Here is a 57,671-nt window from a genome sequence, read left to right as displayed (position 1 = left end):
GGCCGCCATCGTCGACGATGGCAATCGTCACGATCCATTGTTTTGCGCTGGCATAGGCCTGGGCAGCATCGGCTACCTTCTTCAGTTCCGCCATGCCGAGACTGGTCTTCTGATACATCCTTATGTCCTCTCCATTAATGGCAGCGCCGGCGTCAACGTGCGCCGGCGCTGCCTGCTAGTCTCAATCGCTAGGCCGCTTATGCGATCGTGAACTCGAATTCGCCAATGCTTTCGATCCACTGCTTGACGACATCGCCCGGCTTCAAGAAATCGCTGTTCGGCATACCAACCCCGGCTGGCGTGCCTGTCAGGATAACGTCGCCTGGGAGGAGCGTCACGCGCGAGGACAGATGGGAGATCTGGTCGGCGATGTCGAACAGCATCTGGTTGGTGTTGGAATCCTGCTTAAGCTTGTCGTTGACCCACAGTTTCATGCTCAGGTTCATCGGGTCGCCAATGAATTGCGCAGGGGTGATGGCCGGACCCATCGGGCAAGAACCGTCGAATGACTTCTGGCCGATCCAGTCATAGCGGAAGGGCGAGGTCTCTGCCACTTCGGGGCGGAAGATGTGGTCGCGAGCGGACAGGTCGTTGGCGACGGTATAGCCAGCCACACAGTCGAGCGCGTTGTCCCGCGACACATCCTTTGCAGGCTTGCCGATGACGACTGCCAGTTCCACCTCCCAATCGAGCATCTTCGACCCGCCTGGCAGCGCCACCCTGGTGCCGGGACCCACCACGCTCGAGCCGGTCGACTTGAGCGAGTGCCAGGGCTTCTCGCCGCTGCCCTTCGGATCAGCGTTGATGTTGAGCTTGAGGCGCTCCCTCATTTCCTCAACGTGGTCCTTGTAGTTCGCCCCTGCGAAATAGATGTTCCGCGGCGCCGGAAGCGGTGCAACCAGTTCGGCATTCTTCACGTCGTCTCGCTCGGCCAGTTTGGGGCCAAGCGTCTCGAGCTTTGCTGAAGCGTTGGACCAGTCCGCGAGTACTTCGAGCATGTCGTTGTAGGCACCGGACTGGTAAATCTTGCCGTTGGTCATCATGCCGGTGCGCACGCCCTCTGGCACCTTGAAGGTAACGAGCTGGATCATTTAGTCTGCCTTTCCGAAGATATTGAGTTCAGGGAGCGCGCTAAGGTCGACTTTTTCGTCGTCGGAGAATCGGTCCCCAAAATCGAAGAAGTCGTCATGCTGGAACCCGTTCGGGTAGTACTGGATCTCCCACCAGTTGTGGTCCAGGTCTTCCAGGTAGAACGAGTACACGCTGTGCTGCTCGTGCGGTTCCAGCACCTGACGGATCTTGTATTGGTCTTTGTACTTGAGCGCCGCCTGGTAGGCTTCGTCCACACTTTCGCGCGACTTGACGTCCAGCCCCCAGTGGTTAAGGACATTGCAAGGGTGGACTGCGTCACCGACTTCCACGCACACAATGTGGAAGCGCATACCCAGGCGAACCGACATTGACGGTTTGGCGTGGCGGCGGCACTCCAGGCCGAGGAACTCCTCATAGAATTTGCGGGACTCCTTCAGGCTGAAGCATTCCAGGGTGCCATGTCCAAGACAGAAGGGCTTCACATGCGAATTGCGCTCTGGGACAGGCGCGGTGAAGTCCGTGGGAATGGCATCTTCGATGTTGATTTCCATCGTGTTGTCTCCTTAGTATTGCCGGTGAGCTCAAGCAGCGGCTTTCTGTCGGTCTGCTTCGTTGATAAAGGAATCGGCGTAGAACTCGTCTTCTGGAAGGCCGCACCGCGCCGTAAAATCGCGGCGGGCGGAATCGACGACGATCGGCGCGCCGCAGGCATATACCTGATAGGCGGACATGTCGGGGAAGTCTTCTATGACCGCCTTGTGCACGAATCCGCTGCGACCAGTCCAGTTGCATTCGGGGGTGGCGTCACTCACGACGGGGATAAACTTGATGTGGTCGTGCTCAGCGACCCACTTCTCGACAAGCGAAGCCATGTAGATGCATGCACGCGTGCGGCCGCCCCAGTAAAGGGTGATGGGACGCGTGTTTCCGCACGCGATGCTGTAGTCGATGATGGACTTGATCGGTGCGAATCCCGTGCCTGAAGCGAGCATGATCATTGGTTTGTCGCTGCTCGCTCGCCAGTAGAAGGACCCGAGCGGCATCTCCAGCATCATCGTTTCGCGCAGCTTCATCGTGTTGAACACGTGCTCCGTGAAGCGACCACCGGGAACCAGGCGAACGTGCAGGTCGACTTGCCTTACACCTTCGCTGGAAGGTGCGGTCGCGATCGAGTAGCTGCGGCGCGTGCCGTCCTTGAGCACGAAGTCAACGTACTGGCCGGCTTTGAAGACGGTTGGCTCGTTGGGCGGCAGGCCAATGGTGATCAGCATGACGTCTGGCGCTAGCCTTTCGAGATGCAGTACGCGGCACGGCAAACGGCGCACCGGGAAAGCTTCTGCCGGGTCCAGTTCGCGGACCTCGATGCTGCAGTCGCCGATGGCTTTGGCCGAGCACAGCAGCGCTTTGCCGGCATGCTTGTCGTCTTCACTGAGGTAGGTCGGGTGAACATTGCCGAAATCCACCTTGCCTTGCCTGACGGTGCCGCGGCAAGTGTTGCAGACACCAGAGCGGCAGCTATAAGGCATGAGGAGGCCGGCAGCCAAGCCGGCCTTCAGGATAGTCTCGCCGTCGTCACACTGGAACTGGTTGCCACTGGGCAGCAGAGTGATCGTGTGCTTGGTCATGACAAGAGCTCCCAAGCTACTGCGATCGTGGAAGTGGATGATGCCGTAACACGCGCTGACGGCCGCAGCTGAGATAGCTTCATTGCGTCTCCTCCTTCTTCGGGAATGTGCTGGGAGGTTAAGGCGCGACCCGCAGTGCGTCTATGCAGTAGCATCAATGTAGGTTATTGACGCAGTGAATACGGGCGAGAGAAGTCGTAAGGCGCGAGGCAGAAATCGCCGGAATCGGTTCAGCTCACTGATGAAATGTGCTCTGCAAGCCTGTAGAGCATTGATCCTGCCAATGGCGTTCAGAGTGTCAGTCCGGAAACAAGCTTTTGAACTGGGCGCGTAGCCACTGATTGGCGGGGTCGTGGTGATAGCGTGCGTGCCAGTATTGAAATATCTCGATATGCGGAATATCGAACGGCAGGTCGAAGACCTGCACGGGGGCCGTTTCGCAGAACGCATGTGCCAGCACGGACGGAACGGTCATGATCAGGTCGGTACTGGAGATGATCTTCGGGATGCCAAGCGAATTTGCGACGCGCAACGCGACACGGCGCCGCACGCCGTGTTTCATGAACTCTTCTGCGAGGAGCGCTTCCAGCGCGGCATGATTGCCTAGAGCAGGCACGTAGGAGATGTGCGAGGCGCTCAGGTAGGCGGGCAGGGTCAAGATCCCGTCTATTTGGGGATGTCCCTTGCGGGCAACGGCGACGTAATGACCTGTCGTTACGCGCTGGCGGAAAAAGCTCGGCCCGAAATCCGAAAAATAGCCAATCACAAGGTCCACGTCGCCATTTGGCATCGCCGCCTGCGCTAGCTGCGATGTCATTTCCATAGCCTCGAGGTCTACCCCAGGCGCGATCTCGGCGAAACGGGTGACGATCTTCGGCAAAAAGACGCGTTGTCCCATTTCATTCATGCAGATGGAAAAACGCCGACAAGAGGTCATCGGGTCGAAATACCGCTTGTCCTCGATCGCCCGGCGGAGTTGTCCCAGCGCTTCCTGGACCGGTTCCGCCATTTGCAAGGCCAGCGGCGTCGGCCTCATGGCACCGTCCGAACGCACGAACAGCGGGTCGCCGAAGAAATTCCGCAGGCGCGCGAGCGCATTGCTCGTGGAGGGCTGGGTCAGCCCCATCTCCTCTGCGGTCCTGGACACGCTGCCGACGCGGAGCATTGCATCAAACACAAGCAGGAGATTCAGGTCCAGAGAGTAGAGCTTGTTCATCGTTGCTCCGGGGGGGGAATTGATTATATCAATAGTAGGTCGCTGCCGGCGGACGGGGACGAGCCACGGAAGCGTCGGTCGGACTTCGGAATCGTCGCGGCCCGTTGCGCCTCCGGGCAGAGAGGTCTCACTGCTCCAGGCGCTCTCGCAGAAACTCGATAAAGCGCTGCGTCTTCGCCGGCAGCAGGCGCGTCTCGGTCATGGCATAGACGGGTATGGGCGTGGCCTGCCACTGTGGTAGCACTCGACGCAATAGCCCATTGGCCACGTCGTCGCCGATGATAGCCTCGGCCAGTACGGCGATGCCGAGGTCGAGCGTTGCCAGGCGTCGGATCATGCCGACGCTATTGAGCAAAAACCGGCCGCCGACTGCGACCTCAATCGTTTTCGTCGCGTCCTTCAGCGTCCAGGCGCTGGCCTCTGTCGTGCGGAGCCGCAGGCACTCATGCGCTACAAGGTCGGCCGGCTGGCTTGGCTCGCCGAAGCGTTCAATATATTGCGGCGAAGCGTAAAGATAGCGGGGCAGGCGGGCGAGGCGGCGAGCGATCAGGTTCGAACTTGGCGGTTCCCCCATGCGGATCGCGACATCGAACGGCTCAGCCACCAGATCGACGCGCCGCGGCGTGAGGTCGAATTCGAAACTGATGCCAGGATAACGTTGTGCGAATTCCGCGATCAGCGGTGCCAGCAATATATTGGCGAAATCCACCGGTAGCGAGGCATGCAGCACGCCGCTGGGCTGCGCCAGCAACTCCCCGAGTTGCTCGTGCGCGAGCCGCGCCTCGTCGACGATACGTTTGCAGCGCTCGAAATAGAGCTGGCCGGCCTCAGTCAACTCGATCTTGCGCGTGGTGCGATGCAACAGGCGCAGCCCGATCGCCTTCTCCAGGACGCTGATGCGGCGCGACAGTGTCGAGTTCGGCATCCCGATTGCCTCCGCCGCTTTGCGAAAGTTCCTGGCTTTGACGACCTCGACAAACAAGGCCATGTCATTCAGCAGTTCCATGCTAATTGCGCCGTGAATGGATCAATCAATTCAATTTTGCCATATTTATCCCGTGGGTGATTTGCTGGATGATGCTCTACATCAAGCAGTCACTTCGGAGCACATCATGCACCAGCTATTTACCCCCATTCGTATTGGTCGCCATACCCTGCCCAACCGCCTGGTCATGGCCCCAATGACCCGTTCGCGCGCCGATGATGCGGGCGTACCGGGCGACATCGTTGCCACCTACTATGCCCAGCGGAGCGGCGCCGGCCTGATCATTAGCGAAGGTGTATATCCCTCCGCGACGGGCAAGGGCTATGTGCGCACACCCGGCATCCACAATGACGCCCAGGTGGCGGCCTGGAAGCGTGTGACCGAAGCTGTGCATGCCAAGGGAGGGCGCATCTTCATGCAACTGATGCACAGCGGGCGCATCTCTCAGCCGTCACTGTTGCCGGACGGTGCGCTGCCGGTGGCGCCGTCGCCCATCAAGCCAGCTGGCCAGACCTGGACTGCCGATGGCCTGCGGGAATTCATCACCCCCCGCGCGCTGAGCGTGGCCGAAATCGCAGAGGTGGTTGCCGACTACCGCCTGGCGACACGTCGCGCCCTGGAGGCGGGCTTTGACGGGGTCGAGTTGCATGCCGCATCGGGCTATCTGCCCGAACAATTCCTCTCGTCCGGCAGCAATCAGCGCCAGGACGAATATGGCGGTTCGGTAGCCAATCGCGCGCGCTTTGTGCTGGAAGTGCTGGAAGCGATGGTGGCTGAGGCCGGAGGCGATCGCGTCGGGATCAAGATTTCGCCGGAAATGAACTTCAACGATGTGATCGACGCCACGCCGCAGGAAACCTACACGTACTTGGTCGAGCAATTGCGCCGACTCGATCTTGCCTACCTGCACGTCGCTCTGTTCGGAGCCAGTGTCGACTACCACGCGCTGTTGAAGCCGCGCTTCGATGGCGCCTATCTGATCGGCGGTGGACTCGATCAGACTGCTGCCGAGGCCCTGCTGGCCCTCGGGCGCGTCGACGCCGCCGTGTTCGGTAGTGCCTTCCTGGCCAACCCAGACCTGCCCGTGCGTTTCCGTCAGGGCGCGGCGCTCAACGCGCCCGACAAGGCCACGTTCTACACGCCCGGTGAGCTCGGTTATACCGACTACCCCGCCTTGCATGCGGAAGAAACTGCTTGAGAACTGCCGCCATGCCAGCCATTTGCCGCCTGCAGCGACGATCGGCGCCGTCTCGCTCCCGCGCAGGTTGTCAGCGCGGAAGTGGGTCATGCCTGGCTCAGTGCATTGACTTTTCCGCAGCATCCCCTCACGCGGGCTATTCGGCGGTGTCACTCTGGCGAGCACCAACCAACTCATGACATAGGGCGGAGCTGTCTCAGTGGCTTCCCTGCTGAAGCCTGAAACGAGTCCATCAACACCTGTACCAGTTGACCACCTGCCGGCGTGGCCCAACTACCGGCACGTTCTGCTTAGTTTGGCCATGAGCGAACGTTCAACGTCTTCCGCAGCAAGAGAAAATCTGATGAATAACCCGTTGATTCAAAGCATGAAACGCGCAGCCGGATACGGCTCAGTACATGATGTTCCCCAACTGGCCGCTGGCTTTACAGATGTCTTCGAAAGCTATCTGGTGCCGGCTGGCGGCCTAACCCTGCATGCCGTCGTCGGCGGCCAGGGCACGCCGCTGCTACTGCTTGGCGGGTGGCCGCAGAACTGGTTCGCATGGCGGTACTTGATGCTCCCGTTGGCGCGATCCTTTACGGTTATCGCCGTCGACCCCCGCGGCGTGGGACTTTCGGACAAGCCGGCAACCGGATACGACTCCAAGACGCTCGCCGCCGATATGTTTGCACTGATGGATGCGCTAGGCTTTGAGCGCTTCGCTATGGTCGGCCACGACATTGGGATGTGGACTGGCTTCGCGATGGCATACGACCAACCTGGCCGGATAGAACGTATCGCGCTCGGTGAAGCGCTCATTCCCGGGGTATCAGACTCGCCCCCACTTCTCTCTGATGAACGTTGGCTGAGCGATTTCCTTTGGCACTTCAATTTCAACCGTGCCCGCGAGGTCAACGAGCGCCTCGTCGAGGGACGCGAGTCCATCTATTTCGGCCACCAGTTTGCGACGAAGGCCGGCTCTCCCGACGCCGTTCCCGCCTACGCAAGAGCGTTCTACATTGAGCAACTCAGGCGCGATCCACACGCGCTGCGCGCAAGCTTCGACTATTACCGGGCGATAGACGAATCGATTCCTCAGAATCGTGAACGCGCGCGCAGTGCGAAGCTAACGCTGCCGGTCCTGGCGTTTGCCGGCGAACTTGCCTGTGGCGGCAGTGTGGAAGCGGAACTGAGGACAGTGGCGGATAACGTGCAGTCGGTGATTATCGCGGGCAGTGGCCATTATCCCGCGGAAGAGAAACCGGAGGCCATGCTCGAGGCGCTCCAGGCGTTCCTCGCGCCTTACGCGGATGCGAAGATCATCTGCGGTACCAGTTGAGAAATCATTTTGCGGCACCTTCGGTCTGGTCAACGAACGCCCCTGCGGACAATCCGAACCGGTTGATGCGCGATTTTGCTCCAGCCTCGAGCAGGGCGCGCTCGAGAAGGATATGCTCACTGCCCGAGTACGTAATTAAGAGATGATCCTGTGCCAGGAACGCTTCAAGGGGGAGGTCGGGTCTCGTTGCAAGCGGATGGCCAGCCCGCATAACGCAAATGTATTCCTCCAGGAACAGCTGGCACTTGTAGATATTGCGTTCGAGAGCCGGCAGGTAGCCTACCGCAACGTCCATTCGGCCGGTCGCAAGAGCGGACAGCGTCTCGTCGATCGGCGCGTAGACGGTCTGGATGCTGCTCTGCGGTGCGGCACGCAGTAGTTCCTGCTGAATGCGTGGCAGCAACACGACTTCGCCTATATCCCGTGTGCGCATCGTGAATTGACGCCTGGCATGTGTTGGGTCAAAGGGCATCAAGGTGCCAGTAGTCTTGCGGATTGTCGACAGAGAGTCGAGTAGCGCTCCCGCAATCGCCGTGGCCAGGGGCGTCGGCTCCATCCGCCGGCCGACCAGCATGAACAGCCGGTCCCCATATTCCGCCCGCAGCCGCTTTAGGGCGCTGCTGACCGCCGCTTGGGTGAGCCCCAGATTCTCCGCGGCTGCTGTGACCGATCGATCTCTCCAAAGCGCCTCGAACACATAAAGCAGGTTTAAGTCTTTCAAGCGTTTCTCCCTGGTCGGCCAACCGCAGAAGTCGCTCCGCTCGGATTCTCTCCTGCCGCAATTGCCATAGATGTGCTGATTCTTCGTGCGCGGTAACACCAGATCGCGGGTGCTGCACGTCAGAAAAGCATAAACCAGGTTTATACATTGGTTTTACCTGGGCCATCTGGCTTTACAGGGCTGCGGCGACAAGAATGCAGTTACAACAGACTGTAAGGCGCAGCATGAAATACCAGCTCTTCAATTTCTCGGGCCCTGATGGCAAACCTCATGTCGGGGTGCATGTTGGTGGCAAGCATGTCCACTTCGGCGAGGGCGTCATCGACGATCTGCTCGAGGAGTGGGACAACTCCCAAGCGCGCCTCGCGCGCTTCGTGGCGGAACAGGCTGACGGTGCTTCGTCGATGAATCCGGAAACCATCACCTTCCTGTCTCCGCTGTACCGGCCCGGCGTGATCTACGGTGCCGGTGCCAACTACCGGGACCATGTGGTGGCAATGGCAAAAGCCTTTGGCATGAGGTTGGCGGCAGACCCGAAGGGCGAAGGGATTCCACCGTGGCACTTTATCAAGGCAGGGCGGGGCACCCTTGCAGCGCATCGGCAAACCGTGTCATACCCCGGGCATACGCAACGTCTGGATTGGGAAGCCGAGCTTGCCGTTGTTATCGGCACAGCTTGCCGTAATGTATCTGAGGAAGATGCGCTTGCTTGCGTAGCTGGCTATACGGTCGCAAACGATCTATCTGCGCGCGATAACCTTAGGCGCGATCAGGTGGACGTTACGTCCCCGTTCCGCTTTGACTGGATTGGTCATAAGTGTTTTGAGGGATCCTGCCCTATCGGGCCCTACCTGACACCCGCCAGCTTTGTGACCTCCCCGGAAGCACTCGATATCCGGCTCTGGGTCAATGCCGAGCTGAAGCAGGATTCGAATACGGCAAACCATTTGTACTCGGTTGCGGAGCAGGTCGCGTACTTGAGCCAGCGTCTGACGCTATACCCCGGGGATGTCATTCTGACGGGCACACCAGCGGGGGTCGGCATGGAGTCCGGAACATTCCTGAAGCGTGGTGACAGCGTCCGTGTGTGGATCGATGGACTTGGGGAACTGGAGACGACACTCCGTTAGCAAGACGCTCCAGATCCCTACTGCAACCTTCAGGAATCGTCCAAATGCCTGTCACGCTGCCGCGCCGCCGCTTTCTTCAGAACGTAACGACACTCCTCGCCGCAGGGGCGTCGGTGCCAGCTCTGGCCCAGTCAGGCACCAGGCCGCTACGCGTGCTGGTGGGGTATCCGCCTGGCGGCGCCACCGATGTCATTGCGCGATTGATTGCGCAACACATGGGGGGAAGCGCCGTTGGACCGGCTGTCGTGGAGAACCGGCCTGGGGCAAGCGGCCGCATTGCGTTGGACGCTGCACGCCGCGCGGAGAAAGATGGCTCAACGATCATCGTGACGCCGGACTTCCCGCTGACCATCTTTCCATCCCTCTATCGGAAACTCGCCTACGACGCGACCGCCGACTTCATCCCTATCTCGATGGTGGGAACCTCGGAGTTTGCGTTATGTGTGGGCCCCGGGATGCCCGCGCAGGTCGCCAACGTAGGACAGTTTGTCCAATGGTGTCGTGCGAACCCACGCAATGCGCTCTACGGTTCGCCCGCACCGGGCTCCAGTGCCCACTTCGTGGGGACAATGCTGGCGCGGGCGGCCGAAACGGAGTTGACGCATGTGTCCTACAAAGGGGGTGCCCAGGCGGTTCAGGATCTGCTGGGAGGCCAGGTGCCCGCAAGCATCAATCCAATCGGTGAGATCCTTCCTCACTTGTCTGGCGGTCGGCTCCGTGTGCTTGCCACAACGGGATCTGCACGGTCTCCCTTTCTTCCCGCCGTGCCGACATTCCGCGAGTCCGGCTATCCGAACGTTGTTGCGCAAAGCTGGATCGGTATATTTGCGCCGGCTGGAACGCCGCGGGCTACCGTTTCGGAACTGGACACTGTCATCGCGAAAGTGCTTCAGATCAGCACGGTTGCCGCGGGATTTGTGAACGTTGGGGTAAGCGCGGCGCACGCATCCAGCGACCGCCTTGCTTCGATCCTGAAATCCGACCTGCGGCGATGGGCCAGCGTGGTCCAGGCGTCTGGATTCAGCCTTGAGGAGTGATCCCACTTCTAGGTAAAAGCTGTCGTCGCCCGCCTGGATGGTCACCGCCGGATAGAACTTGACCAGTTCGCCAAGGTCTCCAAGCCCCAACACCATCGTGCATTCGTGCGCATCGACTTTCCACCATCCAGCTCTGCCCCAGTAGTAGCCGAACGCTGGCGAATTAGCGACATCGATCGCGACCGACATAGAAAAAAGTCCCAACCGTGGGGCGTTAGTGCCCCAACCTCACAGCCAGGAGACTCATCATGACGTACGAAAAATTCAGTGCCGACAATGCCGCGCTGCTACTGATTGATCACCAAGTGGGGACTATGGGATGGGTGAAATCTATTCCGTTCGAAGAGATGAAACGCAATGCTCTGATGCTCGCAAAGGCGGCAAGCATTCTGAAGCTGCCGGTGGTGCTGACTTCCAGCATGGAGGAGCACGCTCAGGGGCCGCTGGTGAGCGAACTGGAGCAAATTCTGCCAGCCGAGTTCGCTTCCCGCGTCAAGCGCCTGGGTATCGTGAACGCCATGGACGATGCAAACTTCGCCTCCGCCGTCAGAGCTACGGGCCGTAGAAAGCTCATTATTGCCGGTGTCACCAATGACGTCTGTACGGTCTATCCGGCGCTGAGTCTGGTGCGCGATGGGTATCAAGTTCAGGTGGTTGCAGATGCTGGTGGCTCACCGAGTGTAATGGCCGATGACATCGCCCTGCGGCGGATGGATAACGGCGGCGTGACGCTGACCACCACCAACCAGCTGATTGCAGAACTCGCCGGAAGCTGGGCTACGCCAGAAGGCGGCCAATTGGTGCAAGTGCTGATGACAGCGCTTCAAGGCTAAAAGCGTTCTTGGGCGACTGGCAGAACCTTGTCGTGAGGTTCTGCCAACCCGAGATCCAGTGACGTTTGACCGTGAGAACGCATCCCAGACCAGTTCCATATCCAGCTCCATCTTTATCCTCACTGTTGCAGCGGAGGCTCAGGGTGTTACTCGCATCGGCCGCGACGGTGACGCTGGCTTCGTGTTTGAGTTCCGGAGGTCTGACAAGGAATTCAGCATTAGATACCGCCGATCGATTGACTACCAGTCGGAGTTTGGAGGGCACTTCGGTCTCCCCCGAATCCTGGCCGAGTGAAGCGTGGTGGACGACGTTTGGCGACAACCAGTTAGACGAGCTCGAGCAGAGAGCCTTGACCGGTCAACCAAGTCTACGCCTAGCCGCGGCACGCGTCCGCCAGGCAGAAGCCCTTGTTGGAGTCGCCGGTGCCAATCGCTTTCCGCAAGTTGGCGCGAGCTTGAAGAGCACCCGACAGCGATACAGTGCAAATAGCACTGTGCCGAAGCCCCTGGCCGGCACCTGGGACGTTTTTAGCGATCTAAGTCTGGGCGTCAGTTATGAAATAGACTTCTGGGGGAAGAACCAGGCGACGTTTGAAGCCGCCCTGAATCGAGCGCAGGGAATCGAAGTTGACTACCACGCAGCACGGTTGTTGCTCACAACCTCGATCGCGCGCACCTATCTCAGGCTTGCGCACAGCTATGAGCAAAGAGACCTTGCCGAAGCCACATTGAAAGAGCGCGAGCAAATCCTGCAACTGACCCAACAGAGAGTTGCTGCACAAATCGACTCAAAAATGGAGTTAAAGCAGGCAGAAGCCGCTCTGCCTGCTACACGAAGCGCCATCGCGAGCTTCAATGAACTCATCGCGCTGACGGAGGCACAACTTGCCCAGCTAGTGGGCGAGGGCCCCGACTGGGGCATGGCCATCTCCCGTCCACGACTAAATCTGTCCACGCCAGTTTCGCTGCCGAGCCATATACCCGCGGAACTCATTGGTCGACGTCCCGATTTGGTGGCGCAGCGGTGGCGTGTTGAAGCGGCTAGCAAAGACATCAAGGTGGCGCGGGCGCAGTTCTATCCGAACGTTAGTCTGACAGCGTTCATGGGCTTCCAGAGTCTTGGATTGCCGGATCTGCTCACCGCAGGCAGCCGTGTCATAGGAGTGGGGCCCGCCATCTCACTGCCTATCTTTGACGGAGGCCGCCTCCTGGGGAATTTGGCGGCACACCAGGCGGAGTATGACATTGCGGTCGAACAGTACAACGGAAGTCTCATTGCCGCAGTGCACGACGTAGTCAATCAGCTGACGTCAATGAAATGGCTCGGAGAACAAATTGACGAGCAACACCAAGCTCTCATCCTGGCGCAGGAGGCCTTTGATCTCTCAACGAATCGATACAAGCGTGGTATCGGTAACTATCTCCAGGTGCTTTTTGCGGAGAGCCTGGTACTTACACAAAGGCGGCTTCTGGTCGAGCAAGAGGCGCGCGGACGCGAATTGAAAGTCGACTTAATTCGCGCGCTTGGCGGCGGCTATGCTGCGGAAGAAGGTACGGACCAGTAACGCCGGTCGAACATGCCCATGCTGGATACGATGCAAACATGACACATCCGGAAAACGGCCCCGAAACACCAACGGCTAAAAGTTCTCAGCCACGTAAGCGCCAGCTGATGAACATTGTGATCCCAGTTGCTGTCGCAACCGCTTTGGCCATCGTAGCAGTTTTCTGGTATGGCGCCGCACGCAACCAGGAGACGACTGAAGATGCCTACGTGGAGGGGAACATCGTGCAGGTGACGCCACAGGTTTCGGGTGTCGTCACTGCGATTGGCGCAGATAACACTGATTACATAGCGGAGGGCCAGGTACTGGTACATCTAAATGATGTTGACGCGCAGCTGTCGCTTGCCCGCGCTCAAGCTGCTCTGGCTAGAGCGGTTAGGCAGGTTCGCGGTCAGTTTGCCGCTGCAAGCCAGACCAAGGCTAATCGTGACCTGAAGGCGGCAGATCTGAACAAGGCTCAAGCAGATGTCTTGCGGCGCAAGGCTCTGGTAGCCAGCGGAGCGATTTCGGGAGAAGAGTTGTATCACGCTGAAGACGCGCTCGTGGTCGCTAAGGCTGCCTTTGAAGCCGCGGAGCAGCAGTTGGTGGGAAGTCGAGCCCAAATCGACGGGACGAATGTTTCATCACATCCTGATGTAATGAGTGCGGCAACGCAGGTGCGAGACGCATATGTTGCATTACAACGCACAGTAATTCGGGCGCCAGTTAGCGGCGTTGTGACCAAGCGTAGCGTCCAGGTCGGGCAGCGTGTTAATGCCGGCACATCACTGATGTCTGTGGTGCCGTTGGACCATCTTTGGGTGAGCGCTAATTTCAAGGAGTCTCAGCTCAGGCATATCCGCATTGGTCAACCTGTCGCACTTATTACGGATGTGTACGGGAGGGAGATTGAGTACCAAGGGGTCGTGGTCGGCCAGGATGCCGGAACCGGTAGTGCATTCGCGTTACTCCCAGCCCAAAATGCGACTGGCAACTGGATCAAGGTCGTCCAGCGAGTGCCGGTGAGAATAGCGCTGGATTCATCGCAGATTGCCACCCATCCTCTGCGCGTCGGCCTGTCGATGAAGGTAATCGTCAATACCACGAAGCGGGATGGTAAGGCGGTGGCGGAGAAAGGGCATAGTCCGCAAACCTACAAGACAGATATTTTTGCCAACGAACTAGCGAACGCAGACGAAATGGTTGACAAGCTTATACAAGCGAATCTCTAGTCGTCGCGTCATTCCAGATCCGAGGGTCATCGTGAGCCAGCTATCGAGAAAGCCACACCTTCTCCTCCTTACTATATTCCTGCTCAACGGCATCGAATTCCTCCAGACCGGCATGATCGCGTTCGCGTCAGGCCCAATTATGGGTGAGATCGGGGCTGGGCCTGAGGAATTTAGCTTGATCAGCGCAGCCTACGCAAGCGTTGCCGTCTTGGATATATCCCAGCAACGGTGGTTTGTCGAGCGAGTGGGTTGGCGTCGGTTTTTGCAGTACTCGTTGGGCATCTTCATGATCGGTGCGGTCATTTGCGGATCAAGTCAAGCCTATGGTGAGTTCCTTATTGGTCGTCTCGTGATGGCACTAGGTGGGGCATCATTCATGACCTCGGCGCGCATCATGGTCAATCATATTCATCCGGGCCCACAAAGATTTACCGGGATCAAAGCGTTCGCTGTTGCGCTCGCCGCCGGTACCGCGGCTGCACCGTGGTTAGCATCGGTTTCTGTGGCGAACGACAATTGGAGCTCGATATTCTGGATCGTGGTCGGCGCCTCAGCGGTAGTGTTTGTACTGGTAACGGCGGTTTTCCACGATGAGTCGCCGTCGTCGAGTGACAGTGATACGTCGCAATCGCATCCAGTCTTACTAATGTTGCTGGCTAGTGGTGCATTCCTTCTACTTTATTCGCTACAGCGGACCTACTACGATTTCTACAGCGACGGCATTCCCCTTGTTTTGACCGCTTCAGTTGCCATCGTTGCTCTCATTTACTATGTCAGCGCTGAGCATCGACGCGAAGCTCCTTTGATCAGAGTCAGGGCGCTACTAAATCCGCGCTATGTCGCAGGGGTTCTGCTTTTCACCTGCTGCTATGTCATTCTCGGTGCGGATAACTATGTGCTTCCAGTATTTTTGCAACGGACACTTGGGTATCCATGGCAGACGGTTGGGCAGTTTCAGGCAATGGGATTGGCCTCGGCTCTCGTCAGCTGGTTTATCCTGGCGCGACTTCTGCCAAAGTATCCGAGTCCTCGCAAGTTCTTCGTAATTGGTTTCGGGGCGCTGGCGGCATTCGGCTGGCTACTGTCCGGGCTCACGCCTACAGCTAACCTGTGGTCGGATATCTTGCCAGCGTTGCTTCTGAACGGCGTCTTCATGATGTTTGTCATGGCCAATGCAGCAATCCAAACATTCAGGGATGTCCAGTACGACGAAACGGTGTTCTCCCATGCTCAGCAAGCTAAAAATATGCTGGCGCAGATCGGTCTGGCACTAGGAATCAGTCTGGGGACAATCGGACAGCAATGGCGGTCGACAGTGCACTACGACGCGCTGGCCAGGAATATTCATCCCGGCAACCCCATCTATCTCCAGGCTGTCGACCACCTGGCAAGCCAGCTGTCGGCCGCACTTGGGCAAGCGGATGCAGTAAGAGTCGCCGTGGCGCTGCTCGCACAGTCCTTGGCTCAACAGGCAAACCTTCTCGCAAACCTTGACCATTTTTCCGTGATTGCGGTGATTGGTGGGCTCGGTGTCGTGGTCAGCTTAAGTCAACGGCTGCTCAAGTAAATTGTTGGGCTTGCGAGGGGAGAGGGGCACTCAGAGCTTGTGTCGAAAGCGTCGCGACGACGAGGCGGCTCACGCCGTGGGCGAATCCTGCCTCATGACAATCGTGCTCAAGGCGTACGACTTGTTTCGCCCGATGCGACTCGGAGCGCATCCGATGCATAGCGCCGATGGCCGTCTAAGTGCGGAGAGCGTGGCAGCCGGTACGGTGAATGTTCGCGCCGGCTCCCTGTTCCATGTACGACTTGGGGATTGAAGGTTCTGTGTTGCCAGAACGGACAGCTGGCAAGTTCTATTCGAGAGATATCGCGTACTTTGCCGCGAGTTGCTTCCAGAACGGGATTTCGGTCGCGATCGTCGCGGCAAAAGTTGCCGGATCTGAACCCACCGCGTCATATCCCTGGGCCTCGAGGATCTGGCGTACCTCAGGCTTTTTCATCGCTGCCGATGTGAGCGCGATCAGTCTCTTCAGAACTGGCTCCGGCAGGTTGTGCGGGGCAATGAGCCCGAACCACACTCGCATATCCAAGCTGGTCACGCCTTGTTCCGACGTTGAGGGCACCCCGGGAATGTACCTGCTGCGGTCATGGCCGGTGACCGCAAGCACTCCAATTCGAGGATCTCGGCTGTACGGAAGCGCGTTGGCAACCGTGCTGATAAAGATGGGGACCTGGCCGCCTAAGGCATCGACCAATGCTGGCGCACAGCCCTTGTAGGGAACATGGACGAAGCGTACATTCCACGCCGCGGCGAGCATAGCGCCTGCGAAATGCTCCGGTGTGCCGTTTCCGCACGACGAGTATGCGAGCGGCTGGCCAGACGCTTTCGCCTTGGTGCGAAGGGCCGACAATGCCGATACGCCAAGCGTGTTTGATACACCAATAACGAGCGGAGATGAGGCAATCAGAGATATCGGCTGGAAATCTCGCTGCGGATCGAAGGCTAACCGCTTGTACAGCGCACCATTCATCGTGAGATTGCTCGTGGTGAGGCCAATGGTGTAGCCGTCTGCCTGCGATTTCGCGATGTTATCCAGGCCGATGTTCCCGGACGCACCGGCGCGGTTCTCGACTACAAAAGGCTGTCCTGTATCCGTCGTAAAGGACTTGGCAAGTACGCGTGCGATGCTGTCCGTTCCGCCACCCGCGGGAAAGGGCACAACAATGCGGACCGGCTTGGTCGGATAGCCTTCTGCCGCGATGGCGGACTGGACGACTACGGTCGACCAGAGCATTACCGCGAGCGTGGCTGTTGCGATCCTGGCCAAGGGTGCCCTTTCCGAGGCAAGCCACGACTTACCGTGGTGCCGGCAAGAAGCGCGATTAATAACGGCTGTGCAGTCCATGCTGTCTCCTGCGAAGGCCTGATGCCAGGCCACCATGTTGCTTGTGGCTGCAATTGTGGGTAACCTTATCCATATCTTCAAATAGTTCTTATGCCGCAAATACATAGCAATTTAGCTATGGATTGAGGAGGCGTGTGCGCGGATTCGACCCATATCTCACCTTCCAGAAACTGGAAGTTTTCTGCACCGTGGCGGAGCTCGGCAGTGTGACGCGCGCAGCCGACAGGCTGTGCATTGCGCAACCAGTAGTAACTGCGCACCTGCGCAGCATGGAGGCACGGCTGGGCTATGCCCTGGTCGCGCGTGCCGGCAGGAACATCGCGCTGACCGAGGCAGGAGAGCGTGTCTATCGCTGGGCGACCGAAGTCATCACGCGGACCCGCGAGGTCGAGCGGGAGCTCGCTGGACTTGAGGGCGGGGGCGCTGGAAATGCGGTTGTGGCAACGTCGATGTCGATTGGCTCCTATGTATTGCCGCCACTGATTGTGGATTTCTACCGACAGCACCCCAACGGACTGGTGACCCTTCAGATTTCAAACCCGCAAGCGGCAGTGGACGCGACCCGCATAGGGGGCTGCGATTTTGCGGTAATCCTGCTGGCGGCAAAGCAAGATCTGGATGGGCTGACAGTGATTCCGCTGTGGGAGGAAGACCTTCTGCTGGTATGTGCGCCGGGCAGCCGCTGGGTCAAACTACCGTCGCAGGAAGTCGACCTTCATCAGGTGCCCTTTATCAGCACGCCACGGAATCTGGCAAGGCGTGAACTGGAGGACACGCAGCTGCGCAAGCATGGCTTCGAGAACCGCAGGGTCGTGCTGGAGCTAGGGCATCCTGAAGCAATGAAGCACGCTGTCCGGCAGGACATCGGGCTGAGTTTCATGTTGGCTTCCTCGATCCGCGACGATGTGGCACGGGGAGACCTAGTGCTTCTTGATCGCCCCGACTTGCCAATGAAGATTCCATCCTATGTGGTGTACCGGGAAGACAAGCGCTTCTCCGCTTTTCAGGCCGCGCTCTTGCAGTTTATCCGCGACTCCGCGCCGCCAAACAACGCCCTGTAGGCCTATCTCAAATCATAGTCGATTGAGTATGGATTGAGTCCTAAATAGCTAATAGACCTATCATCAACCCAAGTCTAAGCTATAACGACGTTCCGGGCAGTAGTACGGCGTCGTATGTCCCGGGACGCGAATCGAACCACACTCGCCAACCTGAGACTAGGCCTTCCATGTGCAACTCCCATACCAATTCCAACAGCAGTGTCGACTACGCTGAGGATCTCGATCGTCCTTCCGGCTCCGCAAGCGACACGTTGATCGAAGACCTGGTGTGCGCCAATCACATCTTGTTCGATCAGGGCATTGTCGATGCCTTTGGCCACGTCAGCGTCCGGCACGACAAGGATCCAGGCCGGTTTCTGCTGGCGAGGAACATGGCACCCGCCACTGTTACGCCAGACGACATTGTGGAGTTCAAGCTGGATGGGTCTCCAGTCAACGCGGGGGGGCGCGCCATCTACCTGGAGCGATTCATCCATGGCGAGATCTACAGGGCTCGACCCGACGTGCACGCCATCGTGCACAGCCACTCGCCTACCGTACTTCCATTCAGCGTCGTCAAGAACATCCCCTTCAGACCCGTATGCCATATGAGCGGTTTCCTCGGCGCTGGAACTCCGATCTTCGAGATTCGCGAAACTGCCGGCGACGCGACCGACCTGCTGATCAGTGATGGCAAGCTTGGCGCCGCGCTGGCGCAGAAGCTCGGTGAAGCGTCGTTTGTTCTGATGCGGGGCCATGGTTCCACAGTCGTCGGTCCTACGCTCAAGCACGCAGTCTACCGAGCGGTCTATGCCGAAGTGAATGCGCAGCTTCAGGTGGGCGCCATGCGGCTTGGCGAAGTAACGTATCTCAGCCAGGGCGAAGCCGCTACGGCTTGCCGGAATATCGAAACACAAATCGAGCGCCCCTGGGCGCTTTGGAAAAAGCGCGTGCAGCGCACCGGCGCCGTGGACGGACGCTGAGGAAATGGCGCGCGCCGGTACCTGTCGCTTGCTGCTAATACCGCCGCGCCTATTGCCGACGCCCACATTGCTCTCGAACCGTACACAAAGGTTCTTCCAGAGGAACTCATAAAGGTCACGCACGAATCAGAAAACAGGAAACACCAGCCGACGGCGCTACTGACGATAACAAATATGCCGGAATGCGGTGACGTGGACGAGCGATTGCTGCGTCTTTACTGCACGCGCTCTAACGCGAAAGGGCCCGCAACCTGACAGGGCCCCACCCGCAGTAAATACAGGAGACAAGACATGAAATTCAATCCCGGCACAGGGATGCTTGCCCTTTGCCTTGCCACCGTGATCATTGGCGTACCTGCCTCGGCGCAGACCTACCCGACCAAGCCCATCCACATCGTCGTGCCGCTGCCGCCCGGCGGATCCAATGACGTGCTCGCCAGAATCCTGGCGCAGAAAATGTCCGAGTCTTTCGGCCAGCCCGTCATCGTTGAAAACAAGCCTGGTGCCGCGGGCAATATCGCCACCGATTTCATAGCCAGGGCCGAAGGCGACGGCTATAGCATCGCCGTTGCACCCAATCAGACCGTGGCGGTTAACCCGGTTCTGTATCCCAGGCTGCCATTTGAGGTGAGCCGGGACCTGACGGGCATCACCCTGCTGGGTCGCGTGCCCATGGTGCTGGTGGTGTCGCCAGGCAAGGTGGCGGCAACTTCGGTCGCCGAATTGATTGCGCTGGCAAAAGCCAACCCCGAGAAGCTTTCTTATGCGTCCGCCGGCTCGGGGAGCCCGCAGCACATGGCAGCGGAAGTCTTCAAGTCCATGACAGGAACCCGCATCACCCAGATTCCATACAAAGGCTCGGCCCCCGCGCTCGTAGATTTGTTGGGTGGCAATGTGGACATGATGTTCTGCCCGATCAATTCAGCCCTGCCGTTCATCCGAAGCGGCAAGCTGCGCGCGCTTGGCACCAGTGGCGCGAAGCGCGTCGAGCTGCTTCCGAAGGTGCCTACGATTGCCGAGACCCTTCCCAATTTCGAAAGCGATATCTGGATCGGTATGGTTGCCCCAGCCAAGACGCCACCGGCCATCATCAACAAGCTCAATGCTGAGTTGCGCCGCTCGCTGGCGCTGCCCGATGTACAGGGCAAGCTGGCCGAGCAGGGCATCTATGCGGAGACCAGCACGCCCCAAGAATTCACCAGACTGATCGCCAGCGACCAGAAGCGTTGGGCAGAGGTGATCAGGGCCGCAAACATTAAGCAAGAGTAATTCTCTTCTTTGTATTTTTACCTGGGAGTTTCCATGAACGTTCCATCCGGTCCCTCCGTACGCCGCGATATTCCTACGCCTTCCGAACCGGATGAAGCCGTCTGGGCCAGTGACGCGATTGCCGACATGCTGCGCGCGATGAACATCCCCTATGTGCTGCTCAATCCCGGCGCAAGTTTTCGCGGCCTGCATGACAGTATCGTGAACCACCTGGGCAATGAAAAGCCGCAGATGATGGTGGTGCTCCATGAAGAGCATGCGGTGGCCATCGCGCATGGCTACACCAAAGTTACCGGCAAGCCGCTGGTGGCGATTGTGCACAGCAATGTCGGGCTGATGCACGGCTCCATGGCTATTTTCGATGCCTGGGTGGACCGCGTGCCGGTCATTGTGCTGGGTGCCACCGGGCCGGTCGACGCGAACAAACGCCGACCGTGGATCGATTGGATTCATACGGCGCAGGACCAGGCCGCGCTGGTGCGCCACTTTATCAAGTGGGATGCGCAGCCGGCTTCGATTCCGTCCGCGAACGAAGCGCTTCTGCGGGCCCGTCAGATTGCCACCACCGCACCCAAGGGTCCGGTCTACGTCTGTTTTGATGCGGCACTGCAGGAATCCAAGCTAGCTGAGCGGCCGCCGATTCCCGACCCGGCACGCTACCTCGCGCCGCCGCCGGCTCGACCTTCGGATGACATTGTGGCGCAGGCCGCAGTGCTGCTGTCAGAAGCCAGTCGCCCCGTGATCCTGATGGGCCGCGTGTCCCGCGAAGTCGAAGGCTGGGAGCAGCGCATCAAGCTGGCCGAAACACTGAACGCTGAAGTTCTGACCGATCTGCGCGTGGGCGCGGCCTTTCCGACCGACCACCCGCTGCACGCGGCCCCAAGCGGGAACTTCCTCACGGCTAATGCCCAAGAAGTCTTGCGGGAAGCCGACGTGGTGCTCAGCCTGGACTGGCTGGATCTTTCAGGAACGCTGAAGCAGGCCTGGGGAGACAAGCCCGTTGGCAGCAAGATCATCCAGGTCTCAGTGGACCACTACAACCACAACGGCTGGAGCATGGACCACCAGGGCCTGCCGCCTGTCGATGTCTTCATGTTGTGCGAGCCTGAGCCGGCCGTGGCCTTGTTGAACCAGCACGTCAAGCCGCGCAAGACGCCGGCGCCCGCCAAACGGCCGCTTCTCCCGGTCTCAGTGACGCCGCCCGCGCCAGGCGCCACCGGCGGCAGCAACATTGCAGTGGCCACGCTGGCGGCCACCTTAAAGCGCGCCGTTGGTGAGCAAGAGGTTTGCCTGATGCGCCTGCCGTTGAGCTGGAGCGGCGAGATGTGGGACTTCCGGCACCCATTGGACTTTCTGGGGTACGACGGCGGGGGGGGCATCGGCTCGGGTCCGGGCATGTCGATAGGCTCAGCGCTGGCCCTCAAAGGCAGCGACCGTCTACCGGTCGCGGTGATCGGCGACGGCGACTACATGATGGGCGTGAACGCGCTCTGGACGGCAGCCAATGCGCGCATTCCAATGTTGATGGTGGTGTGCAACAACCGTTCTTTCTTCAACGACGAAGTGCACCAGGAGCGCGTCGCGCGTCAGCGCAAGCGGCCGATTGAGAACCGCTGGATAGGCCAGCGCATCAGCGACCCGCCGCCTGACCTCGCCATGATGGCGCGCGGCCAGGGCCTCACAGGCGTAGGCCCAGTTGTGGACGCCTCTGAATTGGAAGAAGTCCTGCGCAATGCCATCGCGGCAGTCAAGAAAGGTGAGACCGTGGTGGTCGACGTGTTGGTGCAAACCGGCTACAGCCCGGCCATGACGGCGGGCCTGACGCGGTCGAAGGACTGATAGCGCTCCCGCGCCCGGCATTTCTATTGTTGAGGACACAGAACCTATGCGCGCACACGAAATTCCCCCTGGCGTCTTGCCGTCGCGACGCGAACTGTACTACGGCGGTGCGTGGCACCCCCCCAAGGCAGGCGGCTATGCCGAGACCATCAACCCGACTTACAACGAGACCATCACCACCGCGCCCGTTGCCGATGTGGCCGATGTGGATGCTGCAGTGCAGGCTGCCCATGCCGCTTTCCCAGCCTGGGCAGCCACGCCCCCCGTCGAGCGGGGGCGCTACCTGCGCAAGGCCGCCGCGGTGTTGCGCGAGCATGCCAAGCCGCTAGCGCTGCTGGACTCGCTCAACAATGGCAACCCGGTGTCGGCCCTAGCCATGGACGCGGCCTTTGCTGCCGACTGTCTCGACTACTTTGCAGGCCTGGTCACGGAGATCAAAGGGGAGACCATCCCTATGGGCGACAGCAACCTGAACTACACCATGCAGGAGCCGCTAGGCGTTATCGCCCGTATCGTGGCGTATAACCATCCATTCATGTTTGCCGCTGCGCGCCTTGCCGCGCCGCTGGCGGCCGGCAACACGGTGGTGGTGAAGTCGCCCGACCAGGCGCCGCTGTCCATCCTGCGGCTGGCCGAACTGTTGGGCGATATTTTTCCGGCTGGCGTGGCCAATTTTTTGTGCGGCGGTCGTGAATGCGGCGACGCCATGACACGGCACCCGCTGGTGCGCAAGATCACGCTGATTGGCGGAGTCCCCACCGGGCGTGCCGTCATGAAGACGGCTTCCGACAACCTCAAGCCTGTACTGCTGGAACTTGGGGGCAAAAACGCGCTTATCGCCTACCCCGATGCCGATCTCGACAAACTCGTGAACGGCATCCTGGGAGGTATGAACTTCACGTGGTCTGGCCAGAGCTGCGGCTCCACCAGCCGCGTCTTTTTGCATGAGTCCATCCATGATCAGGTACTGGAAAAAGTCGTCCAGCTGCTGCCGGAGCGCCACAAGCCCGGCATCCCGACAGACCCCAAGACCACGATGGGCTCGCTCGTCAGCCGCGCCCAACTGGAAAAAGTGCAGGGCTATGTGGCTAAAGGTCTGGAAGACGGTGGGCGCTTGGTGTGTGGTGGCAAGCAGCCAGACGCCCCTGCATTAAAGGACGGCTTCTTCTATGAAGCCACCGTGTTCGCCGACATGAAGCCACACATGCGTTTGGCTCAGGAAGAAGTGTTCGGCCCCATCATGTCGGTTTTCAAATGGAGCGACGAGGACGCGTTATTCGAGCAGGTCAATGGCGTGGAGTTCGGTTTGACGGGCTCGATCTGGACGCAGAACCTGAACACGGCACACCGCGCCGCCAAACGCATACACACCGGCTATGTGTGGATCAACAACTCCAGCCAGCACTTCATGGGTGCGCCTTTCGGAGGCGTGAAGCAGTCGGGCATAGGTCGTGAGGAATGCTTTGCCGAGTTGCTGGAATTTACGTACACCAAGAACGTGAACCTGAAGCTGACTTAAGGTCGCTCGCCCGGCACAACCCCGGGCAGGCCGGGGTTGTGCTGCTTCAGTGACGGGCGCTTCAGAGCACCCATCGGTCGGTTATTTTTTGCTGCTAGATAGGTTGCGCCAGATCGCAAAGTCCAGCCGCGGGCTGCGTGGGCAACGATACCGGTCACTAGAGGGGCATCACATTCATCTAGGGGTTAGCGAACTCGCGAGTCCATAATCTATAAGGTTGTTTGGTAAAAGAAAATAATTCAATCCATCTCATCCGTTATGTCCAGATAATTTATCACATAAATTTAATAAGTATTTTGTATTGTTAAAATCTATAAATAAAAACGTGGAGATAAATTAAATGAAGAGACTTTCCATCTTTGTGAGGGCAGTTTCCGTAGCGTCATGGCTGGCGTTGGGGTGTGCGTCTGTCAAGGCAGATCCTATTCCAGACGGCTGGCAAGCTAGTGGACTCAAGCCAATCGGCTATACCGACCTGGGCGGACGGCGCGGCTTTGGGAACAAGATTGCTATCAAGCGGGTGGGAGACAGATGGTATCTTTATAAGGGAGGGAATGGATTTGAAGTTATCGATGTCACTGATCCCGCTGCCCCTGTATTTCTAAAAGTCGTTCAAGGTCCGGCTGGCACATCCGCGTCGCAGGTTACGCTAAGTGGTAATTTGCTCATCCTCGGGCTGAGTCGACCGATCAGTTCGGAGGAGTCGTCAGGGCACGCGGATGGATGGACTACGGTTCAAGAGGTGGCGCCGAAGGACAAGCCATTCGAGGAAAGCGTTCAACTCTTCGACATCAGCGACCCCGAAAATCCGAGGGCGCTTTCCAAATGGAGTGCGGGTGCACAGGGTAGTCATCGCAATGGATTCCCCGGCGGGAAGTATGCATTCCTGTCCACGACAGTTCCAGGATATCGTGGATTCATCCTGGTAATCCTCGACGTCAGCGATCCGATGCACCCCAAGGAAGCCGGTCGCTGGGCGTATCCCGGCGCTAAGGCGGGGGAAACGCCGGGTGCCATTACGCCAAGTTATCATGGCCCTGCTTTCGTCAGTCCTGATGGGAAGATGCTCACAGTCGGCTACACGCCGTCCGTCGTGAATCTGGATATCAGTGATATTGCTCACCCGAAGATGATTGGGGAAGCGAAGATTATTCCCCCGTTCGTGAACACACTCACGCAGTCCATTCACACGGCGATTCCGCTCTGGGACAGAAAGCTAGTCTATTTCTCTGGCGAGCCGATGAGACGGAACTGTACGGAAGCGATGACGCCGGTCGGATTCATTGATAACTCGGATCCAAAGCATCCTTTCCTCAAGTCGATGTTCCCGACACCGGTACCTCCCCCGGGTGCGAAGTACAAGAGCTTCTGTGACAAACCTGGCCGCTTCGGCCCGCACAATACTGTCACGGAGCTCTACAACCCGGACGTCATGACTCCGAAGGACACGATGTACGTTGCCTGGTTCACAGCAGGGCTTCGCGCATTTGATATTAGCGACCCGCGTGACGTCCGCGAGCGCGGCTGGTTCCTTCCGCCTGATCCTCCTGCGCCCGTTACCAGTCAAGGCGGGACGTTGACCTCAAACGCAACGCAGGATGTTCTCCAGGACACTCGCGGAAACATTTATGTGACAGATTCCGCTTGGGGGATCTGGATTCTCCGCGACGAACACTAACCCTCGTCAAGTAACAAATAGCCAACTCTGTCGCCAGTCCCCGCGAGACCACACGGGGACTGGTGTCGGCTCAGATTTCGTGATTCGCAGCTAGGCTGACGGATTGCAAATTTCAGCAGTAAGAAAAATTTTCCAATTTAAGGTGGAAAGGTCGGCGCTCGCATTGCAAGTGCCAAATATAAAGCTGGAGGAGTGAGAAGAGATGAAACTCGGGAGAGTTGCTGCATTAATTGCAGGTGCATTTCCAGGGATTGTTTTTGCCCAGAACGTGACCCTCTATGGTGTGGTGGACAGCGGCGTGGCTTATGTCAACGGCGTGGGTGCTGCTAGGCATAGCGATACCTTCATGCAATCCGGCGCAGTTCCAGCTCGTTGGGGGTTGCGTGGCACGGAAGATCTTGGGGGCGGAAACAAGGCCGTGTTCTGGCTGGAATCAGGGTTCGCTTCCGATACTGGAACGATTACACAGGGTGGGCGACTTTTCGGCCGGCAAGCTCTCGTAGGCATCCAGGGGGCTTGGGGTCAGATTGCGTTCGGGCGTCAGTTCACAATGCTGTTCTGGGGTATGGCAGAGAACGATCTGCTCGGCCCGAACATCTTCGGCTCTGCGTCACTTGACGTATATACCTCAACAGCGCGTGCGGATAATACCGTTTCATATAAGGGAACATTCGGTGGGTTGACCGTTGGCGGGACCTATAGCTTCGGACGCGATACGGTAAACGCAAACAGTCCTACGGGTACCAACTGCGCTGGCGAGAATCCGGCAGACTCACGTCAGTGCCGCGAGTGGTCGGCGCTGGTGAAGTATGGCAACGACAACTGGAATATCAGTGCGGCGTATGACTCGATTCGTGGCGGACCAGGTGCATTTGCTGGCCTGACGAGCAGTGCGCTCAAGGATGACCGCATGGTCATTGGCGGTCAGTTTGTTGTCGGCAAGGTCCAGATTGGCGGGGGCTGGCTGCGGCGAGACAATCGAGCAAGTGCGACGCCGCGAAGCGACCTGTATTACGGTGGGGTGTCCTACGCGTTGACGTCTGCGGTCACGCTCGAGAGCGAGATTTATCACCAACGATTCCACAATAGTCCAAACAAGGCTTGGCTCTTTGCTGGCCGGGCGCTCTACGCGTTCTCGAAACGGACAAGTGCTTACGGAACGGCCGGCTATATCAACAACTTTGGCAACTCAACTTTTGCAGTCAACAGTGGGCAAAGTGGTACAAATCCAACTGCAGGGGGAAAACAGTTTGGCGCGATGATTGGGGTGAAGCATATCTTCTAACTAAGGGGGAATTCGGATTCATCGCGAAGACGTATCCAGTCGTGTAGCCACATAGCCCTGCACTTTTTCCAGTTGTATGCGGCCGACGAGCGGTCCATCGTGGTCTCCAATGCGGCGGTGTGGCGTGGGACTCTCGCCCAGGCGACTCTCTACTTGGGCGAAGCTTGCTTTTTGGTGCGATCCGTCTCTGTCCTTCGCTATGCTTCCCCGGCCACGGAGGATCACGAGGCAAGAGCGGGCCCATTGGCTGATCTCCGAATCAGCCAATGGGCCGATAGTTGCTTGTGATAGAAAGTTGTCCCATAAATCATGCCATCGGGCATCAGTGAATAGTTGGGTACGTCTCCAACCCGTTGCCAACCTGTCCGCTCAAAAAGCCGCTCTGCATCGTCGCCCGCCCAGTATTGAGTGCGATTACCTGCAGCGCGAGCCACCTCATCTACCGTGGACATCAGGTGCCCCGCAATGCCTTGGCGTCTTGCGTCGCAGCGGCCCAGTATCTTCGCAATATCAGCGCGATGTGGCTGATTTTCAGGTAGGGCGGTGATCAACTGTACCGTGCCAGACAATCTGGCTTACAGCGTTCTCAGCACCGAGCAGTATTCTCTCGTTGCGTATTACGCCGCCGCGACCTGCGTGCAGGATTCTACTGCTGTGTACTTGGAAAAGGGCCATGTAGATCGTGGCGATATCGACCGGTAGTGACACGCGCAGAGTGCCGCTCGGCTGCGCCAGAATTTCGCCCAATTGTTCGTGAGGTATTCGCGCCTCCTCGACGATTCGCTTGCAGGGTTCCTAATAGAACTGGTCAGCCTCCATAAGTCTCCAGACTTACGCGTGGTCCGTTGCAGGAGTGGCAGGCCGATCGCCTTCTCCAGAGCGTTAATGCGCCTCGACAAGGTCGAGTTCGGTACGCCCGCCCGTCCCCTCGGCTGCGCCTCGAAAGCTGCATATCTGGGCAACCTCGACAAACAAAGCCATGTCGTTCGAAAGTTCCGCGAGATTGTGCCATTTATGGATCAATGATTGCCAATCTACCACCTTTATCTCGCCTGCGAATCAATCCAAGATGCATGCATCGCCTCTGCGTGTTGCTGTGGGACGGTGGGCAAGCAGATCTGGCAGCCCCCGAGCTTCCGCACTTCTTCATCTTCAAGGACTTCAACATGAGCAAGCTTCTAACCCCCGTTCGCATTGGTCGCTACTTCGCGCCCAATCGCATCGTCATGGCTCCCATGACCCGATCCCGAGCCGGCGACGACGGTGTTCCGAGCGACATGACGACTATCTATTACGCTCAGCGTGCCAGTGCAGGCCTCATCATCTCGGAGGGCGTGTTTCCGTCCGCCATGGGCAAGGGCTACGTGCATACCCCCGGCATCGAAACGGAGGCTCAGGCCGCCGGGTGGAAGAAAGTGACAGAGGCCGTTCACGCCCGCGGCGGTCGCATATTCATGCAATTGATGCATTGCGGCCGTGTCTCGCATCCTTCTTTGCTGGATGGCGCGACGCCCGTGGCCCCTTCTGCCATCAAGCCCGAGGGGCAGGCATGGACGCCCGGTGGCCAAGTCGACTTCGTCACGCCCCGCGCACTGGGCCTCGGCGAGATCGCCGGCATCATCGATGAGTATCGCCAGGCCACCCGCCGGGCGATCGACGCCGGATTCGACGGTGTGGAACTGCACGGCGCGTCCGGCTACCTGCCCGAACAATTCCTATCGACGGGCAGCAACCAGCGCCAGGATCAATACGGTGGTTCCGTTGAAGGCCGCGCCCGCTTCATGCTCGACGTGCTGGCTGCCATGGTCGCCGAGGCGGGGGCGGACCGTGTTGGCATCAAGATTTCGCCCGAGATGAACTACAACAGCATCACGGATGCCGCGCCTCAGGAAACCTACACCTATCTCGTCGACAAGCTTCGCGGCATGGGCTTGGCGTATCTGCACGTCGCCTTGTTCGGAACGACGGTCGATTACCACGCGTTGCTGCGACCGCTTTTCGACGGCGCATACCTGATCGGAAGCGGCTTGACGCAGGACAGCGCCGAAGCCGTACTCGACGGAGGCAAGGCCGACGCCACCGTATTCGGCAGTGCGTTCCTTGCCAACCCCGACCTGCCGGAACGCTTCCGTCAAGGTGCCGCCCTCAACGTGCCGGACCGCAACACGTTTTTTGCCCCGCCCACCGCCAAGGGATACATCGACTATCCGGCGCTGGCTGCCGAAGCCGTCTAAGGAGTCAACCATGACCACCACCGCCCGCATGCAACGCGCTAACCGGGGAAGCCATTTCCGGGCATACCGCCTGCATGGCGCAGATCCGGCGTTACTTGATCCCTTCATGGGAATCGACCATGCCTGGATGAGCGCTCCAACGTTTCCGCCGCATCCACACGCCGGCTTTTCCGCGGTCACCTATCTGTTCCTCGATTCGGAAACAGGCATTGCCAATCGCGATTCGTTGGGCAACAGCGTGCTGATCGAGCCCGGCGGCCTGCATTGGACAGCGGCAGGGCGCGGTGTGATTCACGAAGAGAACCCCGCTGTATTGGGAAGCACGACGCACCTTCTGCAGATCTTCGTCAATCTTCCTCGGGAACGTCAGGATGCCGCCCCGTTTGCACTGACCCTGGCACCGCAGGACGTGCCGGTGGTCCAGCGGCCCGGCGTACGCATCCGGATTCCCCTGGGGAGCTTCGGCGACGTGCGCTCCCCACTGGTGCCGCCGACCGATGTCACCTTGCTCGATATCTCGCTGGACGCAGGCGCAGCGCTGGACGTGCCTTTGCCCGCAGGGCAGCAAGCCTTCGTCATGCCTATCTTCGGCAGTGCGGAACTCGATGGTGAGACTTTCGGGTTGGACGACCTCGGGGTTCCGATTCTTCCTGCCGGGGCTGAAGCGACGACATTCAAACTCACCGGAAAGCCCGGCGGAGCCAAGGTCGCCGTGTTCATCGGCCGGCCCTTGCACCAACCCGTTCTCTCGAATGGCCCTATGGCTTTTGCGAGCCAGGATAGTTTATCTGCAGCAACCGCGGCTTATCACCGTGGCGATCTGGGGAGCCTGTAAGGGCTGCTCACACGTTTGGGGATTACACCCCATTCAAAACCAAGGAGATTCATCATGAAGGTTGAACGATTCACCGCCGAAAATAGTGCCTTGCTGCTCATTGACCATCAGGTTGGCACGATGCAACTGATCAAGAACATCGACCGTCAACTTGCAGCCAAGCAGTCGATCGCGCTGGCCAAGATGGCAAAGATCCTGAATCTGCCCGTCGTGATCACGTCGAGCCAGGAAGACCGGGCGCAAGGGCCGATTCTCCCTGAGATCGCCCAGGTTCTGCCTCAGGAGCACGCGGCCCGGATCAAGCGCCCCGGCGTGGTGAACGCATGGGCCTATCCTGACTTCCGCAATGCAGTGCTCGCCACTGGCCGGAAGAACCTGATCATGGCAGGCGTAACCACCGACGTGTGCCTGATCTTCCCGGCGATCGACGCCGCGCTCGAGGGCTTTGCCGTTCAGGCGGTGATGGATGCCTCAGGATCGCCTAGTGAGCTTTCCGAAGAGTTCTCGCGCCAACGGATGCATGACGCAGGTGTTGTACTTACCGCAACCAACACGCTCATGGCAGAGATTGCGCAGGACTGGTCGACGCCTGCTGGCCAACAGTTGATCGGCTTGCTGTTCAGCGATGTGTTCCCGGCTCTAGGCGCCAGCATCTCCTGACGCCCGAGTCCTAAGCAGCCGATCGAAGCGAGTCGTCTTCGGTCGGCTGCAAGGTCCCCACAGGACGTGGCTTGCGACTGGCGTGGAGGACGCAGCATCGTCTCGCGATTACTCGCTGACCGCACCTCGAATCGAAGCCGCCACCCGCCACGATCTTTGCAGCTTCAGATCGGCGGCTCGCCTCGGTATGCGCGCTGAAGCAGTGCAAGGAGCGCCTCACGCGCCAGTGGCGCTGGATTCCAGTAAGGATGGGTGAGCGCGATATCCGCAGCCACCGCTATGTCAGCTTCCTGGAAACCGATGTCGCGGAGGGCCGTTGGCGCGCCATTGTCCCGCGCGAGCTCGTAGAGCGCGCGCGGACCGTCTTCCGAAGCAAGCGCCCGCCCAAGGATTTGCATCGCCCTGGGTGTGCTCTTGCGGTTGTAGGCGAGCGCATGTGGCAGCACGATGGTGTGGGTTTCGGCATGGGGCAAGTTGAAGGTGCCGCCCAGTGTGTGGCACAACTTATGGTGCAGAGCCATGCCGACATGGCCGAGGGTGGTGCCGCACAGCCAAGCCCCATACAGGGCATCTGAGCGCGCCTGCCTGTCTTCCACATCCGACCGAATCGCGGGGATAGCCCGCGCCAGGGCACGGATCCCCAGTTCTGCGAGCGTCTCCATGATGGGATTGCCGTCCCGGGCGTAGAGTGCCTCGGCGGCATGGGCGATTGCGTTGATGCCGCTGGTCACCGAAATGACGACCGGAAGGCCCAGGGTTAGTTCCGGATCGTAAATGACCGTGCGGGGCAGCACGCGTGCATCCGAACCCGTGCGCTTGCGTCCTTGGTCAGTGATCCCATAGATCGGTGTCATCTCCGAGCCAGCATAGGTGGTCGGCACAGCCACAACCGGCAGCCCGGATTCGAGCGCGATGGCTTTGGCCAGGCCGATCGTGGAGCCGCCGCCGGTCGCAACCAAACAGTCCGCGCCGATCTTCTTTGCGGCTTTGCTTGCCTGCGCAGCGACGCCCGCCGGCACATGCATCTGTGCCTGATCGAAAATCCCTGCTGCGGCAGAGCCAAGCAGCGTGGCAGCGTCGCGAGCCAGTTCAACCTGATGTGGCGTGGATAGCAACAGTGACCGGTGGCACCCGAGCCGCTCGATTTCCGCAGGCAGTTGCGCGAAGGTGCCCATGCCGAACACGACGCGTGAGGGGTTCGCGTGGTAGACGAATGGGTTCATTTTCTTTCCGGAACTAGATAGTCAACCTGTTGGCGTGCAATGCGTAGCCCCAGCAGGACCTTCTGGACTGCTGCATGAGCGGGGTGCTCGGCATAGGCCTGTAGGGCCTCCTGGGATTCGAAGTGAGATAGCAGCACAACGTCGCTTGCGTAGTCGATCCGGCTCTCGTCGATGCCCACTTCAATATGAAGCAGGCCCGGAATCTTGCCTGCCAGCGATTCGAACTGCTCCTTGACGAGGCGGCACGCGCCCAGGCGCTCGGCGTTATTGTCGCCTGCCACTTTCCACATCACGATATGGCGAATCATCGAGCGGTAATCCCTTTGGCTTCGGCGGCGGAGTTCGGGCAAAGCACGAAGTCTTGATACAGCGTGTAGTAGGGCTGGTCCATAGGCGTGCCATCTGGTGCGGCCCCAGGCGGATGCGGGGTCCAGTTGGAAATCAGCGTGGAGCGCACGCCGAACACGGCATCGGAGTCAAGATACTTGTCGTCATGGCGAAATATGTGGGTGATCAGCCGCTCGTACCCTGCCGCCTCAATCTTGAAATGCAAATGCGCGGGCCGCCACGGATGACGACCGAGCCCCTCAAGCATCCTGCCGACCGGCCCGTCATGGGGGATCGGATATGGCACGGCCAGAATCGAGCGGAAGTTGAACCTGCCCTCGGCGTCAGTTAGCAAACGTGCCCGGCCTTGAAAGTGGTCGAGGTCGGGACGCTGGACGTCGTAAAGGCCATCGTCATCGCACTGCCAGACGGTCAGCTCCGCGGCGGCCACGGGTTTGCCGTCGAGCCCATGCACGCTCCCGGACACGAAGCAGGGAATCCCATGCGCGCCGTTTGCAATATCATCGCCATTGTTGACCGCGGGCGAGTCCTCGACATAGAAGGGGCCGAATACGGTGGCCTCCGTGCACTCTTGCGGCTTGCGATTGTTCAGGGCGGTGACCAGCGTGGACAGTCCCAGGGTATCGGACAACAGGATGAACTCCTGCCGCTTCTCGTCGCACATCTGCCCGGTTTCCGTCAGGAACCGGATGCCCTGGAACCACTCGTCTTCGGTCAGCCTGACTTCGCGCGCAAACTCATGGAGGTGGCGCACCAGGCTCTCCATGATGGTAACCAACCTGGCGTTGCCATTGCGGTTGGCCTCGATCACCGCTTGCGTGATGCTGAATTCGTCGATGTCTCTCATGCTGTGCATGGCCGGTTGGTATCAGGCGACTAGCTTGAACAGCTTCATTGCATTGGTACGGCCGATCTTCGTGCGATCCGCCTCGCTGATGCTCGCGCTGTCGAACCATTTGGCCGCATGATCGATGTTCTCGAACGGCCAGTCCGTCGAGAACAAGATCCGGTCCGCGCCGATTTCCAGGATGGCATCGATCAGCGTCTGGTTATGGAAGTTGCCGGACGTGGTCAGGTGGAAGTTCTGCTGGAAGTAGTGTCGGAAAGTTTTCTTGGCGGGGTGGGTCTTTGGGGCCTTTACCCAGGCATTGCGGTTATCGATTCGCCAAAGACTGTAGGGCAGCCCTTCGCCAAGGTGACCCAGCACGATCTGGAGTGCGGGATGGCGATCGAACAGCCCCGACGCCATCAGCCGCAGCGCATGTACCGCGGTCTCTTGTCCGAACGCCCACGTCGGGCCCAGAAGCCAGGGATGGCCATCGTAGATCTGCGCCCACGACGCGATGGGATTGCGTGGATGCAGGTAGAACGGCACATCGAGTTTCTCGACCGCAGCCCAGAACGAGGCGTATTGCGGCGCATCGTAGTACACGACATTGTCCGGCGTATCGATCTGTGAAAAGCCATTGACTAGCGCGCCGCGCATGCCGAGTTCATTGACGCAGCGGGTCAGCTCGACCGTGGCAAAATCCGGATCCTGCAGCGGCAAAGCGGCCAGCGCCTGGAAGCGGTCTGGGCGCCGCGAGACCTGCTCCGCCAGGAAGTCGTTGGCGCGCACCGCAAGTTCGCAGGCCTGTTTGCGATCCGGGACGGCCTGGACTGCGGGCGCGTTCAGTGAGAGCAGCATCATCTCCATGCCGTTCTCATCCATTTGCCTGAGCCGGTCATCCTGGATATCGAGCAGGCGGCGGCTCAGCTCCTTCCAATAGTCACCGGGTACGAAGCCGGCCGAGTCGTTCAGGGTTTCGGGGATCGCGAAGTGCTCTTCCAGTCCAATCTTTCCTTGCATGATGGTCCTTGTAGTTCGTTTGGTGTGTTGGCGACGCAGCGGCGCGCCTAGTACTGTCCCTTGGGTTCCAGTCCCAACAGATGTTGTCCGGCCATGGATGAGACGGCGTCCCAGTTCAAGCTGATGTGTTTGGCGATAGCATTGCCATCGCGCCACAGACGCTGGATGGGCTGCGACAGTGCCAGTCCGTTGCCGCCGGTGTTATCAAAGATCGCGTTGATAGCGTCTCGCGCCAGCCGGGCTGCAAAGGCGTGGTCCAGGCGATTGCGAATGCGCGTATCGACATCGATTTCCTGGCCTGCCGCCGCACGCGATTCGACCTCGGCGAGATCGCGGTTGATCAGCAGTCGCGCGGCATCCACCATGGCGGCGGCCTCTGCCACTCTAGATTGCACTGGAAAGAACTCGGCCAATCGGCTTCCGCCGCCCGCCACGGCGCCGCGGGTTACGCGTGTGCCTGCCACGGCCAGAAATTCGTCGAGGGCTCCTTGCGCGGCTCCGAGAATGGGGGATACCAGACACACCGGTAGTGCCGAGAGAAAGGGGATGCGATAGATAGGATTGGTGTTCAGTGCCGCGCCAGGCGGAACGTTGGAAGACGCCTGTGCGAACGTGAGCTTCCGATAGCCGGGTACAAACGTCGGCGTTTGGATGTCGACAGCTTTCGACCCAGTGCCCGCTTGACCGGAAGTAAACCAGTCGTCGTGCACCGACCATTCCTCACGTGGAACCAGCAGGAAGCCGGCGTGGGGCACTGGAGTTTCATCGTCCGGTGCAAACTGCACCCCGATCATCGCCCACTGGGAATTGTCGATATTGGACGCCCAGTGCCAGCGGCCGGACACAACGTAGCCGCCCGCCACGGCCTCCGCCTTGATGGTCGGGGCATACGAGCCACACACGATGGCATCCGAGGTTTTTCCCCACACATCCTCTTGGGCCTGCGCCGGGAACGTCCCGATCAGCCACTGGTGAACGGCACCGAGCGAGCAGCCCCACGCCGACGACGGGCAACCACGGCCCAGTTCGCTAATGATGTCGGCAAAGGCGGAGAAGCCGTACTCATAACCGCCGAACTGCGCCGGCTGCATCAGCCGGAAGAAGCCCGCGTCGCGGAACAGTGCCGTGGCCTCCTGCGACACGCGGCGCGACTCTTCCGTCAGCTGCGCATGTGGCTTGAGGAAGCCACCTGAAATCTCCCTGGCTCGCTCGAGCAGGGTCGATAGCTCAGGCGCCCCCGCCACTGGCGAGAACCTGCCCGGAGCGTGTGCAGCATCCACTCCCACGGCCGGGATCGATGTGGAGGATTGATTCATCTCTGACTCTCTTCAGGAACACGGCGTCAATGCCTGAGCGAAATTTACGTTTTGATATTTGCAAACGCAAATAAAAAAACGTAGGGGATTACCCTGTCGGAGGTGTCAGCCCATGGAGTTGACGAATGCAACACCTGACAGCCGCAAGCTGCGGCAAATGCCACCGGGAAAACCCCAGTGAGAATTCTCTACTCGACCCGTTGACAAGTATTTATACTGCGAATCAAGTTGCAAACGCAAATAAATGTCACTCGCCGAGCGGAGCCAGATTGGTGTACATGCGCCGCAACATCTGTTTGAGCACTTTGACCTCTTCGGCGCTGAAGCCGGCGGTCACCACCCGCTCGAACAGGACGCCAAGCGGAATGGTCTGCGAGGCGAGCTGAGCGCCCTGCGGCCGAAGATGAATCTTTACCGAGCGCGCGTCCGCGTCGTCCCGGCGGCGCATAACAAGTCCCTTGTCCTCAAGGGATGTGACTAGGCGTGACAGCGTCGAGACATCGATGCTGGTGTGCTCAGCGAGTTCAACAATGGCTTGCTGGTCTTTGTGCGCAAGGGATGCCAGGACCCGGTAGCCGGGCAGCGTGATATCGAACTGACGCAAGTAGGTGGTGAATGCCACGCCGATACCTACGCCGGCGCGGTTGAGGAGATAGGGCACCGACTGCTCAAGGTCAAAGCCATCCGGGATGACTGGGGCCGCTGGGGTGATGAACGTGGACTCGCTGGTCTTGCCGGTAGCGGGCCGGGTAGTCTTTTTCGTCGGCTTCATGCTGGTTTCGGTGGCGGTGGTGACAGCGCGCGTGGTCAGTGCGGAATGAAATTTTAGCATGCATCTGCATGCAGTCTTTGCGGATCGCCGTGCATCGGGTGCAACTACTGAAGGAGACTGTAATGAGCTGGGAACAGGCTTGGGCGACTACGCCGGGCGACTTGTCGGGGCGTGGGCTAGAGGCGCCGGATTTCGATCCTCGCGACTTGCGGAATGCGCTGGGGAAGTTCGCGACAGGGGTATGCCTGGTCACGACTCAGGGAGTGGATGGCAAGCGCGAGGGCCTGACCGCCAACTCGTTCAGCTCCGTCTCTTTGGAGCCCCCCATCGTCCTGTGGAGCTTGCGCCGTGGTGCGGGAAGTCTCGGCACATTTATTGCCGCAGAGCATTTCTGTATTAACGTACTGCATGCCGAGCAGATCGATATCTCCCGACATTTCTGTCGGCCACAAGTCGACAAATTCGAGGAGGTCGCGGAGTCGTTCGAGCGCGGAATCGGTGGCCTGCCCACGCTCAAGGGTGCCCTTGCCACATTTGAGTGCGAGCGCGTCTCTCATCAGGTAGTTGGGGACCACGTGGTTTTCTTCGGCCTGGTGCGTCGCTACACCTATTTAGATGCTAGCCCCCTGGCATTCCACGCCGGCAACTACGCGTGCCTGCAATCAGCCTGACCTCCATTACGAGCCTTTTGATCGGAATCTACTATGGATCGCATGAGTACCTCATTGACCGAGGCAAAGGTGGCTGCGCGCACCGGGCCCGCCGAAGTTGCCGCTTGGTGCGCGCTCGTCGCGCTGCTGGACGGATTCGACACCCAGGCAATTGCGTACGTGGCCCCGGTGCTCGCCGAGGCGTGGCGCGTACCGGCGGCGTCCTTCGGCTTGGTGTTTGCCGCTGGTCTGCTCGGGCTGACCGTTGGCACGCTGTTTGTCGGGCCCTATGCTGACAAGGTCGGGCGCAGGCCGGTGATCATCGCTTCAACACTGGTGTTTGGTGGCTTCGCGCTCGCGACCGCGTATGCTAACTCCGTGCCGCAGTTGCTCGCGCTTCGCTTCCTGACCGGCATTGGGCTGGGCGGAGCGATGCCCAACCTGATTGCCCTGACTTCGGAGGTATCGTCGCCGGCGACCAGGGCAAGAATGGTCACCATCATGTTTTCGGGCTACCCGCTTGGCGCCGTCGTAGGTGGTGTCGTCAGTGCCGCGCTGATAGGAAAGTACGGTTGGCAGGTGGTGTTCTACCTTGGAGGCGGGTTGCCACTGCTAATTGGGCTGGGACTGCTCCTCCGCCTTCCGGAGTCGCCGAGCTTTGGTGCATCAACGGCGGCCCCCGCGCATGCGCCGGTGGAAGCCGCGCGCAGTGTGGTTGAGCTGTTTGGCGTCGAGTTCCGGCGCACCACCTTGCTGGTATGGCTGGCGTACTTCTGCACCTTGCTGGTCATCTTCACGATGACCGCGTGGCTGCCGACGCTGCTGAAGCAGAAGGGGATGAGCGTGTCCGTGGCCATTGTGACGACCGCGCTGCTGAATCTAGGTGGTGTGTTTGGCGGTGCGCTGCTAAGCGTTGCAACCCGCCGCTTCCACGCTTTGTCGCTGATTGCGCTTTCGTACGCCGCTGCGGTAGGCGGGATTGTTGTGGTGGCCAGTGGGGATAGCGCGCAGTTGCTGATGATCGCCACCTTCCTGACTGGCGCCGGCCTGGTCGGCTCTCAACTCCTGATGAATGGTGTGGTGACGGAGCTCTATCCGACGCGTATCCGAGTGACCGCCGTGGGTTGGGCGCTTGGAGTCGGCCGCGTTGGAACGGTCGCTGGACCGCTGATCGGTGGCTTCTTCCTCTCGCGAGGTTGGGGCTATCTGGCCATGGTTGCCTGGATGGCTGTGCCCGCGGCCGTGGCGGCGATCGCTGTGCTGTCACTGCGCCGGTTGAAGGCGAGGACGACGGGAGCTCACTAATTTCTTCCGATGTGCCGGTGGGCACTCTCTCCTGGGCCAGGCTGGTCTGCCTGGCCCAGGATGAAGCAACGCAGCTAAACAATCCAAAACGAGAGGGAAAAACATGAAGCTTCGCCTGCTTGCGGTGGGCCACGCTTGTGCGGTTCCCGGCCTGATTCTGGCGCAAAGCGTCACGTTCTATGGTGCGATCGGGTACCGACCTAGAGAGTCATCTCGGTACCCGCCTGTTGAACTCTGTTGAACCGCACCACGCGCAGTCTGTCGCTGACGGACGCAGGAAACGTACCTGCAGCGCTGCCAACAGATCCCAGAAGACGTGGACGAAGCCGAAGGTGTAGTCGCGGCTCGGAGTAGGTCACTGTCCGGAACTCTACGGCTGGTAACACCGGTGATGTTTGGGCTGCATCTGCTGGACCTGATGGTACGCTTCCAGCAGCAATTCCCTGATCTGGTGTTCGACGTGTTGCTGTCGGACGACAATGTGAATATCGTAGAAGAGGGCCGCAACGTGGCCGTGGTGCTGTTGGATTTGGGCTTGGGCTCGCACCTGGTGTCACGGCCGCTAATCTCAGCGGCTCTCGTCTTGTGTGCGTCGCCCGATTACGTGCGCGCGCATCCGCCCCTGCGCCAAGTCGGTGAGCTGAGCAACCATCGCTGCATCGCGAGTCGGCTGTCCGGATTGGAAGGAAAATGGACGCTGCTCGGGCCGGAGGGCGAGCTCACGGTGCTTATCCGAGCCAGCCTGCAATGCCAGTGGCGCAGAACTGGCAATCCAGGCGGCCATTGCCAATATGGGATGGCAATGCTGAGCTCTTACCCAGAGCTCCCTCGAAATTGAGGCCGGACGCCCGTTGCGGTGCGTCGCTTCAAGTGTACGAATGCCGGCTGCCCCCGTCGTACGTTTGCCGAGAACATCCACGCCTTGGCCAGTCGGCATCAACATTGACCGCGAGCGCAGGCTCCGGCGTTGCCCGGGCTGGGCCACACCCTCTTCAACACGCCTAACCAAGGCCTCTGGAAATGCAATTAATCGCCAAGAATCAAACCCCACCAACCATGGAACAAGCACACAGGGGCACGGCGGCAATAAAATGTAGTCATGCCGGATTGAGGGTCCGCATCTGCGCCAGATTGCGTTCCGCGAGGCCGACGGATTCCGTTATCTGGCCATGCCCTCGTACATGCCCGTGACGTCATCCATGACCTGAAGAATCCGCTCGCTGGTCGTGGCCAGGTTTCTCAACTGCTCCGCGCGACTGCCTCCGGTCTGCTTGAGCGCCTCTTCAAAGAAGAGCCACTGAGCGCCGGCAAGCTGCAATTCACTCCGGATGGCCGGCGTGTTCTGCGGCGCTACGGTGAGCAGCTCCTGCGCGGCCGCGAACTCCCGGGCGGCACTGTCCAGTTCCTGGGCCATCTGCGGGGAGGTGATACCCCAGGCGTGGCACAGGCTGGCCTTGGCGATTCTCTGCGAAAGCATGCGCTGGCGGCCAGCAACGTTGATCAGTTTGCCCGCTGCGGTGCCGGAATGCCTTTCGAGTTGTACGGTTCCTTGCTGCGCCAGCCTTAGTACGTCCTCGCTAGAAATTGCGATTTTCTTCGCATTGTCGGGATTCGGCTCGCTGCCGGTCAGCCACTGCTTATAGATGATCCACGTCTGCCCGAGCCTGTCATAGGTGTCCTTGATTTCCGGCGTGGGCGCAAACGCCTTCAGATCCGAGAGTTGCCGGTCGAAGAGCGCCACCGACTCGTCGAGGATCCTCCTCGAACGTTCCACTTCGACGCCAAGCCCGGCCTGGCAATATGCCTTGGCCATGCGCTGAGACAGCATGCGCTGGCGGCCCGCCTTGTTGATCGCCGAGTGGATGGTCAGCGCTTCGGCGAAGGCGGTCCCGGCTGAAGCCAGCCCCACGAGGCAGCAGAGCATCAAGCAGTAGGAACAGAGGTAACGCTTCAAGGTCGTCTCGAGATCAATGTCGAGGTGAGCCGTTGGACGCGTTGCTTGCGCCGACGAGATGGCGGACCAGTTGATCCATCTCCTTGATGATGTCCGCCAGCACCTGCGTGATGACGGAGAACTCCCTGCCGTACTCTCCCGACCGTGCCGCGGAGACGCGCGCGTTCATGGCGACGATGTTTGCCTGCATCGAAATCCTGCTGAGGCGCTCGACGAAGTCGGCCTGGCGTTTGCGCACGGCCAGCTCGCAACCATGCATTTCCTCCTGGTAGGCCTGTGTGACGGTCTGCAGCAGTTCCAGTATGGGCGTGGCCTGCATCACGAGCGCATCGAGGGAGGAGGCTCGCCCAGCGGTGTCGGCCGGCGGCGCGTCGATGGCCATCCGGGCCTGGGCGATGAATTCACGGATCCGTGCATCGGCGCGCGCATGGCCGAAGTACAGTTGTTGCAAGGCCACGGAGAATGCGCCCGGCAAACGCTCATTGCCCGTCACGAGATCCGAATGCGCGGATTCGAACGTCGACAGGCACTGGCGCGCGCTTTCGCGGGCAGTTCGATCCCCTCGCGAGGCGAGCAACAGCTGGAGCACGATCTGTTGCGACAACATGCGCTGCCGTCCGGAAAGGTTGATCAACGCACCGATGGTCTCAGCGGACACTTCGGCCTGGGGTGACTGGGTGGAGGAGGTATTCATCCATTGCCTTGTAGGTGGTGTCGAAACAGACGCGCATCCCGCGTTGACCGGCAATCAAAAAAAGCGCCCCGAAGCCATGCACCGCAAACCGCGTTTCCGGTTCGCTGTCACCTGGCTTCGGAGCGCCATTGCCCCCGCCGCGCCTTTCGGAGCGCGTCATCGCGAATTGCCTGTTTGGCGAAAGGCCGCCATTGGCCTGTGTTCCCGCTCGCAATATGTGTGCCATACATCACATGAGTCGCGGCGAGCCATAGAGCCGGGTACTGACAGGGCGGGATGAAGTCGCCGCACTCATCTCGTGCCAAATGCGTCACGACGAAACGGCCGTCGGCAAATGGCTCCGTACACCCAACCCCGACAGCAGCCAATGACGCCTTCGCTTCGTTTGGCCCGGGTGGGTACGTGATCTGTAATTTCACTATCGTGAAACTATGTCGCGATGTCGCGGCTAGCCCTGCGGGCGTTCGCACTTGGTCACGGAGCATCCGTGAGACGGGGGTGACCGCGCCGGGCGCAGACCCTGATCACGGGGCACATTGTAGTGGTCAAGTTATTTCGGACAGGCAGATAGGTTCTTTTTCTGTCGATTTCGCCTCGTAGGCAGCGGGCGACAGATACCCCAGGGTTGAGTGCAAGCGCACCGGATTATAGAAACCAACGATGTACTGGGTGATGTCGCGCCGTGCCTCGGCGTGGTTGGCGTATTGACGCTGCCACACGCGCTCCATCTTCAGGTTTAGGAAGAACCGTTCCGTCACCGCGTTATCCCAGCAATTGCCTTTTCGACTCATGCTGCAAACAATCTGATGGCGTGCCAGCAAGGCCTGATACTCCGCGCTCGCGTACTGACTGCCCCTATCCGAGTGCAGCACCAGTCCCGGCGCTGGCCTTCGCTGCTGCAGCGCCATGCTCAGTGCCGACATCACCAGGTCGGCCGGCATGGTCGGCGCCATCGACCAGCCCACGACCTTGCGCGAGTACAAGTCCAGCACGACCGCCAGATACAGCCAGCCTTGGGCCGTGCGGACATAGGTGATGTCCGAAGTCCAGGCCCGATTCGGCTCGGCCACGTCAAATTGCCGGTTCAGCACGTTCTCTGCCACTGGCAGAGTGTGTTTGCTGTCAGTCGTCGACACGAACTTACGCTTCCAGGTCGCACGCAAGCCCGCTTCGCGCATCAGCCTACGAATCCGGTAGCGGCCAAGGCGCACCCCTTGTTCCCGCACCGCATGCATGACACGCCGGCTGCCGTAGCTCGCGCCGCTCGCAGCGAACGCCGCTTTGACGTGGGTCTGCTCCTGCAGAGTCTTCATGCTTGGCTTGGCGCGGCGGTGCGCATAGTAGCCCGAGCGGCTCACCTGCAATACCCGGCAGGCGTTACTGACCGATACGGCCTCCTGTTGCAAGTGGGCTACCACCCGGTAGCTCACTTCAGTTCCCGCGCAAAGAAGGCCGAGGCTTTTTTTAGCAAGGCGTTGTCCTCGCGCAGTTGCCGATTCTCCGCCTCCAGTTGCCGGATGCGCTGCTGTTCCGCCGTCAGCGGCTTGCCCACGCCAGGCCCGCCGGCGCACTCTGCATCATACTGCGCCATCCAGCGCCGAACGGCCGTCTCACCAAGCTCCATCGACCGGCAAACCTCGCTGACCGATAATCCTTGGTCTCGCACCATCCGTACTACTTCCAGCTTGAAGCTGGCGTCAAATTGTCGGCGCCTTCTTGTCATCTATCTTTTTTCCTCGTCGATTCCGGATTGTCCTCCTATCGACCTGTCCGAGGAAATTAGACCACCACACATCAAGTCGGCGGATGATGAGGACCGCGTGAAAGAGCGGGAGGGATCGGTGGCGATCGAGGCCCCTCAGTCGCGCGAGTCGTTTGCCGATGAGTGCATGAGCCTAGCGAAGCTCAGGAACGATGGGGCGCTCTCGAGCAGGAGTCCCCGCATCTGACTACCGAGGATGAGGCTGTATTGACGTATGCAGCTCCGTGCCCTAGTGGCGATATAGCCTGCAGCCACTCGCGCATCAGGTCGATGCCCCCTGCGGCGTCCGGGGCTTATCGGTTTTTCAACAGCAACGGGAAGTTCAGGCGATCAAGCCAACTGTGCAACTCTGCTGCGCGGAAAGATTGGAATTTCCCGCAAAGCGCTAGGAGCAGATCCGATTGTGATGTCCCTACCATGGCGGCGGCATCCGAGAGCGTCAGCCCGGCGGCCCGAATGCGGTCGGTGATGTCTCTCACAATTCCCGCTTTGAGTGGGATTTCTTCTGCGTCCGCGAATCCAAGCTGGACATAAACATTGCTCGTTCCATACTCGAAGCGAAACATCAGAACTTCCTTTTTATCCTGGGCAATCAAGCCCCGACTGCGCCTACACGACGGAGGCAGAGGGCGCGATTATTAGGGCAAGGCACGGTCAGCACAATCTCGGGGAAACACCAAGACGGTGAGAGGCTGCCCAGTCATCACGGTGACACACTGATTGCGGTGATAGCTTGAGACGCCGCAAGTGTGATCCTGGTAGGGACGCCAAAAGCAAAAAGCCCCACGCTTCGAAAAGCGTAGGGCTTGGTATCCGTCCGCAGCCCGCATCCGGAGCGGGTCACTTCTTAGGTAAAAGGTGGCTGCATTCCGGATGCTGATGCGGAATGCAGCCGATCAAACTGGTCGAGAGCAGCAACTGCGGCCAGGCATCGCGCAGAGGAAAGGCAAATGCCAAACCAGTCGTGGAAAGCCGATTCCAGATCGCTTTGGACCCCCCAACCAATGGTCCTCTTTAGCTCAGAATTGGTGACGCTTCCCTTCGCAACTTCGAATAAGGCACGCATCAGGCGCTGCGTTCGACAAAGTTCTGTCATAGCAGCCCCTTCGGAAAACAACGTGCGACGGATCTCTGAAGGTGACATCATGAGAGTGTTGGCAAAGCGCTGGATGGTCGATAGCTTGGGCTCAACAAATGCCTGCTGGGCGATTAAACCCCGAAGCGATGAGTGCGAATGCGCTCGGGTCGAAACAACCAATGAGCATGTCGTGGGAAATCGTGCGCTCCCATCAAGATGCAGTTCCAAGGATTGGAAGGGCGGTAGCGCCGTGCGATGACCGGGAAGGAGGACACGCTCAAATCCATGTGTTCGAATACGGGCTCTTCCGTGCTCTGCAAGAACAAGCAATGGAAAGGCGGGAATTATTCTGAATAGGCTGACATGCGCGGTGGACCGAAGGCGAAGGTGCATTGGAAGTCCTCAGCGATGAGAGGTAAGAACAGGCGGCGATTGGGGCCTGTAGAGTTTTTAGACTGACGCTCCATAAGGCATTTCACCCCCTCAACTTCCAGGGCTCGGTGGTACGGAGCGACGCCAAGGTGCCGCTCCGTATTGGCTTCCGGCTTATGGGCAGATCACGTAGTTGCTAAATCCGCCGTCACGGTTCTCGAGCCCCGAGATGGCTCGGTTGACGTCCTCCAGTGGGAAGCGGCGGTGTTCGAACACTGATAAATCGACAACACCAGCCTCCACCAAGTCAGCCATTTCCTGGCCCTGGCCCGCAGTAAACCAAACCGATCCGCTAAGCTGGATATCGTTGTCCATCAGGTAATGCAGATCGATTGGAACGGCGCCGGCGACAGCGCCAATGTTCACCTGCTCGCCACCGCGTCGCAAGGCAGCAACTGCGTCGAGCATTGAGGACTGCGGTGCGCCGGGCCCCAGCGCGTCAATGACCACGTCGACACCGAGCTCATCGGTCAGGCCTTTGGCCCAAGCATCCGTTGATTGCTCGGAACCGAGTTGATGGACTTCGATGCGGTCCGGTGCAATTTTTTTTACTCGTTCCAGAAGCTCGACATTGCGGCCGGTTCCCAACACCTTTCGCGCGCCCAAGCCCAGCGCGAACAATGCGCAACCCAGCCCGAGCGTTCCGCTGATTCCGTTGATCAGCACAGTTGTTCCGGGGCCGACGCCAGACCGACGCAGAGCCCGGTAGCCCGTGCCCAGATAGCCGAAGCGCGCTGCTGTTTCGAAACTCAGGTTGTGCGGGAGCTTGACCAAGCTGTACTGCGGTGCAGTCATGTACTCGCACAGGCCGCCATAAGGGTAGTCGTCAAACATTTTCTGCGAGCGTTCGCTGAACCCGAAGTACCCATTGAACGTGTAGTACGGACAAGAAGTCGTATTTCCTGCTGGCATGCACGGCAGCCGCCACAATAGCGTGCAGGATTGACATAGACCCTGTCACCCGGCTTCCATGCATGGACCTGGGAGCCAACCGCTTCAATAACGCCGGTAGCATCGAGCCCGAAGATTGCTGGGAGTTTTGGCAAAGGAAGGTGGGTGAACCATTTCGTCCAGTTGGCCAGAACATTGCCCAGATTAGGCACAATGCCGCATGCGGCCACCTTCACAAGAACATCCGTGGGGCGTACCTCCGGAATGGGCAACTCTTCGATCGCCATCGGCTGGCCAACGTCGTGCATGCGGGCCGCTTTCATCATCTTCGCCATTTCTTGTCTCCTGTGAGCACAGTGTTGCGATCGTTCGGATCGCTTGTTTTGCTTCCTCGTCCGCGGTCTGCAGCACGGTTCGAAATGAGCCGATTCCAATTCCTAACTCCTGCCTTGCAGGGGAACATCGATTTCGGGTGAAGGAGCGTTAGCGCAACCCGTCTTCGCCCTTGATTTCCGAGGCTGCTAAGCCGCCAATGCGTGCATGTACTCGGCCTCCTGTGGCCGCCGCTAGGCCGAAGACAATTTCGGAGCGCCGCGGCCCGTCCCAGATTGTCATTTCAGCACTGCCAAAGTGACTGCGCACATACGCTGCCTGGCGATGACCGAGCGGAATGATCAGACGAGCCCCGAGTGTGGCCACCGTCTTGGCGGCCGGGACTATTGCCCGCGCCTCGCCCAGTGCCTCGCGGAGCGCCCATCCGCCGGCCTCGTGCCAGACTAGAACTCGACCATGGCAAAGAGGTGCATTTGAAGCGAAACGACGTCGTTGTGCAGACCGGCACCCGCCATGCTTGGCGGAATCGCGGGACTTCACCCGTCATCATGCTTTTTGTCCTTTTGGGTTGTCATTCTCGTTGATGGCGGAAGGCCGCGCATTGAGTCTGGAGCGTAAGCCGTCCAGTACGACGAAAGGCGCGGCTTGGCGTCTGGTCAGAAATGCGACGGGCGCCCAGGAAAGGGCAGCCGCACCGGGGCCAATCGCCTGACGCAGAAGGGGAAAGCTGGTGCTCTATGCATGTGCGCTGCCAGAAGGCGGCATCCCTCAAATCTGCGCTCAGCAAAGAGCGGACCCGATAGAGAAGCCTCGCCCATAGTTCTGACTGTAGTCAGGCGAATTTCATAGCAAACCTGAGAACAAGGCGTTTGCCGCGCTTGGCCGCGTGCATCCAAAAAATCGCGCGGCGCGGGTAACGCACGTCCCTTGCACAAAGAGAGGTGGAGACAATGAAGTATCGACGCAGGATTCTGGCCGCACTTGCGGCCACTGGTGGCATGGCAGTCTGCTGTGCACAGGCCCAAAGCAGCGTGCAACTCTATGGCGCCGTGGACGCGTTTGCCGGATTGACACGCTTGAGTGGAGACACACACAGCGCCAGCGTGGTGAATAGCGCAGGGCTGACGACATCCTACTGGGGTATGGGCGGTCAGGAGGCCCTGGGCGGTGGCCTCAACGCGCTGTTTGCGCTGGAAAGCTTCTTCCGCACGGACACCGGCCAGGTAGGCCGCTTTGACGGTGATTCGATGTTCGGGCGCAACGTATATGTGGGCTTGAATGGCGCATTTGGGACGGTGAGGTTTGGAAGGAATGCCACGCCTTGGTTCGTCTCAATGCTTCTCTTCAATCCGCTGGCGGATTCCGAGACATTCTCACCGATGTTTCTACACACCTACACCACGCCGCCAGGGGCGCCCGTGGGTCACTCGGTGGCCGGGGACAACATCTGGAACAACTCGGTGGTGTACCAGAGCCCTGGCTTTGGCGGATTGCGCTTCAACGCAATCTACGCATTCGGAGAAGTTGCTGGTCACCAGGGAAAGCAAAGCTATGGTGGCAATCTGACCTACTTCAATGGCGATTTCGGCGCAACATTGGCAGTTCAGCGCGTTGCCGTAAATGCGCCGGATTTCGCCGCGAGCGGGGCGAACTACCAGATGGCGTACCTGGCCGGAGCGTCATACGACTTCAAGATAGTAAAGCTATTTGGTCAGTTCGCGCAGACCGACAATGAGTTCAACACTCTGACCGGTCAGCGTAATCGCACGATGCAGGTGGGCGCCAGTGTGGTGATAGGCCCGGGGACGCTGATGGCAGAGTGGGCGCGGACCTGGCAAGGGGGAAATGAAGCGCTGCAGTCGGTACGTCGAGATACGACGTCGCTGGTTTACGATTACCCCTTCTCCAAGCGCAGCGACATTTATGCCGCGTGGCGCTATGACAAGGTGACGGCGCTGAACCCTGGCAATACATTCGGCGTAGGACTGCGTCACAAGTTCTAGGCACCGATAGACGGCAAGCGCGGCGGGGAGAAGCCCATGCCGCGTAGGGCTGGTTCTGGAGGCAGCGAACGGGCCGCGTGTTTGACGCCGGCCGGGTATGTGTATATCGGATTGCGAGAGCCTACCGGCAGCTACAGACCCGGGTAGGGACTTGGCTCACTACTATTACTTGATTGTCCATTCCCAACCTTCTACTTCATCTGAACGTCGCCGCGTAATCGGCAGAAGTTCGGCTACAACGAATCTGAACTTGCCAACTTGACCCGTTCTTCCGAAGGTCGCGGGTAGCATGTCCTTGCGGTTGACAGCGCCCCGACCGTTGCCATAAGACTCGAAACTCGGATGACACAAGTGGCAACCCAGGTTGGGTACTAGGCCGGAGGAATCCTACTTTGCGCTGTCAAGCAGAAGACTAGCCTTGGACAAGTCTGCCACGTCTAAACCTTCGGTGAATGCGCCAAGGATCTCGGTCAGCCGTTCTCTTGCTGCGCCGCTCCGTCCCTGTCGTTGCCACTGGCGCGCCAGACTGAGTGTGGCGCGCAACTCCATCGACTTGGCACTTTGATCTCGGGCGACCGAGATTGCTTTTTCGAAGCATGCTTGCGCCACACCCCAACGCTCAGCATCGAGGGCCGAGGCAGGGACGTCAGGGCATGCCAGTTCGCCCTCTACTCGATACAACTCCGCTTCGCAATAGCGCTCGCCGCAGGATTGCGCCATGGCTTTGGCTTCGGCAAGGATGCGCTGTCCCTGTTCGGTCTGGCCAATGTGCCCATAGGATTCGGCTAAAAGCGTTAGGAAGTGTGACTGCCCCAATCTGGCGCCAGTGGCGAGATAGGCGGCAAGTCCCGACTGCATCTGGGCAATGCCTTCTTGCTGGCGGCCCATCTCAGCATGTGCCCAGCCGCTAAGAACGGTCGCCCAGGCAAGCCAGAGAGGGAAGCCTTGTTCGGTTGAGAGCGCGATCGCAGCGTCGGCGCAATCGTGCGTGAGTTGTGGATCACGGCGAAACTGATGCAGTTCGGCCACCAGGCACAATGTATGAGCAAGGCTGAAGGGATGCGACAGCCTCTGGGCGAGCGCGATCGCTTCCTGCGCCCTCGTTCTGGCCTGCTCTGGATAACCCAGGCACCAAAGCACAAGGGCGGACACAGAGAATGTCCGGACCGCCGGATCCACGCCGTAAAGGTTTGGGTGAATCTGATGAGATTCCGGGTGATAGAGCGCACGTGCGTGCTTGAAATGGATGTCCGAGATCCTGAACCTTCCTGAGAAATACAGGGTTGTGCCGAGCGAGACATGCGCCTCGCCAAGCCAATCCGGGTTGTTGGCTTGCTCGGCCAGGCTGACCAGACCCTTGGCCACCTTGTATGCCTTCGCGTGTTCCGCGCTCAGCGAGAAGTAAGCGCGCAATCCCACCTGAGTCGGAAAGACTTGGGATGTGTCGCCGAGCTGGTCGCACAGCGTCAGGGCCCGGCTGTAGGTCGCCTCGACCTCAGGCGAGGCAAAGCCCCTGGCCGCGATAAGGGCCCGCCCGATGGCAAGCTGCAGAGTCAGTTCCTGGCGTGCGCGGCCCGGCGTATCGGGCTGGTACTTCAGCAATTCCAGGGCTGCACTGAGTTGGCGTATGGCCTCATGGTAGGCCGAGCGCTGCAGGGCCTGTTGCGCCGTGCAATGAAGGTATTCGACGGCCTTCGGCTCATTGCCGCTCAGGCTGTAGTGCCGTGCCAGCTCGCTGCAATAGTCCGTCAGCCGATCATGGAAGAGGGCTTCAATGGCCTGGGCAGTGCGTTCATGCAATGCGCTGCGTTGTTCCGTGAGCAGGGTGCTGCCGGCGACTTCCTGCGTTAGCGCGTGCTTAAACGTATATTCGATGTCGGGGAATGCGGGGCGCTCGTAAATGAACTCGCCGGCCTCCAGGCGGGCTAGGAGCGGGCGCAAGATGTCATCTGGCTGCGCCACCACGCGCTCCACCAGGCTCAAGGAAAATTCCTTGCCGATGACGGCGAGGCTCTGCAACAAGTCTTTCTCGGCGTAGGAAAGACGGTCGATACGTGCTGCCAGCACGCCCTGCACCGTGGTCGGAATATGGAGGGCGATCGGGGTCTTCTCGATGTGGTAGTGACCAGGCTCTCCGAGCAGCGCTTTTTCCTCGGATAACGTCTGCACTACCTCTTCCATGAAGAACGGATTGCCTTCAGTCTTCTCCAGCACCAAGGTTTTTAGCGGCTCGAGCGAGGGATGATCGCCAAGCAGGGCGGTCAGCAGCTCCTTGGCTTCGGTCTGGCCAAGTGGTTCCAGTCGAAGCTGAGTGTAGCGGACCTGCTGGCCCCATTGATGTTGATACTCCGGCCGGTAGTTCAGAAGCAGCAGAATCCTTGCGCCTGGCAGGTGCTCGACGAGGACATCGAGAAAGGCCTCGGTTTCACGGTCCAGCCATTGCAGGTCCTCGAACACGAGCTCAAGTGGCTGATTGGCGCTTTCGCGCACAAAGAGCCGGGTAATCGCCTCAAAGGTACGCTGTCCCCTGATCTGCGGGTCCATGTCTGGCAATCCCGAACCGGCTTCGCTGATCCCGAGCAGATAGAGCAGGTAGGGCAGGAGGTCTTCGAGCGCGCGGTCCAGCATTAGCATCCTGCCAGCAACCTTCTCACGGCGTCTGCGTTCATCATCCTGGTCTTGGATCTGGAAATAGTTTTTCACCAACTCGATCAGTGGCAAATAGGCGAAGGACTTGCCATGCGAGACCGAGAACGTCTCCAGTACCATGCAGCCTCGCTGCGAGACCGCCTTAAACTCGTGGAACAGGCGCGACTTGCCCACCCCGGCCTCGCCGACCACGGCAACGATCTGGCCTAGTCCCGACTGGACTTGTTCCAGCGCCTGGTGCAATTGGTCCAACTCCGTCTGCCGCCCTACAAACCGTCCCAGTCCACGACGCTGGGCTATTTGCAGGCGCGTGCGCAACACCCCCAGGCGCAGCACTTCAAATACGGCAAGGGGCTCGGGGACTCCCTTTACCTGGGTCGCTCCCAGCGCCTTGAAGTCGAAGTAGCCCTCTGTCAGCCTGCATGTCGGCTCGCTGACCAGAATGGACGAGGGCGTCGCGATGCTCTCCATCCGGGAGGCGATGTGGATCATGTGCCCGACGGGGTCATAGTCCGTGCGCAAGTCATCCTTTCGAATCGAGCGCACGACTACCTCTCCGGTGTGGATACCGACCCGAATTTGCAGCGGTATGCCTTTCTCGAGACGGATCCGGTCGCTGTGGCGGCGCATCGCATCCTGCATCCGCAGCGCCGCATAAAGGGCTCGTTGGGCATGATCTTCGTGGGCAATGGGCGCGCCGAATAGCGCCAAGATGCCATCGCCCAGGGACTTGGCCACGTAGCCCTCATAGTAGTGCACGGCCTCCATCATCAGCTCGATGACGGGGGTAATCAGGTGGTGGGCCTCTTCGGGGTCCAGGTCATGGATCAAGGCGGTTGAGCCGGCCATGTCGGCGAACAGGGCAGTAATTGTCTTGCGTTCGCCGGCGCTCTCTCCCCGGGCTTCAAGGGCTGCCTGCTCGGCCCGGATGCGTTCGGCCAGGTGAGGCGGGGTGTAGTGAATGGGGGCGGAGGAAGAGGCTTGCGGCAAATCGCTGACCCGTTCGCCGCAGGCATTGCAAAAGCGCGCCGCCGGATCCAGTGCGTGCCCGCAGCGCAGGCAAGTGCGAGCCAGCCGGTCGCCGCACTGCTGGCAAAAATTGGCTCCAACAGCATTCTCGAAGCCACATTTTGTGCACCGCATCATTGAGGCCTCCTTGGGGCTTCCTTCAGTTAATTCCCCCTTGTCCTTCCTCGCAAGGCCGGCACAGCGCTCGCGCCAATAACAAATATCGCGATGTCTTCGGCTAACTTCTCAGTCAGCATCGATGGCAAAAGCCGCCCAGTAGTTCTACCTTGGCGACTGATTCGGTACTCCCTCGACGTCGAGCTAAAGCGCCTTATGAATAACAACAAATGCGGTTTCAGGCACTTACGAGGGCATGGAGAGCGGCCCTCCTGTTCCCCATCGGAACAATAGCTTCTCCAGTCAGAAACTTGTTGGGCTATAGCCCACGAGCCAAACTCCCCAGGCGACTCCATGCCGGAACAAGGCACTGACATCCGGTCATGGGAAGAGGGCGTGCTGAACTGTCTTCAATGGGAAGAATACTTTCATATGAGCGTTGAAACTGTAGTGATCCTGGGCGCCGGGCAGGCGGGTGCGTGGGCGGCGCGCACGCTGCGCTCGGAAGGGTTCAGCGGCCGTGTCATCCTGATTGGCGCCGAAGCGGCACTACCCTATGAGCGACCACCTCTGTCCAAGGAGCAACTGCAGCGGACCCCGCCCGCAATGCAATACTTGTTAAGCACAGCCGAACTTGGATCGCTCGACATCGAATGGCGACGTTCGAGCCAGTGCGTCCGCATTGATCGTACCAGTCGAAACGTAGTCCTAACGAGCGGAGAAGCAATAGCCTATGACAAGCTAGTCCTATGTACCGGTGGGCGGGCGCGTCTTCCTGCCATTCCCGGCATCAATGCAAGCTGCGTGCATACGCTGCGCACAATCGAAGACGCGGAACGCCTCCGTTTGACGTTGAATGACGGCGCGCGGGTGCTGGTCATGGGGGGCGGTTGGATAGGTCTTGAGGCAGCTGCTGCAGCCTGTGCCGCCGGTTGCAGCGTGACTTTGGTCGAGACTGGACCGCTACTTTGCACTCGTACCGGATCGCCCATGCTGTCCGACTTTCTGGCGAAGTTGCACCGGTCGAATGGTGTCGAACTGCGGTTTGGTGAGAGCGTCGTCGCGCTTGAGCATTCTACTGCCACGAGCAGTCGCGCGGTTTATGCCGACCGTACGATACAGGACGTCGATATCGTCGTTGTAGGTATCGGACTCGAGCAGAACGATGCCCTCGCACGAGCGGCCGGTCTTGAGTGTGACCGCGGAATCTTGGTGGACCAACAATGCCGGACGTCCGATCGGAGCATTTTTGCGGCAGGAGACGTTGCAGCGATCCGCAGCCCGAGCGGGGAAGTGTTGCGTCTTGAATCCTGGCAGAACGCGCAGGACCAGGGAATTGCAGCAGCGCGAGCGCTGCTTGGTCACGATATCGACTACCAACCGGTACCAGTTTTCTGGTCTCAGCAGTATGAGGTATTGGTGCAAATTGCCGGCGCCTGCGTACAAGGAACAAACACCGTCACCCGTGGTGCGGAGGGCGGCAAGCTCATTGCTGTCGAACTGACCGACGACGGACGGATTGCTTCGGCGATTTGCGCGAATTCGCCACGCGATTTCCGTCACTTGCGCAACTTCATTGCCGAGGGCGTGTGTGTTGACGTGGCGCGCTTGGCTGACGCCAGCGTGCCGATCACAGCGGCCATCGCTTCGCGCGCATCATGAGTACAAACCTGGCTCACGAAGCCGCAATCCGGAGGGGGATCCACCAGATGCATTTCTATGACATCAATCTCTTGTCGACGGTGGTCTATCAGTTTTTTGCAGGTCTAGATCGGCGTGACCATGCCTGCACTGCTCGACTGATGGCGAGAAATGGTATCTGGCACCGCCAGGGGGAGGAGCTTGTTGGCCCTGATGCTGTGTTTGCCGCCTTGGAAAGGCGTGACCCGTACAGGGGCACAGGACACCTTGTGACAAATCTCTGGGTCGAGCACGGATCAGAAACGACTGCACGCCTGCGCTACTACATGACTGCCTACGAAACTCTGACTGGAACTGACGGCAGCATGAGCAAACCAAAACTCTTGGGTGTACGCGATTGCACCGATGATCTCGTGATGGAGGACAGCCAATGGCGCATCTCCTGCAAGAGGAGCCGCTTGATGTTGCCCTCCGCATAAAAAGTAAGAAGACACGGACCATAAACTTATGCTAAATCCATCGATCATCAATTCCATCGCCGAAGAATTTCTGAATGCAGAGAAGACGCGGAATCAAATCCAGCAAATTTCGTTGCGCTATCCGGATATCACGGTGTCGGATGCATACGCGATTCAGCGCGAATGGGTCACGAGGAAGATCAATGAAGGCAATCCGCTGCGCGGGCATAAAATCGGTCTAACCTCGCGCGCGATGCAAATGGCGGTTGGGATAAACGAGCCCGATTATGGGGTTTTGCTCGCGGATATGTTTTTCGAAGATGGTTCTACCATCCCGACAGACCGCTTTATCGCACCGCGAGTTGAGGTCGAACTTGCCTTCATTATGGACCGCCGACTCGAAGGGCCAAACGTGACGCTTTTCGACGTGCTCGACGCAGTGCGCTACGTTACGCCTGCTTTGGAGATTATCGACTCCCGCTCCCACATGGTGGATCCTGAGACCAAGCGTTCACGCAAGGTGTTCGATACGATCGCCGACAACGCGGCCAACGCCGGCGTCGTCATGGGGGGACGGCCAGTGCGTGTCGGTGACGTGGACCTGCGATGGGTTAGCGCAATCCTTTCGCAGAACTCGGTTATTGAGGAAACGGGCGTTGCTGCAGGCGTCCTCAATCATCCCGCCAACGGTGTGGTCTGGCTGGCGAACAAGCTATCCGCGTACGGGGTTGCACTGGAAAAGGACCAAGTGATACTGAGTGGATCGTTTACACGGCCTGTATTTGTCAAAAAGGGTGACACATTGCTCGCCGACTACGGCTCGCTGGGGCCGGTGTCCTGTCACTTCGGATAAATGTCATGAGCGAGAACCTATTCAAAACGGCCTTGAAGCAGGGGAAATCGTTGATCGGCCTATGGCTCGGCATCCCGAGCGCATATACCGCCGAGATGCTAGTTGGTGCGGGGTTTGATTGGTTGCTGATTGACGGGGAGCACGCGCCCAACACACTGGATTCGATATTGGCGCAGTTGCAGGCGTTGGCGGCATACCCGGTGCATCCGGTCGTGCGTTGTGCCTGGAACGACCCGGTGGAGATCAAGCGACTGCTGGATGTCGGTGCCCGCAATCTGCTCGTGCCGATGGTGCAAGATGCTTCACAGGCCGCCGCTGCGGTGGCTGCCACACGCTATCCACCGAAAGGCATCCGCGGGGTCGGTGCCGCGTTGGCGCGGGCATCGCAATGGAATCGGTCTTCTGACTACCTTGCTCGAGCAGGCGAGGAACTATGCGTTCTGGTGCAGGTAGAAACTCGCGCCGCGCTGGCGAACTTGGAGGCGATTAGCGCAGTCGACGGCGTCGATGGCGTCTTCATTGGGCCTTCGGATCTTGCCGCCGATATGGGCCATCTTGGGCAGCCAGGACATCCCGATGTGCAGGAGGCGGTCGAGAATGCTATTGGTCGCATCTGCCGGGCCGGCAAGGCCGCCGGCATTCTGATCGGCGACGAAGCGTTGGCGCGAAGGTACCTCGAACTCGGGACGACCTTTACCGCCGTCGGCGTGGATACGACTCTTCTTGCAAGAGGGGCAGAAGCCCTTGCACGTCGATTCCAGTGTGTGAGCTTACCTGCTCAAGAAAAGCCCGCTGGCCCCAGCGTGTACTGAACGCGGAACCTCTCTTTTACTTATGCTGCGGTGCAGCAACCCGCGCACCATGAAAATCCTAGGTTTTCAAAGACCTACCGTTCCCGGAAAATCCCAAGTTAGGGCGCGGGCACTTGCATGTCCTTTGGCATCCGGCGTAGCTGGGCGCTAGCAAAACCTCGCTGACCTGACAACGCTTGGGGCCATTAGCGGCCCGCGGATGAGCGTAATTGGCCAGGGAGGGGCGATGGGCAGGGTGATGACGGAGTTCATGAGGGATGCGGCGGGTGGCTTCGAAGATCTGACTACGCTGCGTATTTTCGTACGGACAGTCGAAATCGGTAACTTTTCCGAAGTCGCCCGGCGCATGGGCGCTAATCCGGCTATGGTCAGCAAGCGCGTGGCTGCTCTTGAGAGCAAAGTCGGCCAGCGCTTACTGAATCGCAATACGCGCCGCCTTGTGGTGACCGAAGTCGGCCAACTGCTCTACGATCACGCCATGCGTGCGCTCCGAGAGTTGGACCAGGCGGCAGAGGAAATGTCCTGCATGCAGGATCAGGCGACAGGTCATCTTCGAATGACCGCGCCATTAATGCTCGGCCAGGCCATGATCGCACCACGTTTGACTGGCTTTATGCGGCAGAACCCGTATTTGTCCATTGATCTCAACTTCTCTATGGAGAAGCTCGACCTCTACAAGGCGGGTATCGATGTGGCAGTCCGTATCGCCGATGACTTGGATCCTGGGCTGAAGGCAATCAAACTCGCTCCGTACAGTCGTATCTTTTGCGCGGCTCCTGAATATCTTGAGGCACACGGTACCCCGACGGTTCCCGAGGATCTGATGGACCACAATTGCCTGATTACACGAGGATACACATTTAGTACCCGTTGGCAGGTTCAGCAGGGAGACGAGGTGGGGAGCGTGCACGTCAAAGGCAACTTTGCTACGGACAGCGGTCAGACGGTACGAATGGTTTGCCTCGACGGCATGGGTGTTATGATGGCGCCCCGCTGGCTGGTGGAGCCTGACCTGGCTGCTGGCACCCTCGTCGAGATTCTGGGCAGCTATGTCCCTACTAACCGTGCGGTGTATGCCGTAATGCTCCAGCGTAGCATCACGTCCCCAAAGCTGGGTGTCGCTGTCGATTTTTTGCGTGAATGTTTCACCGGTTTGCGGTAGGCCTGTAGACCCAAACACACGCCGACGTCGGGTGAACCTTGCGCCTTGTTCGGGGGGGCGTCAACGTCTGCCTGGTCGCCAGGCCCGGCCTCAATAAGGGGTCCAAAAACGGAGCCTGCCCTTCTGCGAAGTGATAGCTAGGCGTACCCGAAGCTGCCACGCTTGCTGAGCAGCCATTTCGCGCGGTGCTGCTAATCCCATCTGCGACGGAACAGATGTTGTTCCGGTCAGTGATCTGGCCTCCCCGGTGGTTTCCTACCAAAATACATATCAAGACGAGAGCAAATCTCGCTGCGATAAGTAAGGAGACTTTCCCATGAGTGAGCGTTGGTTGGATGTGTGCGCTGCGGAAGATATCTCGGACGATACTCCGCTGGCTGCAGCTGTCGAAGGAAAGGAAATCGCATTATATCGCGTCGATGGCGCGGTATATGCCACTGATAATCTCTGCACACATGGCAGTGCGCGCCTTTGCGACGGCTTTCTTGAGGGCCACGAGATTGAATGTCCCCTGCATCAAGGACGTTTCGACGTGCGCAATGGACGGGCGCTGTGTGCCCCACTGACGGCCGACATTCAAGCCTATCCTGCCAGGACGGAAGGCGAGCGAGTCTTCGTCAGGTTCGATATCCAGACCTGACCAGTTAGGAACAGCTGCTGTTCCCACGGCAGCATTGCGCAGCTGTGTGGGCCGGCCGAAACTCCCCAATATCTCGAAAGGCGTAAGTCGCCAATTCGGTGACCCTAGGAGGGAACAGATGAAACTGGTCAGCTACCTTGACCGTACAAGGGCAGTGCCTCAACCATCTTATGGGGCCGTGGTCGGCAGCTCGATCATCGATCTGGCGGTACCTATTGCAAAGACGCTTCGCGAGGCGCTTGCCCTTGAGGGCATTGATGGCATCGCGCAACGCTTGGCTGAAAGGGAAAACGAGAATGGCATTCCCTTATCCGATGCGACTCTGCTTCCACCTATCACGGATCCACAAAAGATCCTGTGCATAGGCCTAAATTATCTCCTCCATGCGCAAGAGGCCAAATTGCCCGTCCCGGAGAGGCCGTCGGTGTTTGTTCGGTTCAGTTCGTCCTTCGTGGGACACAGAGAACCAGTAGTCCGGCCGGCCGAATCCGAACAATTCGACTATGAGGCTGAGTTGGCCGTCATTATTGGGCGTCCGGCCCGCCGAATAAAGGAAGAGGAGGCACTGCAGTATGTCGCTGGCTATTCCTGCATCGCGGAAAACTCGGTGCGCGATTGGCAGCGCCACTCTACGCAAGCCACCGCAGGGAAAAACTTCGTCAGCTCGGGGGGCTTCGGTCCCTGGCTGGTGACGCAAGACGAAGTCCCAGCACCTGAAGAATTGACGGTCCTCGGGCGACTAAATGGCGAGACTGTGCAGCGTGACTGGGTTAGCAACATGATTTTCCCGGTCGCCAGACTCGTCGCCTATCTATCGACTTTTACAGAACTGATGCCGGGCGATGTGATTGCCACCGGGACCCCGGCCGGCGTGGGCATGTCGCGCCAGCCTCCGCGTTATCTGCGCCACGGTGATGTCTTCGAGGTCGCAATCAAAGGAGTTGGCGAGCTTTGCAACACGGTCAGGAATGAATTTCAGAACTGAAGAGGTGAAGATGAACGAGGCGGCTATCTGGTTGAGCGAGGAAGAGATTACATCGCTCGTCAGTCTTAAGGATACAGTTGGAGCGCTGGAGGACGGCGTCCGACAGCTAGGAAAAGGTGAAGCCTTCAACGTCACGAAGGCGCTCGGGAGTATCGGCTCCGCGTCGTCAATGCATTCGCTTGGCTCCGCGATGGTGAAGGCCGGATTTTGCGGCTACAAGAACTGGATCAATACGCCAAATGGTGCCAAGGCAGTGTTTGTCCTATTCGACACAAATGAGGGCAGGCTGTTGGCGGTGATGGAAGCGAACTGCCTCGGTCAACTGCGCACGTCGGCGATTACGGGTCTCGGTACGCAATGGGTCGCCCGGAGTGGCGCCAACGATATGGCGATGATCGGTACTGGGAGGCAGGCCCTCGCTCAAGTTGCAGCGATCCATCTGGTGCGCCCCTTGAAACGCATTCGCATCTGGAGCCCCACGCCCGAGAGGCGGCGTGCATTCTGCTCGTTGGTAGCCGAGCAATTCGATATCGATGTTGTGGAAGCCACGA

The 57,671-nt window shown here is 59.3% G+C and carries 49 protein-coding genes and 4 pseudogenes (2 of these 53 running past the window's edge); 30 read left to right on the top strand and 23 right to left on the bottom strand.

Features of this window, described 5'->3' with window-relative positions:
• The 6 genes from CNE_RS36200 to CNE_RS36175 all read right to left on the bottom strand — a co-directional run.
• Positions 1-118: the 5' end (the start) of a GlcG/HbpS family heme-binding protein gene (locus tag CNE_RS36200; protein ID WP_013959619.1), read on the bottom strand. 287 nt of this gene lie to the left of the window's left edge; 118 of the gene's 405 nt are visible here — the first part of the coding sequence; its start codon is at positions 116-118; its stop codon lies beyond the left edge, outside the window.
• 79 nt (positions 119-197) lie between these two features.
• Entirely contained in the window at positions 198-1,091 is an 894-nt protein-coding gene (locus CNE_RS36195; protein WP_013959618.1) for a fumarylacetoacetate hydrolase family protein, read from the bottom strand.
• Complete coding sequence (locus CNE_RS36190; protein ID WP_013959617.1) at positions 1,092-1,643, bottom strand: VOC family protein; 552 nt, start codon at positions 1,641-1,643, stop codon at positions 1,092-1,094. It abuts the gene before it with no gap.
• Positions 1,644-1,673: 30 nt separating this feature from the next.
• A complete protein-coding gene (locus tag CNE_RS36185; protein ID WP_013959742.1) occupies positions 1,674-2,717 on the bottom strand; it encodes a CDP-6-deoxy-delta-3,4-glucoseen reductase in 1,044 nt (347 codons plus the stop codon).
• Positions 2,718-3,015: 298 nt separating this feature from the next.
• A complete protein-coding gene (locus CNE_RS36180; RefSeq protein ID WP_013959741.1) occupies positions 3,016-3,933 on the bottom strand; it encodes a LysR family transcriptional regulator in 918 nt (305 codons plus the stop codon).
• Between the two features lie 127 nt (positions 3,934-4,060).
• Entirely contained in the window at positions 4,061-4,939 is an 879-nt protein-coding gene (locus tag CNE_RS36175) for a LysR family transcriptional regulator (RefSeq protein ID WP_013959740.1), read from the bottom strand.
• Between the two features lie 106 nt (positions 4,940-5,045).
• Here CNE_RS36175 and CNE_RS36170 point away from each other — a divergent pair, with 106 nt between their 5' ends.
• Both CNE_RS36170 and CNE_RS36165 read left to right on the top strand, forming a co-directional pair.
• Positions 5,046-6,116 (top strand): alkene reductase, encoded by a 1,071-nt coding sequence (locus tag CNE_RS36170; protein ID WP_013959739.1) that lies wholly within the window; start codon positions 5,046-5,048, stop codon positions 6,114-6,116.
• 343 nt (positions 6,117-6,459) lie between these two features.
• Complete coding sequence (locus tag CNE_RS36165; RefSeq protein ID WP_049800743.1) at positions 6,460-7,437, top strand: alpha/beta fold hydrolase; 978 nt, start codon at positions 6,460-6,462, stop codon at positions 7,435-7,437.
• 4 nt (positions 7,438-7,441) lie between these two features.
• Here CNE_RS36165 and CNE_RS36160 read toward each other — a convergent pair whose 3' ends face one another.
• Positions 7,442-8,158, bottom strand: coding sequence for a LysR family transcriptional regulator (locus CNE_RS36160; RefSeq protein ID WP_013959737.1), 717 nt, complete (start codon positions 8,156-8,158; stop codon positions 7,442-7,444).
• 224 nt (positions 8,159-8,382) lie between these two features.
• Between CNE_RS36160 and CNE_RS36155 the strand changes: the two genes are divergently transcribed.
• From CNE_RS36155 to CNE_RS36130, 6 genes are all read left to right on the top strand, one after another.
• A complete protein-coding gene (locus CNE_RS36155) occupies positions 8,383-9,288 on the top strand; it encodes a fumarylacetoacetate hydrolase family protein (RefSeq protein ID WP_041229353.1) in 906 nt (301 codons plus the stop codon).
• Between the two features lie 44 nt (positions 9,289-9,332).
• A complete protein-coding gene (locus CNE_RS36150; protein WP_013959735.1) occupies positions 9,333-10,325 on the top strand; it encodes a tripartite tricarboxylate transporter substrate-binding protein in 993 nt (330 codons plus the stop codon).
• A gap of 248 nt (positions 10,326-10,573) precedes the next feature.
• A complete protein-coding gene (locus CNE_RS36145; protein WP_013959734.1) occupies positions 10,574-11,158 on the top strand; it encodes an isochorismatase family protein in 585 nt (194 codons plus the stop codon).
• 71 nt (positions 11,159-11,229) lie between these two features.
• Positions 11,230-12,723 (top strand): efflux transporter outer membrane subunit, encoded by a 1,494-nt coding sequence (locus CNE_RS36140; protein ID WP_319609738.1) that lies wholly within the window; start codon positions 11,230-11,232, stop codon positions 12,721-12,723.
• 38 nt (positions 12,724-12,761) lie between these two features.
• Positions 12,762-13,934, top strand: coding sequence for an HlyD family secretion protein (locus CNE_RS36135; protein WP_013959732.1), 1,173 nt, complete (start codon positions 12,762-12,764; stop codon positions 13,932-13,934).
• Positions 13,935-13,965: 31 nt separating this feature from the next.
• Positions 13,966-15,501 (top strand): MFS transporter, encoded by a 1,536-nt coding sequence (locus CNE_RS36130; RefSeq protein ID WP_013959731.1) that lies wholly within the window; start codon positions 13,966-13,968, stop codon positions 15,499-15,501.
• Between the two features lie 289 nt (positions 15,502-15,790).
• On the opposite strand, the gene CNE_RS36125 is transcribed toward CNE_RS36130, so the two are convergent.
• Positions 15,791-16,765 (bottom strand): tripartite tricarboxylate transporter substrate binding protein, encoded by a 975-nt coding sequence (locus CNE_RS36125; protein WP_049800742.1) that lies wholly within the window; start codon positions 16,763-16,765, stop codon positions 15,791-15,793.
• A 212-nt stretch (positions 16,766-16,977) separates the two neighbouring features.
• Between CNE_RS36125 and CNE_RS36120 the strand changes: the two genes are divergently transcribed.
• From CNE_RS36120 to CNE_RS36090, 7 genes are all read left to right on the top strand, one after another.
• Complete coding sequence (locus CNE_RS36120; protein ID WP_013959729.1) at positions 16,978-17,904, top strand: LysR family transcriptional regulator; 927 nt, start codon at positions 16,978-16,980, stop codon at positions 17,902-17,904.
• Positions 17,905-18,071: 167 nt separating this feature from the next.
• A complete protein-coding gene (locus tag CNE_RS36115) occupies positions 18,072-18,866 on the top strand; it encodes a class II aldolase/adducin family protein (RefSeq protein WP_013959728.1) in 795 nt (264 codons plus the stop codon).
• A gap of 291 nt (positions 18,867-19,157) precedes the next feature.
• Complete coding sequence (locus tag CNE_RS36110) at positions 19,158-20,135, top strand: Bug family tripartite tricarboxylate transporter substrate binding protein (RefSeq protein WP_013959727.1); 978 nt, start codon at positions 19,158-19,160, stop codon at positions 20,133-20,135.
• 33 nt (positions 20,136-20,168) lie between these two features.
• A complete protein-coding gene (locus tag CNE_RS36105; RefSeq protein WP_013959726.1) occupies positions 20,169-21,974 on the top strand; it encodes a thiamine pyrophosphate-binding protein in 1,806 nt (601 codons plus the stop codon).
• 46 nt (positions 21,975-22,020) lie between these two features.
• Positions 22,021-23,493, top strand: a complete 1,473-nt coding sequence (locus tag CNE_RS36100) for an aldehyde dehydrogenase family protein (protein ID WP_013959725.1) — start codon at positions 22,021-22,023, stop codon at positions 23,491-23,493.
• Between the two features lie 340 nt (positions 23,494-23,833).
• On the top strand, positions 23,834-25,171 hold the full coding sequence (locus CNE_RS36095; RefSeq protein ID WP_013959724.1) for an LVIVD repeat-containing protein: 1,338 nt from the start codon (positions 23,834-23,836) through the stop codon (positions 25,169-25,171).
• 202 nt (positions 25,172-25,373) lie between these two features.
• Positions 25,374-26,456, top strand: a complete 1,083-nt coding sequence (locus CNE_RS36090; protein WP_013959723.1) for a porin — start codon at positions 25,374-25,376, stop codon at positions 26,454-26,456.
• 221 nt (positions 26,457-26,677) lie between these two features.
• Here the strand turns inward: CNE_RS36090 and CNE_RS42590 are convergent, their stop codons facing one another.
• Complete coding sequence (locus tag CNE_RS42590) at positions 26,678-27,007, bottom strand: GNAT family N-acetyltransferase (protein ID WP_330995915.1); 330 nt, start codon at positions 27,005-27,007, stop codon at positions 26,678-26,680.
• Positions 27,008-27,125: 118 nt separating this feature from the next.
• Positions 27,126-27,437: pseudogene (locus CNE_RS40360) on the bottom strand (LysR family transcriptional regulator); the annotation flags it as partial.
• Positions 27,438-27,622: 185 nt separating this feature from the next.
• Between CNE_RS40360 and CNE_RS36085 the strand changes: the two are divergent.
• The 3 genes from CNE_RS36085 to CNE_RS36075 are packed head-to-tail and all read left to right on the top strand — an operon-like array spanning position 27,623 to position 30,185.
• Positions 27,623-28,690, top strand: a complete 1,068-nt coding sequence (locus CNE_RS36085; protein ID WP_013959722.1) for an alkene reductase — start codon at positions 27,623-27,625, stop codon at positions 28,688-28,690.
• A gap of 10 nt (positions 28,691-28,700) precedes the next feature.
• On the top strand, positions 28,701-29,525 hold the full coding sequence (locus CNE_RS36080) for a pirin family protein (protein WP_013959721.1): 825 nt from the start codon (positions 28,701-28,703) through the stop codon (positions 29,523-29,525).
• 54 nt (positions 29,526-29,579) lie between these two features.
• A complete protein-coding gene (locus tag CNE_RS36075) occupies positions 29,580-30,185 on the top strand; it encodes an isochorismatase family protein (RefSeq protein WP_013959720.1) in 606 nt (201 codons plus the stop codon).
• A gap of 164 nt (positions 30,186-30,349) precedes the next feature.
• Here the strand turns inward: CNE_RS36075 and CNE_RS36070 are convergent, their stop codons facing one another.
• The 6 genes from CNE_RS36070 to CNE_RS36045 all read right to left on the bottom strand — a co-directional run bounded on the left by CNE_RS36070 (position 30,350) and on the right by CNE_RS36045 (position 35,753).
• Positions 30,350-31,408, bottom strand: coding sequence for a maleylacetate reductase (locus CNE_RS36070; RefSeq protein ID WP_013959719.1), 1,059 nt, complete (start codon positions 31,406-31,408; stop codon positions 30,350-30,352).
• Positions 31,405-31,716, bottom strand: a complete 312-nt coding sequence (locus CNE_RS36065) for a Dabb family protein (protein WP_013959718.1) — start codon at positions 31,714-31,716, stop codon at positions 31,405-31,407. Before CNE_RS36065 ends, CNE_RS36070 begins: the two co-directional genes overlap by 4 nt.
• Positions 31,713-32,603: an intradiol ring-cleavage dioxygenase gene (locus CNE_RS36060; RefSeq protein ID WP_041229350.1), complete on the bottom strand. Its 891-nt coding sequence runs from the start codon at positions 32,601-32,603 to the stop codon at positions 31,713-31,715. Before CNE_RS36060 ends, CNE_RS36065 begins: the two co-directional genes overlap by 4 nt.
• 21 nt (positions 32,604-32,624) lie before the next feature.
• Complete coding sequence (locus CNE_RS36055) at positions 32,625-33,605, bottom strand: amidohydrolase family protein (protein ID WP_013959716.1); 981 nt, start codon at positions 33,603-33,605, stop codon at positions 32,625-32,627.
• A gap of 47 nt (positions 33,606-33,652) precedes the next feature.
• Complete coding sequence (locus CNE_RS36050; protein WP_013959715.1) at positions 33,653-34,921, bottom strand: acyl-CoA dehydrogenase family protein; 1,269 nt, start codon at positions 34,919-34,921, stop codon at positions 33,653-33,655.
• Between the two features lie 247 nt (positions 34,922-35,168).
• Entirely contained in the window at positions 35,169-35,753 is a 585-nt protein-coding gene (locus tag CNE_RS36045; protein WP_013959714.1) for a MarR family winged helix-turn-helix transcriptional regulator, read from the bottom strand.
• Between the two features lie 62 nt (positions 35,754-35,815).
• Here CNE_RS36045 and CNE_RS36040 point away from each other — a divergent pair, with 62 nt between their 5' ends.
• The 3 genes and pseudogenes from CNE_RS36040 to CNE_RS36030 all read left to right on the top strand — a co-directional run.
• Positions 35,816-36,364 carry a flavin reductase family protein gene (locus CNE_RS36040; RefSeq protein ID WP_013959713.1) on the top strand — a complete coding sequence of 183 codons (549 nt, stop codon included), beginning with the start codon at positions 35,816-35,818 and terminating at the stop codon, positions 36,362-36,364.
• A 33-nt stretch (positions 36,365-36,397) separates the two neighbouring features.
• Positions 36,398-37,648: an MFS transporter gene (locus CNE_RS36035; protein ID WP_013959712.1), complete on the top strand. Its 1,251-nt coding sequence runs from the start codon at positions 36,398-36,400 to the stop codon at positions 37,646-37,648.
• A gap of 191 nt (positions 37,649-37,839) precedes the next feature.
• Positions 37,840-38,477: pseudogene (locus CNE_RS36030) on the top strand (LysR substrate-binding domain-containing protein); the annotation flags it as partial.
• 330 nt (positions 38,478-38,807) lie between these two features.
• Here CNE_RS36030 and CNE_RS36025 read toward each other — a convergent pair.
• The 6 genes and pseudogenes from CNE_RS36025 to CNE_RS40355 all read right to left on the bottom strand — a co-directional run.
• Positions 38,808-39,602: a type IV pili methyl-accepting chemotaxis transducer N-terminal domain-containing protein gene (locus CNE_RS36025; RefSeq protein ID WP_041229115.1), complete on the bottom strand. Its 795-nt coding sequence runs from the start codon at positions 39,600-39,602 to the stop codon at positions 38,808-38,810.
• A gap of 13 nt (positions 39,603-39,615) precedes the next feature.
• On the bottom strand, positions 39,616-40,296 hold the full coding sequence (locus CNE_RS36020; protein WP_013959709.1) for a type IV pili methyl-accepting chemotaxis transducer N-terminal domain-containing protein: 681 nt from the start codon (positions 40,294-40,296) through the stop codon (positions 39,616-39,618).
• 545 nt (positions 40,297-40,841) lie between these two features.
• Positions 40,842-42,019 (bottom strand): IS3 family transposase gene (locus tag CNE_RS36015; protein ID WP_238553147.1). Its coding sequence is split into 2 segments (ribosomal slippage): positions 40,842-41,752 and positions 41,752-42,019, totalling 1,179 coding nucleotides; the frame shifts between segments, so codons are not numbered across the junction.
• Positions 42,020-42,351: 332 nt separating this feature from the next.
• Positions 42,352-42,624: an XRE family transcriptional regulator gene (locus CNE_RS36005; RefSeq protein ID WP_013959707.1), complete on the bottom strand. Its 273-nt coding sequence runs from the start codon at positions 42,622-42,624 to the stop codon at positions 42,352-42,354.
• Positions 42,625-43,682: 1,058 nt separating this feature from the next.
• Positions 43,683-44,794, bottom strand: a pseudogene (locus CNE_RS36000) (alcohol dehydrogenase catalytic domain-containing protein).
• Between the two features lie 148 nt (positions 44,795-44,942).
• Positions 44,943-45,236, bottom strand: a pseudogene (locus CNE_RS40355) (amino acid synthesis family protein); the annotation flags it as partial.
• A 506-nt stretch (positions 45,237-45,742) separates the two neighbouring features.
• Between CNE_RS40355 and CNE_RS35995 the strand changes: the two are divergent.
• Positions 45,743-46,795: a porin gene (locus CNE_RS35995; RefSeq protein ID WP_013959705.1), complete on the top strand. Its 1,053-nt coding sequence runs from the start codon at positions 45,743-45,745 to the stop codon at positions 46,793-46,795.
• Between the two features lie 387 nt (positions 46,796-47,182).
• On the opposite strand, the gene CNE_RS35990 is transcribed toward CNE_RS35995, so the two are convergent.
• Positions 47,183-50,587, bottom strand: coding sequence for an adenylate/guanylate cyclase domain-containing protein (locus tag CNE_RS35990; protein ID WP_041229346.1), 3,405 nt, complete (start codon positions 50,585-50,587; stop codon positions 47,183-47,185).
• 336 nt (positions 50,588-50,923) lie between these two features.
• Here CNE_RS35990 and CNE_RS35985 point away from each other — a divergent pair, with 336 nt between their 5' ends.
• The 8 genes from CNE_RS35985 to CNE_RS35955 form a co-directional block, all read left to right on the top strand.
• Positions 50,924-52,231 carry an NAD(P)/FAD-dependent oxidoreductase gene (locus CNE_RS35985; RefSeq protein WP_013959703.1) on the top strand — a complete coding sequence of 436 codons (1,308 nt, stop codon included), beginning with the start codon at positions 50,924-50,926 and terminating at the stop codon, positions 52,229-52,231.
• Between the two features lie 47 nt (positions 52,232-52,278).
• The gene (locus tag CNE_RS35980; RefSeq protein ID WP_041229344.1) at positions 52,279-52,689 is read left to right on the top strand and encodes a nuclear transport factor 2 family protein; all 411 of its coding nucleotides are present in this window, start codon (positions 52,279-52,281) and stop codon (positions 52,687-52,689) included.
• Between the two features lie 28 nt (positions 52,690-52,717).
• Entirely contained in the window at positions 52,718-53,521 is an 804-nt protein-coding gene (gene hpaH / locus CNE_RS35975) for a 2-oxo-hept-4-ene-1,7-dioate hydratase (protein WP_013959702.1), read from the top strand.
• Between the two features lie 5 nt (positions 53,522-53,526).
• Complete coding sequence (hpaI, locus tag CNE_RS35970) at positions 53,527-54,333, top strand: 4-hydroxy-2-oxoheptanedioate aldolase (protein ID WP_013959701.1); 807 nt, start codon at positions 53,527-53,529, stop codon at positions 54,331-54,333.
• A 238-nt stretch (positions 54,334-54,571) separates the two neighbouring features.
• Positions 54,572-55,495 (top strand): LysR family transcriptional regulator, encoded by a 924-nt coding sequence (locus CNE_RS35965; RefSeq protein WP_238553175.1) that lies wholly within the window; start codon positions 54,572-54,574, stop codon positions 55,493-55,495.
• 316 nt (positions 55,496-55,811) lie between these two features.
• Entirely contained in the window at positions 55,812-56,135 is a 324-nt protein-coding gene (locus CNE_RS40350; protein WP_013959699.1) for a non-heme iron oxygenase ferredoxin subunit, read from the top strand.
• A 118-nt stretch (positions 56,136-56,253) separates the two neighbouring features.
• Positions 56,254-57,120: a fumarylacetoacetate hydrolase family protein gene (locus CNE_RS35960; protein WP_013959698.1), complete on the top strand. Its 867-nt coding sequence runs from the start codon at positions 56,254-56,256 to the stop codon at positions 57,118-57,120.
• A gap of 10 nt (positions 57,121-57,130) precedes the next feature.
• Positions 57,131-57,671 carry the 5' portion of an ornithine cyclodeaminase family protein gene (locus tag CNE_RS35955; RefSeq protein WP_013959697.1) on the top strand. The gene runs 458 nt beyond the window's last position, so 541 of the gene's 999 nt are visible here — the first part of the coding sequence; it begins with the start codon at positions 57,131-57,133; its stop codon lies off the right edge, out of view.

It is taken from the genome of Cupriavidus necator N-1 (assembly GCF_000219215.1).
Classification (GTDB): Bacteria; Pseudomonadota; Gammaproteobacteria; order Burkholderiales; family Burkholderiaceae; genus Cupriavidus; species Cupriavidus necator.
Note: the sequence above shows the minus strand (reverse complement) of the source record. Positions and strands in the feature narration are given on the sequence as shown.

What these genes read in the sequence shown, in the direction of transcription:
- CNE_RS35990 (WP_041229346.1), bottom strand. Translation starts at nt 50,587, where the DNA reads ATGCGGTGCACAAAATGTGGCTTCGAGAATGCTGTTGGAGCCAATTTT.
- CNE_RS36100 (WP_013959725.1), top strand. Translation starts at nt 22,021, where the DNA reads ATGCGCGCACACGAAATTCCCCCTGGCGTCTTGCCGTCGCGACGCGAA.
- CNE_RS36175 (WP_013959740.1), bottom strand. Translation starts at nt 4,939, where the DNA reads ATGGAACTGCTGAATGACATGGCCTTGTTTGTCGAGGTCGTCAAAGCC.
- CNE_RS36070 (WP_013959719.1), bottom strand. Translation starts at nt 31,408, where the DNA reads ATGAACCCATTCGTCTACCACGCGAACCCCTCACGCGTCGTGTTCGGC.
- CNE_RS35965 (WP_238553175.1), top strand. Translation starts at nt 54,572, where the DNA reads ATGACGGAGTTCATGAGGGATGCGGCGGGTGGCTTCGAAGATCTGACT.
- CNE_RS35985 (WP_013959703.1), top strand. Translation starts at nt 50,924, where the DNA reads ATGCCGGAACAAGGCACTGACATCCGGTCATGGGAAGAGGGCGTGCTG.
- CNE_RS36145 (WP_013959734.1), top strand. Translation starts at nt 10,574, where the DNA reads ATGACGTACGAAAAATTCAGTGCCGACAATGCCGCGCTGCTACTGATT.
- CNE_RS36165 (WP_049800743.1), top strand. Translation starts at nt 6,460, where the DNA reads ATGAATAACCCGTTGATTCAAAGCATGAAACGCGCAGCCGGATACGGC.
- CNE_RS36105 (WP_013959726.1), top strand. Translation starts at nt 20,169, where the DNA reads ATGAACGTTCCATCCGGTCCCTCCGTACGCCGCGATATTCCTACGCCT.
- CNE_RS36170 (WP_013959739.1), top strand. Translation starts at nt 5,046, where the DNA reads ATGCACCAGCTATTTACCCCCATTCGTATTGGTCGCCATACCCTGCCC.
- CNE_RS36190 (WP_013959617.1), bottom strand. Translation starts at nt 1,643, where the DNA reads ATGGAAATCAACATCGAAGATGCCATTCCCACGGACTTCACCGCGCCT.
- CNE_RS36060 (WP_041229350.1), bottom strand. Translation starts at nt 32,603, where the DNA reads ATGAGAGACATCGACGAATTCAGCATCACGCAAGCGGTGATCGAGGCC.
- CNE_RS36040 (WP_013959713.1), top strand. Translation starts at nt 35,816, where the DNA reads ATGAGCTGGGAACAGGCTTGGGCGACTACGCCGGGCGACTTGTCGGGG.
- CNE_RS40350 (WP_013959699.1), top strand. Translation starts at nt 55,812, where the DNA reads ATGAGTGAGCGTTGGTTGGATGTGTGCGCTGCGGAAGATATCTCGGAC.
- CNE_RS36005 (WP_013959707.1), bottom strand. Translation starts at nt 42,624, where the DNA reads ATGTTTCGCTTCGAGTATGGAACGAGCAATGTTTATGTCCAGCTTGGA.
- CNE_RS35995 (WP_013959705.1), top strand. Translation starts at nt 45,743, where the DNA reads ATGAAGTATCGACGCAGGATTCTGGCCGCACTTGCGGCCACTGGTGGC.
- CNE_RS36155 (WP_041229353.1), top strand. Translation starts at nt 8,383, where the DNA reads ATGAAATACCAGCTCTTCAATTTCTCGGGCCCTGATGGCAAACCTCAT.
- CNE_RS36050 (WP_013959715.1), bottom strand. Translation starts at nt 34,921, where the DNA reads ATGAATCAATCCTCCACATCGATCCCGGCCGTGGGAGTGGATGCTGCA.
- CNE_RS36180 (WP_013959741.1), bottom strand. Translation starts at nt 3,933, where the DNA reads ATGAACAAGCTCTACTCTCTGGACCTGAATCTCCTGCTTGTGTTTGAT.
- CNE_RS36150 (WP_013959735.1), top strand. Translation starts at nt 9,333, where the DNA reads ATGCCTGTCACGCTGCCGCGCCGCCGCTTTCTTCAGAACGTAACGACA.
- CNE_RS35980 (WP_041229344.1), top strand. Translation starts at nt 52,279, where the DNA reads ATGCATTTCTATGACATCAATCTCTTGTCGACGGTGGTCTATCAGTTT.
- CNE_RS36185 (WP_013959742.1), bottom strand. Translation starts at nt 2,717, where the DNA reads ATGACCAAGCACACGATCACTCTGCTGCCCAGTGGCAACCAGTTCCAG.
- CNE_RS36135 (WP_013959732.1), top strand. Translation starts at nt 12,762, where the DNA reads ATGACACATCCGGAAAACGGCCCCGAAACACCAACGGCTAAAAGTTCT.
- CNE_RS36045 (WP_013959714.1), bottom strand. Translation starts at nt 35,753, where the DNA reads ATGCTAAAATTTCATTCCGCACTGACCACGCGCGCTGTCACCACCGCC.
- CNE_RS36075 (WP_013959720.1), top strand. Translation starts at nt 29,580, where the DNA reads ATGAAGGTTGAACGATTCACCGCCGAAAATAGTGCCTTGCTGCTCATT.
- CNE_RS36115 (WP_013959728.1), top strand. Translation starts at nt 18,072, where the DNA reads ATGTGCAACTCCCATACCAATTCCAACAGCAGTGTCGACTACGCTGAG.
- CNE_RS36055 (WP_013959716.1), bottom strand. Translation starts at nt 33,605, where the DNA reads ATGCAAGGAAAGATTGGACTGGAAGAGCACTTCGCGATCCCCGAAACC.
- CNE_RS36085 (WP_013959722.1), top strand. Translation starts at nt 27,623, where the DNA reads ATGAGCAAGCTTCTAACCCCCGTTCGCATTGGTCGCTACTTCGCGCCC.
- CNE_RS36080 (WP_013959721.1), top strand. Translation starts at nt 28,701, where the DNA reads ATGACCACCACCGCCCGCATGCAACGCGCTAACCGGGGAAGCCATTTC.
- hpaH (WP_013959702.1), top strand. Translation starts at nt 52,718, where the DNA reads ATGCTAAATCCATCGATCATCAATTCCATCGCCGAAGAATTTCTGAAT.
- CNE_RS36090 (WP_013959723.1), top strand. Translation starts at nt 25,374, where the DNA reads ATGAAACTCGGGAGAGTTGCTGCATTAATTGCAGGTGCATTTCCAGGG.
- CNE_RS35960 (WP_013959698.1), top strand. Translation starts at nt 56,254, where the DNA reads ATGAAACTGGTCAGCTACCTTGACCGTACAAGGGCAGTGCCTCAACCA.
- hpaI (WP_013959701.1), top strand. Translation starts at nt 53,527, where the DNA reads ATGAGCGAGAACCTATTCAAAACGGCCTTGAAGCAGGGGAAATCGTTG.
- CNE_RS36020 (WP_013959709.1), bottom strand. Translation starts at nt 40,296, where the DNA reads ATGAATACCTCCTCCACCCAGTCACCCCAGGCCGAAGTGTCCGCTGAG.
- CNE_RS36035 (WP_013959712.1), top strand. Translation starts at nt 36,398, where the DNA reads ATGGATCGCATGAGTACCTCATTGACCGAGGCAAAGGTGGCTGCGCGC.
- CNE_RS36095 (WP_013959724.1), top strand. Translation starts at nt 23,834, where the DNA reads ATGAAGAGACTTTCCATCTTTGTGAGGGCAGTTTCCGTAGCGTCATGG.
- CNE_RS36110 (WP_013959727.1), top strand. Translation starts at nt 19,158, where the DNA reads ATGAAATTCAATCCCGGCACAGGGATGCTTGCCCTTTGCCTTGCCACC.
- CNE_RS36195 (WP_013959618.1), bottom strand. Translation starts at nt 1,091, where the DNA reads ATGATCCAGCTCGTTACCTTCAAGGTGCCAGAGGGCGTGCGCACCGGC.
- CNE_RS36065 (WP_013959718.1), bottom strand. Translation starts at nt 31,716, where the DNA reads ATGATTCGCCATATCGTGATGTGGAAAGTGGCAGGCGACAATAACGCC.